At 42.4% G+C, this 57,671-nt stretch carries 48 protein-coding genes (2 of these 48 cut by a window edge); 25 read left to right on the plus strand and 23 right to left on the minus strand.

All coding sequences use genetic code 11. From position 1 onward, the window contains the following. Window positions 1-216, minus strand: the 5' portion of a protein-coding gene (locus tag VL121_RS16660; RefSeq protein ID WP_325407415.1) for a peptidase associated/transthyretin-like domain-containing protein. The gene continues 102 nt to the left of window position 1, outside the view; 216 of the gene's 318 nt are visible here — the first part of the coding sequence; the start codon lies at window positions 214-216; its stop codon lies beyond the left edge, outside the window. A 377-nt stretch (window positions 217-593) separates the two neighbouring features. Here VL121_RS16660 and VL121_RS16665 point away from each other — a divergent pair, with 377 nt between their 5' ends. From VL121_RS16665 to ytxJ, 8 genes are all read left to right on the plus strand, one after another. Then, window positions 594-2,492, plus strand: coding sequence for a toprim domain-containing protein (locus VL121_RS16665; RefSeq protein WP_325407417.1), 1,899 nt, complete (start codon window positions 594-596; stop codon window positions 2,490-2,492). A 60-nt stretch (window positions 2,493-2,552) separates the two neighbouring features. Further along, a complete protein-coding gene (locus VL121_RS16670) occupies window positions 2,553-3,386 on the plus strand; it encodes a DUF1835 domain-containing protein (protein WP_325407419.1) in 834 nt (277 codons plus the stop codon). A 1-nt stretch (window position 3,387) separates the two neighbouring features. Continuing rightward, window positions 3,388-3,753, plus strand: a complete 366-nt coding sequence (locus VL121_RS16675) for a DUF4260 domain-containing protein (RefSeq protein ID WP_325407421.1) — start codon at window positions 3,388-3,390, stop codon at window positions 3,751-3,753. A gap of 61 nt (window positions 3,754-3,814) precedes the next feature. Further along, window positions 3,815-6,319, plus strand: coding sequence for a DNA gyrase/topoisomerase IV subunit A (locus VL121_RS16680; protein ID WP_325407423.1), 2,505 nt, complete (start codon window positions 3,815-3,817; stop codon window positions 6,317-6,319). A 190-nt stretch (window positions 6,320-6,509) separates the two neighbouring features. Next, window positions 6,510-7,316, plus strand: coding sequence for an N-acetylmuramic acid 6-phosphate etherase (locus VL121_RS16685; protein ID WP_325407425.1), 807 nt, complete (start codon window positions 6,510-6,512; stop codon window positions 7,314-7,316). A gap of 294 nt (window positions 7,317-7,610) precedes the next feature. Then, window positions 7,611-10,595: a SusC/RagA family TonB-linked outer membrane protein gene (locus VL121_RS16690; protein ID WP_325407428.1), complete on the plus strand. Its 2,985-nt coding sequence runs from the start codon at window positions 7,611-7,613 to the stop codon at window positions 10,593-10,595. A 13-nt stretch (window positions 10,596-10,608) separates the two neighbouring features. After that, the gene (locus VL121_RS16695) at window positions 10,609-12,285 is read left to right on the plus strand and encodes a RagB/SusD family nutrient uptake outer membrane protein (protein WP_325407430.1); all 1,677 of its coding nucleotides are present in this window, start codon (window positions 10,609-10,611) and stop codon (window positions 12,283-12,285) included. A gap of 250 nt (window positions 12,286-12,535) precedes the next feature. Beyond that, window positions 12,536-12,871: a bacillithiol system redox-active protein YtxJ gene (gene ytxJ / locus VL121_RS16700; RefSeq protein WP_325407432.1), complete on the plus strand. Its 336-nt coding sequence runs from the start codon at window positions 12,536-12,538 to the stop codon at window positions 12,869-12,871. Window positions 12,872-12,954: 83 nt separating this feature from the next. On the opposite strand, the gene ahcY is transcribed toward ytxJ, so the two are convergent. Further along, entirely contained in the window at window positions 12,955-14,280 is a 1,326-nt protein-coding gene (ahcY, locus tag VL121_RS16705) for an adenosylhomocysteinase (protein WP_325407434.1), read from the minus strand. 155 nt (window positions 14,281-14,435) lie between these two features. Here ahcY and VL121_RS16710 point away from each other — a divergent pair, with 155 nt between their 5' ends. The 4 genes from VL121_RS16710 to VL121_RS16725 all read left to right on the plus strand — a co-directional run bounded on the left by VL121_RS16710 (window position 14,436) and on the right by VL121_RS16725 (window position 17,109). Beyond that, on the plus strand, window positions 14,436-14,936 hold the full coding sequence (locus VL121_RS16710) for an Lrp/AsnC family transcriptional regulator (RefSeq protein ID WP_325407436.1): 501 nt from the start codon (window positions 14,436-14,438) through the stop codon (window positions 14,934-14,936). 193 nt (window positions 14,937-15,129) lie between these two features. Then, window positions 15,130-15,645: a DUF7935 family protein gene (locus VL121_RS16715; protein ID WP_325407439.1), complete on the plus strand. Its 516-nt coding sequence runs from the start codon at window positions 15,130-15,132 to the stop codon at window positions 15,643-15,645. A 141-nt stretch (window positions 15,646-15,786) separates the two neighbouring features. Next, window positions 15,787-16,488 carry a MotA/TolQ/ExbB proton channel family protein gene (locus tag VL121_RS16720; RefSeq protein WP_325407441.1) on the plus strand — a complete coding sequence of 234 codons (702 nt, stop codon included), beginning with the start codon at window positions 15,787-15,789 and terminating at the stop codon, window positions 16,486-16,488. Window positions 16,489-16,713: 225 nt separating this feature from the next. After that, window positions 16,714-17,109, plus strand: coding sequence for an ExbD/TolR family protein (locus VL121_RS16725; RefSeq protein WP_325407443.1), 396 nt, complete (start codon window positions 16,714-16,716; stop codon window positions 17,107-17,109). Here VL121_RS16725 and prmC read toward each other — a convergent pair. Beyond that, window positions 17,102-17,995: a peptide chain release factor N(5)-glutamine methyltransferase gene (gene prmC / locus VL121_RS16730; RefSeq protein ID WP_325407445.1), complete on the minus strand. Its 894-nt coding sequence runs from the start codon at window positions 17,993-17,995 to the stop codon at window positions 17,102-17,104. The genes VL121_RS16725 and prmC overlap by 8 nt on opposite strands. 397 nt (window positions 17,996-18,392) lie before the next feature. On the opposite strand from prmC, the gene VL121_RS16735 reads away from it, so the two are divergent. The 3 genes from VL121_RS16735 to VL121_RS16745 all read left to right on the plus strand — a co-directional run bounded on the left by VL121_RS16735 (window position 18,393) and on the right by VL121_RS16745 (window position 24,345). After that, the gene (locus tag VL121_RS16735; RefSeq protein ID WP_325407448.1) at window positions 18,393-19,712 is read left to right on the plus strand and encodes a TolC family protein; all 1,320 of its coding nucleotides are present in this window, start codon (window positions 18,393-18,395) and stop codon (window positions 19,710-19,712) included. Between the two features lie 121 nt (window positions 19,713-19,833). After that, complete coding sequence (locus VL121_RS16740; RefSeq protein WP_325407452.1) at window positions 19,834-20,976, plus strand: efflux RND transporter periplasmic adaptor subunit; 1,143 nt, start codon at window positions 19,834-19,836, stop codon at window positions 20,974-20,976. A 174-nt stretch (window positions 20,977-21,150) separates the two neighbouring features. Next, a complete protein-coding gene (locus tag VL121_RS16745; RefSeq protein WP_325407454.1) occupies window positions 21,151-24,345 on the plus strand; it encodes an efflux RND transporter permease subunit in 3,195 nt (1,064 codons plus the stop codon). A gap of 388 nt (window positions 24,346-24,733) precedes the next feature. Here the strand turns inward: VL121_RS16745 and VL121_RS16750 are convergent, their stop codons facing one another. Continuing rightward, window positions 24,734-25,603, minus strand: a complete 870-nt coding sequence (locus VL121_RS16750; protein WP_325407456.1) for a serine hydrolase — start codon at window positions 25,601-25,603, stop codon at window positions 24,734-24,736. A 715-nt stretch (window positions 25,604-26,318) separates the two neighbouring features. Here VL121_RS16750 and VL121_RS21740 point away from each other — a divergent pair. The 7 genes from VL121_RS21740 (at window position 26,319) to VL121_RS16785 (ending at window position 34,230) form a co-directional block, all read left to right on the plus strand. Continuing rightward, on the plus strand, window positions 26,319-26,498 hold the full coding sequence (locus VL121_RS21740; protein ID WP_325407547.1) for a type II toxin-antitoxin system RelE/ParE family toxin: 180 nt from the start codon (window positions 26,319-26,321) through the stop codon (window positions 26,496-26,498). Between the two features lie 2 nt (window positions 26,499-26,500). Continuing rightward, window positions 26,501-26,821, plus strand: coding sequence for a helix-turn-helix domain-containing protein (locus VL121_RS16760; protein WP_325407458.1), 321 nt, complete (start codon window positions 26,501-26,503; stop codon window positions 26,819-26,821). Window positions 26,822-27,327: 506 nt separating this feature from the next. After that, window positions 27,328-28,440: a DUF262 domain-containing protein gene (locus VL121_RS16765; protein ID WP_325407460.1), complete on the plus strand. Its 1,113-nt coding sequence runs from the start codon at window positions 27,328-27,330 to the stop codon at window positions 28,438-28,440. A gap of 3 nt (window positions 28,441-28,443) precedes the next feature. Then, window positions 28,444-28,935: a HEPN domain-containing protein gene (locus VL121_RS16770; RefSeq protein ID WP_325407462.1), complete on the plus strand. Its 492-nt coding sequence runs from the start codon at window positions 28,444-28,446 to the stop codon at window positions 28,933-28,935. A 270-nt stretch (window positions 28,936-29,205) separates the two neighbouring features. Continuing rightward, window positions 29,206-30,168, plus strand: a complete 963-nt coding sequence (locus VL121_RS16775) for an SGNH/GDSL hydrolase family protein (protein ID WP_325407464.1) — start codon at window positions 29,206-29,208, stop codon at window positions 30,166-30,168. Window positions 30,169-30,181: 13 nt separating this feature from the next. Further along, the gene (locus VL121_RS16780) at window positions 30,182-33,262 is read left to right on the plus strand and encodes a PVC-type heme-binding CxxCH protein (RefSeq protein ID WP_325407466.1); all 3,081 of its coding nucleotides are present in this window, start codon (window positions 30,182-30,184) and stop codon (window positions 33,260-33,262) included. A 125-nt stretch (window positions 33,263-33,387) separates the two neighbouring features. Further along, window positions 33,388-34,230 (plus strand): HEAT repeat domain-containing protein, encoded by an 843-nt coding sequence (locus VL121_RS16785; protein WP_325407468.1) that lies wholly within the window; start codon window positions 33,388-33,390, stop codon window positions 34,228-34,230. Window positions 34,231-34,242: 12 nt separating this feature from the next. Here VL121_RS16785 and abc-f read toward each other — a convergent pair whose 3' ends face one another. From abc-f to nhaA, 10 genes are all read right to left on the minus strand, one after another. After that, the gene (gene abc-f, locus VL121_RS16790) at window positions 34,243-35,835 is read right to left on the minus strand and encodes a ribosomal protection-like ABC-F family protein (protein ID WP_325407470.1); all 1,593 of its coding nucleotides are present in this window, start codon (window positions 35,833-35,835) and stop codon (window positions 34,243-34,245) included. A gap of 633 nt (window positions 35,836-36,468) precedes the next feature. Beyond that, window positions 36,469-37,008 carry a hypothetical protein gene (locus VL121_RS16795; RefSeq protein WP_325407473.1) on the minus strand — a complete coding sequence of 180 codons (540 nt, stop codon included), beginning with the start codon at window positions 37,006-37,008 and terminating at the stop codon, window positions 36,469-36,471. 97 nt (window positions 37,009-37,105) lie between these two features. Beyond that, window positions 37,106-37,687: a pentapeptide repeat-containing protein gene (locus VL121_RS16800; protein WP_325407475.1), complete on the minus strand. Its 582-nt coding sequence runs from the start codon at window positions 37,685-37,687 to the stop codon at window positions 37,106-37,108. A gap of 194 nt (window positions 37,688-37,881) precedes the next feature. Then, the gene (locus VL121_RS16805) at window positions 37,882-40,080 is read right to left on the minus strand and encodes a phosphocholine-specific phospholipase C (protein WP_325407477.1); all 2,199 of its coding nucleotides are present in this window, start codon (window positions 40,078-40,080) and stop codon (window positions 37,882-37,884) included. 323 nt (window positions 40,081-40,403) lie between these two features. Further along, window positions 40,404-40,673, minus strand: coding sequence for a hypothetical protein (locus VL121_RS16810; RefSeq protein ID WP_325407479.1), 270 nt, complete (start codon window positions 40,671-40,673; stop codon window positions 40,404-40,406). A 332-nt stretch (window positions 40,674-41,005) separates the two neighbouring features. Further along, on the minus strand, window positions 41,006-41,224 hold the full coding sequence (locus VL121_RS16815) for a hypothetical protein (protein WP_325407481.1): 219 nt from the start codon (window positions 41,222-41,224) through the stop codon (window positions 41,006-41,008). Window positions 41,225-41,558: 334 nt separating this feature from the next. Then, complete coding sequence (locus VL121_RS16820) at window positions 41,559-41,918, minus strand: hypothetical protein (RefSeq protein ID WP_325407483.1); 360 nt, start codon at window positions 41,916-41,918, stop codon at window positions 41,559-41,561. Between the two features lie 289 nt (window positions 41,919-42,207). Next, window positions 42,208-42,747 (minus strand): YceI family protein, encoded by a 540-nt coding sequence (locus VL121_RS16825; RefSeq protein WP_325407484.1) that lies wholly within the window; start codon window positions 42,745-42,747, stop codon window positions 42,208-42,210. A gap of 99 nt (window positions 42,748-42,846) precedes the next feature. After that, complete coding sequence (locus VL121_RS16830; protein ID WP_325407486.1) at window positions 42,847-43,434, minus strand: Crp/Fnr family transcriptional regulator; 588 nt, start codon at window positions 43,432-43,434, stop codon at window positions 42,847-42,849. 141 nt (window positions 43,435-43,575) lie between these two features. Further along, complete coding sequence (gene nhaA / locus VL121_RS16835) at window positions 43,576-44,925, minus strand: Na+/H+ antiporter NhaA (RefSeq protein ID WP_325407488.1); 1,350 nt, start codon at window positions 44,923-44,925, stop codon at window positions 43,576-43,578. 207 nt (window positions 44,926-45,132) lie between these two features. Between nhaA and VL121_RS16840 the strand changes: the two genes are divergently transcribed. Next, window positions 45,133-46,497, plus strand: coding sequence for a TrpB-like pyridoxal phosphate-dependent enzyme (locus VL121_RS16840; protein ID WP_325407490.1), 1,365 nt, complete (start codon window positions 45,133-45,135; stop codon window positions 46,495-46,497). Window positions 46,498-46,545: 48 nt separating this feature from the next. Here VL121_RS16840 and bla read toward each other — a convergent pair whose 3' ends face one another. From bla to VL121_RS16880, 8 genes are all read right to left on the minus strand, one after another. After that, window positions 46,546-47,343, minus strand: coding sequence for a subclass B1 metallo-beta-lactamase (gene bla, locus VL121_RS16845; RefSeq protein WP_325407492.1), 798 nt, complete (start codon window positions 47,341-47,343; stop codon window positions 46,546-46,548). Window positions 47,344-47,420: 77 nt separating this feature from the next. Then, entirely contained in the window at window positions 47,421-48,764 is a 1,344-nt protein-coding gene (locus tag VL121_RS16850) for a Gfo/Idh/MocA family protein (RefSeq protein WP_325407494.1), read from the minus strand. A gap of 100 nt (window positions 48,765-48,864) precedes the next feature. Further along, window positions 48,865-49,884, minus strand: coding sequence for a Gfo/Idh/MocA family protein (locus tag VL121_RS16855; protein ID WP_325407496.1), 1,020 nt, complete (start codon window positions 49,882-49,884; stop codon window positions 48,865-48,867). Window positions 49,885-50,112: 228 nt separating this feature from the next. Then, window positions 50,113-51,381 (minus strand): glucuronyl esterase domain-containing protein, encoded by a 1,269-nt coding sequence (locus VL121_RS16860; protein WP_325407498.1) that lies wholly within the window; start codon window positions 51,379-51,381, stop codon window positions 50,113-50,115. 366 nt (window positions 51,382-51,747) lie between these two features. Beyond that, the gene (locus VL121_RS16865) at window positions 51,748-52,356 is read right to left on the minus strand and encodes a hypothetical protein (protein WP_325407500.1); all 609 of its coding nucleotides are present in this window, start codon (window positions 52,354-52,356) and stop codon (window positions 51,748-51,750) included. Window positions 52,357-52,368: 12 nt separating this feature from the next. After that, window positions 52,369-53,238: a hypothetical protein gene (locus VL121_RS16870; RefSeq protein ID WP_325407502.1), complete on the minus strand. Its 870-nt coding sequence runs from the start codon at window positions 53,236-53,238 to the stop codon at window positions 52,369-52,371. A gap of 311 nt (window positions 53,239-53,549) precedes the next feature. After that, window positions 53,550-54,482, minus strand: coding sequence for a pepsin/retropepsin-like aspartic protease family protein (locus VL121_RS16875; RefSeq protein ID WP_325407504.1), 933 nt, complete (start codon window positions 54,480-54,482; stop codon window positions 53,550-53,552). Window positions 54,483-54,626: 144 nt separating this feature from the next. Further along, a complete protein-coding gene (locus tag VL121_RS16880) occupies window positions 54,627-54,902 on the minus strand; it encodes a hypothetical protein (RefSeq protein ID WP_325407506.1) in 276 nt (91 codons plus the stop codon). Window positions 54,903-55,104: 202 nt separating this feature from the next. Between VL121_RS16880 and VL121_RS16885 the strand changes: the two genes are divergently transcribed. Continuing rightward, entirely contained in the window at window positions 55,105-55,827 is a 723-nt protein-coding gene (locus tag VL121_RS16885) for an NTP transferase domain-containing protein (RefSeq protein ID WP_325407508.1), read from the plus strand. Continuing rightward, window positions 55,824-57,056, plus strand: coding sequence for a LicD family protein (locus VL121_RS16890; RefSeq protein WP_325407510.1), 1,233 nt, complete (start codon window positions 55,824-55,826; stop codon window positions 57,054-57,056). The genes VL121_RS16885 and VL121_RS16890 overlap by 4 nt, the downstream gene beginning before the upstream one ends. Here VL121_RS16890 and VL121_RS16895 read toward each other — a convergent pair. Beyond that, window positions 57,046-57,671: the 3' portion of a choline kinase family protein gene (locus tag VL121_RS16895; RefSeq protein WP_325407512.1), read on the minus strand. The gene runs 271 nt beyond the window's last position; the window shows 626 of its 897 coding nt (coding positions 272-897); its start codon lies beyond the right edge, outside the window; it ends in the stop codon at window positions 57,046-57,048. The genes VL121_RS16890 and VL121_RS16895 overlap by 11 nt on opposite strands.

A 57,671-nucleotide genomic window follows, 5' to 3' on the forward strand; every position in this document is an offset into this window, starting at 1 on the left:
CACTTTATAGGTTCCTGGCTTGGCATCGGTAATTTCAAACGCGCCGTTTGCAATATCTGCCTTGAGCGTATCTGTACCCGAAATGGCCCATGCTCTTACAGCAGCGTCTGCCGGTTTAACTGTACCTTTAACTGAACCGTTTGTAATCACGTTAAACGCAAATAATCCTGCGGCAACAATACTAAGTGCCGCTAATGTGAGCCTTGCTTTTTTCATAATGCTGGAATTTATTGATTTTGTAATTGGTTACAGTTTTATCTTATTCCAGGGGGATGTAAAATCAGGAGGGATACGCTATTAAAGACAACTACTATGCCAAAAAATATAACGGCACTATGTTAAGGTATGTTAACAGAAGCTTAGAAGTTAGTTATCAGTTTCCGGGTATGAGGTATGAGTATGCAGGATGTGAAGTATTGGCCTGTAAAACCTGATAGCTAATTGCTGAAGGCTAATCGCTTCGTTATGCACAAGGGTGTATATTCTGCTAAGGGGCTCTGATTTCGTTTTATTATATTTGCGGCGTCTTACAATTACTAAAATAATTAGTATACCTTTGCATGTTTTAAATGCACAGAATATAGAAATAACATATGGCGGAAACGAAACAAAACCTGTTTGATTATACAGAAGATTCGATAAGATCATTAGACTGGCGCGAACATATCCGGTTACGTCCCGGAATGTATATAGGAAAACTGGGAGATGGCAGCAGCCCCGATGATGGTATATATGTGTTGCTGAAAGAAGTACTGGATAATTGCATAGATGAGCATATGATGGGATATGGAAAACAGGTAGATATTGTGGTGGAAGGGAAAACGGTTACCGTTCGCGATTTTGGAAGAGGTATTCCATTAGGCAAGGTAGTGGATGTAGTAAGTAAGATCAATACCGGCGCGAAGTATGATAGCAAAGCTTTTCAGAAATCGGTGGGCTTAAACGGTGTGGGAACCAAGGCGGTGAATGCGCTGAGTCATTATTTTAAGGTGATGGCGATAAGGGAAGGCAAACAAAAAACCGCAGAGTTTGAAAGAGGCGTGTTGATAAAGGAATATAAAGAATCGAAAACAGATGAAACCAATGGCACCCTGGTAACCTTTATTCCTGATGATACGGTATTCCGCAACTTTCACTTTCAGCCCGAATATATTGATAACCTGTTGTGGAACTACTGTTACCTCAATGCCGGGCTGGTAATAACATTCAACGGCAAAAAGTACGTCAGCAAAAATGGATTGCTGGATCTGTTGCAGCGCAAAACCAATGCCGATGAAGTGCGCTATCCTATTATACATCTCAAAGGAGACGATATTGAACTGGCTATAACACACAATAACGATTACGGCGAAGAAATATTCAGTTTTGTAAACGGACAGTATACTACACAGGGCGGAACCCATCACCAGGCCTTCCGCGAAGCTTTTGTAAAAGTGATAAGGGATTTTTATAAGAAGGATTATGATTTTACAGACATCCGGCAAAGTATTGTGGCTGCTGTGGCAGTGAGGGTGGTTGAACCCGTATTTGAAAGTCAAACCAAAACCAAACTGGGCTCGCAGTACATGCAGGAAGGCGGCGTGAGCATGAAGAATTTCGTGCATGAATTTCTTTCTAAGGAACTGGATAACTTTTTGCATAAAAACCATGCTATCGCTGAAGCCTTAAAAAAGCGGATTGAGCAAAGTGAAAGAGAACGCAAGGAATTGGCAGGCATAAAAAAATTAGCCAATGAAAGAGCTAAAAAAGCCAATTTGCACAATCGCAAACTACGCGATTGCCGGATCCATTTAAATGATGATCCGCCTAATAATAAGAGTAAGCAAGCTTTTCATGAACGCCAGTTAGAGAGTACTATTTTTATTACGGAAGGCGATTCGGCAAGCGGCTCCATTACCAAAGCCCGCGATGTGGAAACGCAGGCCGTATTCAGCCTCAGGGGTAAACCCTTAAACTGTTACGGACTCACTAAAAAAGTGGTATATGAAAATGAAGAGTTTAACCTGCTGCAGCACGCCTTAAATATTGAAGATGGTATTGAAGGGTTAAGATACAACAATATTGTAGTGGCAACAGATGCCGATGTGGATGGCATGCACATCAGGCTGCTGCTGCTCACCTTCTTTTTGCAATTTTTTCCCGACCTGGTAAAGAACGGGCATGTATACATTCTTGAAACGCCCCTGTTCAGGGTACGCAACAAGCAGGAAACCATTTATTGCTATGATGAAACGGAAAAGCAGGCCGCCATAAAAAAATTAGGGGCCAAGCCCGAGATTACGAGGTTTAAAGGTTTGGGCGAAATTTCACCGGATGAATTTGTGCGGTTTATTAGTTCGGATATGCGCAAGCAGCCGGTAATGGTTATGCCGGAAACACATTTGCAGCAGTTGCTGGAATATTATATGGGCAAAAATACACAGGACAGGCAGGAATTTATTATTGAAAACTTACGGGTAGAAATAGATATTGCAGAAGATGTGAAAGTGTAGTAGTAGAATGCCCCCCGGCATAATAATGGATTGTACTTTTTCTGATTTCAAAATGATTACATGATACATATTGTTTTTAATGAAGCGGATACAGCGGTTTTAAACAAAGCCATAGAACTGGATGAAACCCTGCAGGGAAAAGTAGTACAAATAAAAGATGATTATGCTGTTGGACCTTTGGCTAATATATACATTGGCGAAGGTATAGCGGCAAGAAAGGCCTGGTGGATGCAGGTACTGGCCGGCGGCGATTATGACGGAAAAGCGGAAGATGGTTCTGTAGATGATTATAAAACCATAGCGGAGCTGGTGGGTGAACTTCACCGCAATCCTGAAGAAATAGTATGGATTTGGGCGGCGCAGAATAAGCATGATGTGAGCGGTTATTACTGGCTGCTGCATTTTGTAAAAGCGTTCCAGGGCAGGGTGTTCATCCTCTATCTCAATAATCTCCCGTTTTTCAACGAAAAAGGGAGTATTTTTTATCCGTCCTGGCTGCATACCATTCCCCCAAAAGAATTTTTAAAAGCCAAAAAGCTGGCGCGTCCCATTACACTAAGCGAGTTTGAGGTTGATCCCGATGAATGGATACGGCTTTGCAATGAAAATAAAGGGGTACGCATACTGGAGGGCGGAAAGAAATTAGTGCAGCATGCGTATGATTTTTATGACGCGGATATAAAACGCTTCATTACAAAAGACTGGCAGAAGGCGGGTAAAATAATTGCCCAGTTTTTATCAAAGCATAAGCATACTACCGGTGATGCTTATTTGTTGTGGAGACTGAAATTAATGGTAACTAACGGGGAATATGATGTACAGGGTGAGTTGAAGAATATGAAAGATTTTGAGATCAAACACAAAACCGGTGTTACAGAACAGGTAAATGGATAAGATGAAATTAATTTTAAAATGGGAAGAGCTGGTTTTATTTGCATTAAGCATATATGCCTTATACGATATGCATGTACAATGGTGGGTATACCTTTTATTGTTTTTAGGGCCGGATACCAGTATGCTGGGATATGCTGCGGGTAACAGGGCCGGCGCCATTTCGTATAATCTTTTTCATCATAAAGGTATTGCCGCTATAGTTTTTATTGCCGGATGGTTATCCGGTATTGGTATTTTGCAGGTTACCGGCATCGTACTATTCGGTCATTCCTGTATGGACAGGGTGTTTGGCTATGGGTTAAAGTATTTTACGGGTTTTAAGTTTACGCACCTGGGAGAAATTGGAAAGCAGGATAGCGTTAAATAGAAATGGGGCGTTACCGGTTAACAACATGATTTAATAACAATTTATTTGTGGAACTAATTATATGAGCAAAGCACATTTTTTGGGCAATGAATCAGGTATACATGGTCAATATAAAACATGGTTTCTCGATTATGCTTCTTATGTTATCCTGGAAAGAGCTGTTCCGGCAATTGAAGACGGGTTAAAGCCGGTGCAACGGCGCATCCTTCATGCAATGAAGGAAATGGATGACGGCCGTTTTAATAAAGTAGCCAATATTATCGGACAGTCGATGCAATACCATCCGCATGGAGACGCTTCTATTGGAGACGCGCTTGTAAATATGGGGCAAAAAGACCTGCTCATTGAAACGCAGGGCAACTGGGGCGATGTGCGCACAGGCGATGATGCCGCCGCAGCCCGTTACATTGAAGCCAGGTTGAGCAAATTTGCGCTGGAAGTAGCTTTTAACGCCAAAACCACAGAGTGGCAACTGAGCTATGACGGAAGAAAGAATGAACCGGTAACGCTTCCCATGAAGTTTCCTTTGTTGCTGGCCCAGGGAGCCGAAGGCATAGCGGTTGGCTTATCTACCAAAATATTACCGCATAATTTTTGCGAAATAATTGAAGCGGCTATCAAACATTTACGCGGTAAAAAATTTGAATTATTCCCCGATTTTCAAACCGGGGGTATGATTGATGTAACGCATTATAATGAGGGGAAAAGAGGAGGAAAGATAAAAGTGCGTGCACATATTGAGGAACTGGATAAAAAAACATTAGTGATACGGGATGTGCCGCACGGGGTTACCACTACACAACTGATGGATTCTATTGTAAAAGCGAATGACCAGGGGAAAATTAAGATAAAAAAAGTTATTGATAATACCGCTGCCAGTGTGGAAGTGCTTGTTGACCTGGCCCCCGGTATCTCTACCGATATTACCATTGATGCCCTGTATGCTTTTACCGACTGCGAGGTAAGCATTTCGCCCAATGCCTGTGTGATCGTTGAACAAAAGCCTCGTTTTATAACCGTGCACGACCTGCTTCGCTCATCGGCCGAACTCACCAAAGCATTACTGGAAAAAGAGCTGCAGATAAAACTGGCGGAGCTACAGGAGAAATGGCATTATACTTCCCTCGAAAAAATATTCTTTGAAGAAAAAATATATAAAGAATTAGAAAAGAAGCATGAAACATGGGACAAAGTGCTGGTAGCCATTGACCAGGCATTTCTGCCTTTTAAAAAGTATTTGAAAAGGGACATATCTAAAGAAGATATTGTTAAACTAACAGAGAAGCCTGTACGCAGAATTTATAAGCTGGATATTGATGAGCTCAATGAACAGATTAAAAATATTGATAAGGAAATCAAACAGGTAAAATATGACCTGGAGAATCTTGTAGACTTTGCTGTGGGCTACTATCAAAATCTTTTAAAAAAATACGGTAAAGGCAGGGAGCGCAAAACGGAGATCAGGTTATTTGAGTCTATACAGGCCCAGCAGGTGGCTATTGCCAATGCCAGATTATATGTGAACCGTTCAGAAGGTTTCATTGGCACAGGGTTGAAGAAGGATGAGTTTGTTGATGATTGTTCAGACTTAGATGATATTATAGCCTTTACCAAAGCCGGCAAAATGAAAGTGGTAAAGGTGGCCGATAAAGTATTTATCGGGAAAGATATTCTGCATATCGCCATTTTTAAAAAGAACGATGAGCGAACCACTTATAATATGATCTACGTGGATGGAAAAACGGGGATCAGTTATGCCAAACGGTTTAATGTTACCAGTGTAACCCGCGATAAGGAATATGATTTGACCAAGGGGTCAGACAAAAGTAAAGTGCATTATTTTTCGGTTAATCCCAATGGCGAAGCGGAAGCCGTTAAAATTATACTCAGCCCCTCGTCAACTGCCCGCAACAAAGAACTTGAATTTTATTTTGAAGAATTAGAGATCAAAGGCAGGGGCAGCATGGGTAACCAGGTAACAAAGTATCCTGTTAAATCGGTAAAATTCAGGGAAGCCGGACGCTCCACCTTGAGCGGAAGGAAGTTATGGTTTGATAATACGTTTGGCAGGCTTAACACGGAAGAAAAAGGAGCATACCTGGGTATGTTCGATAGCGAAGACCGGTTGCTGATTATTTATAATAATGGCAATTATGAAATTTCCGACACGGAATTAAGTCAGCGTATTGACGGGGAAAAGGTATTGCTGATTCAGAAATTTGATCCGGAGAAAATAATAACAGCGGTTTACTTAGATAAGGAAAAGCTGCAATACAATATCAAAAGATTTAAGATTGAAACGACTACGCTGCGCAATAAATTTTTCTTTATAAAGGAAGGAGAGGGGAATACGCTTGAAGCCGTTACTACGGAAGCCGCGCCTGTGCTGGTAATGCAGAGTGGAAGAGGTGCCCAGGTGAGGAAAGCCAAAATAAAGGTGAACAAAGTAGTAGAAGTAATGGGCTGGAAAGCCGTTGGCGCCAAACTGGCGGATTATGCTAAAAGCACGGAAATGGAATGGGAAAAAAAGAAAGCGGAGGATAACCAGCAACCTGAGTTGTTTTAATGCGCTTGCAGCATGCTCAATGGGTATCCACTACGCTTTAATTTCTCTGGGAAAGGAACAGCATATTAAATTTGAAACCTGCTCATATACTACTGATATGTCAAACGTGAAATGTGAGATGTGAAAGTTCATTTCACGTTTCACATTTCACGATAACATACAGATATAATTTGATTGACTTAACACTACTATGATGCGAATTACAGAACAACCCTCTTTGTACCGGCACCTCGAAAAAATGACCGTAGAAGAGCTGACAGCACATATTAATAATGAAGACAAAAAGGTAGCGCTGGCAATAGAAAAAGCCTTGCCGCAAATTAATAAGCTGATCACCGCTATTGCAAACAAACTGGAGGCTGGCGGAAGAATGTTTTACTTAGGAGCAGGCAGTGGCGGCCGTCTTTCAGTATTAGACGCTATTGAGTTGCCTACCACTTATGGTATTCCAAAAGGCGTGGTAAACGTGGTATTAGCGGGTGGTGTGGAACATCTTATTGAAGCGCCTGAAGAAAAGGAAGATGATACGGAAGCAGGCTGGAATGCCCTGCAGGCATATGCTGTTTCGGATAAAGATATTGTGGTAGGCATATCCGCAAGCGGAACAACGCCTTTTGTACTGGCAGCTTTAAAGCAATGCCAGGCTGCCGGCGTTGCTACCGGTTGTATAGTAAGTAACCCCGGGTCGCCCATTGCAGCGGCCGCAGATTTGCCTGTAGAAGTTATTACAGGTCCCGAGTTTGTTACCGGAAGTACACGCATGAAATGTGGTACGGCGCAAAAAATGATCTTTGATATGATCAGCACCACTACTATGATAAGGCTGGGCAGGGTAGAAGATAACAGTATGGTAAATGTGTTACTGATCAATGATAAGATCACTGACCGGGCGGTAAAAATATTAATGGAAAAAGCAGGACTAACCGATTATAATAAGGCCAAAACCATTTTGCTGCAACATGGCAGCGTAAAGAAGGCGATGGATGCGCTGGGGTAGGTGTCAGGTTTCAGGTATCAGGTTTCAGAGTGTTACAGGTTGCAGGTTATAAGTTTCAGGGTTCAGAAAAACTACTAACAACGGGCTTGGTACACCTCTCTTACTTCTTACCCCTTACCAATGCATCATTTTCCTGCTGCAGTTTGTCTGTATGTAAGCGATAGAAGACCCGTAGCATGGTTATCCCCAAAAAAATTTCAAACGTTTGCACAACTTTGATACGTGTTTAAGTTCAAAAACAGTACTATGTTTACCTGCAATATATTTTTCTACAAACCAAAATTAAATACGCTTATGAAACAACGAATGCTTTGGTTGATGGTATTGTTACTGCCATTTTCTCTGTGTCTTTCTGCCCAGGAAGCTAACAAGGCTGTTTCAGGTACTGTTAAAACCGAAACCGGTGAAGCAGTTGCCGGTGCTTCTGTTACCGCAGAAAATTCCTCCAATAAATCAAAAACAACCGTTACCTCCAATGAGGAAGGGGTATTTACTTTTTCAGGCCTTGCCAATGGACGCTATACTTTTACGGTAAGCTATGTAGGTTATAGCACGGAAACGCTTACGGGTACTGTAGGCGATGCAGGGCTGCAGCTGCCTGTTGTATTAAAATTAGCTGCTCAAAGCCTGGAAGATGTGGTAGTGGTGGGCTATGGTACGCAACGTAAAAAAGATGTAACCGGCGCTGTAAAGTCGGTTAAAGCCGAGTCGTTCAACCGGGGCATTGTAAATAACCCGCAACAGTTATTGCAGGGTAAGGTTGCCGGTGTAAATATAACTTCATCTAACGGAGAGCCGGGTGCTCCCATAAATATTGTAATTCGTGGAGTTGCCAGCATTAGAAACAGCAGCGCGCCGCTGTTTGTGGTAGATGGCGTTCCTTTGGATAACGCCGGTACAGGTACGGGAGACGCGTTAAACTTTTTGAATCCGCAGGATATTGCTTCTATGGATGTGTTAAAAGACGCCTCTGCTACTGCCATTTATGGTTCACGCGGCGCTAATGGGGTGATTATCATAACCACAAAAAGAGGCAGGGCAGGAACATCCGTGTTAAACTTTACTACCAGCGCCGGCATCTCAAAAGTTGCCCGCAAACTCCCGGTGTTTTCAGCCGATGAGTTTAAAAAGCAGGTGGTAGCGGCAGGTGGCGATCTGGAAGATTTTGGCTCCTCAACCGACTGGCAGGACGAAATTTTCAGAACCGGTCATACGTATGAAAATAATTTAACGCTGAGTGGTGGTGCCGATAAGCTGGTATATTATGCCTCCCTAAACGCCCAAAACCAAACCGGTATTTTAAAAGGCAGTAAGATGAAACGGTACACTGGTCGTTTTAATGCCACACAGAAATTCTGGGACGATCGTTTATCTATTGATGTAAACCTTACCGCCACAAATACCAACAACCGGCGCCCTCCAATTGACGGTTTACTGGGAAGCGCCATTTCTAATAATCCTACTTTACCGGCGCGTGACGCGGATGGAAATCCCGCTAAATTTGAAAATGCCAGTAATCCTTTATTGGATTTGGAACTGTACAAAGACATTGCTTCGGTAAACCGTGTGCTGGGAAATATTTCTCCAACATTGCGAATTATAAAGGGACTTACCTATAAGTTGAATTTTGGCATTGATAATGCTACCACCACCCGCGATATCGTTAATTTTGCTAATGCCGTGCCTCAGCGGGATGGCAGGTTTGAGACACAGGGTATACAGTTGAGAAACCGGCTAATTGAAAACTACCTCACTTATACAACCGATCTTGATAAACATACCCTTTCTGCAATGGCAGGTCATTCTTACCAGAACATTTTCTATCAATACCGCAGCTCCAGCATTAACAAGCTGCCGCTTAATGACCTCGATCCTATATATAATCCGGGCATAGGACAGGAGCTGACCATGGCAAATAACAGGCCCACCGGCAACGCTAATATTGATGAATTGCAATCTTATTTTGCCCGTATTAATTACGCGTTCGATAACAGGTATTTGTTAACAGCAAGTTTCAGGATGGACGGATCTACCAAGTTTGGTGAGAACAATAAATACGGTTATTTCCCTTCTTTCTCACTGGGCTGGAATATTAAAGAAGAAGCATTCATGGCTAATTCTGTATTCAGCGCCCTTAAACTGAGAGGAGGCTGGGGCATGACGGGTAACCAGGAAATTGAGCCCAAGTCAACACAAGCCTTATTTAAAACAGAGGTTACATCAGGTACAAGCTATCCTTTATATCCAACCGGCGCCTATCCTCCCGGTACATTTTTTGTACGCTTTGCAAATCCTGACCTGCAATGGGAATCTACCAATCAGACCAATATAGGATTGGATTTTGGGGTATTAGGTGGCGACTTAAGTGGTTCAATTGACTGGTTTGATAAGATTACAGACAATATACTGCTATCTATTCCGCCCCAGGATCCGGTACAACCCGCCGGAACTACTTTTGCAAATATCCCCGGTATGAAGATTAGCAATACAGGTATTGAAATAGATCTTGAGTACCGGAAGAGAATTACCGGTAACCTGAGTTTCGCAATTGGCGGTAATGCATCGTTTATGAAGAATAAGGTTACCGGCTCTCCCTACCAGGTCATCTTCTCGGGCTCTGCTACCGGTTCAGGATTAACAAGCGCTACGCTCAACGGCTACATCAATGGTCATCCGATGGGATCCTTCTATCTACTTGATTTTATTGGAATTGATACCGATGGTATAAGCAAATATGCGGATACAGACAAAGATGGAATTATTACACCTAAAGACAGGATTATAGCCGGTTCTGCAGTACCCAAAACACTATATAACTTCTATGGCAACCTCTCTTATAAAGGATTTGATTTTACGGTGAACTTTAATGGGGTAAGCGGCAATAAAATATACGACAATACTGCTACTGCTAATTTCTATAAGACAAAGATTGCCAAGAACAGCAATACTACAACAGAAGCGGTACAGTATCCGGAAGAGTCAAAAAATAATGCAGCAGGTGTAAGTACGCGATACGTGAAAGATGGCAGTTACCTGAGAATGAACAATATGACATTGGCTTATAACTTTAGTACCGAACGCCTCGGCGTACAGAACTGGCTCACCGGTCTGAAATTGTCAGTAACGGCCCAGAACCTTTTCGTAATTACTAAATATGATGGGTTTGATCCCGAAATCAACACCGATAGATCTATGGACAAGGCGATATCCTATGGAATTGATTACCTGAATTATCCCAAGGCACGCTCTGTGATTTTCGGTTTAAATCTATCATTCTAAAATTTGATTGTTTATGACTAAGAAGACATTCTATATACTTTCGTTATTTATAACTGTACTTGCCTTAGGCAGTTGCAGTAAACTGAACGAACAGGTGCTGGACGAAACTTCCAGTACCGGCGCTACCGATAAAGACGTTACAGAAGGACTGATTGCACCGGTGTATGCCGTTTTACCCGGACTGTTTCAGCATACGCAATACTTTGCTTTGCAGCAAATATCTACTGATGAAGCTATTTTACCTTACCGGGGTGGCACCGATTGGGGAGATAACGGTATCTATATGTCGTTACACCGGCATGAAACCACCAGCTCAGACCCCAATGTCAAAAATGTTTGGAATAATATTATGCTGGGCATCTCACGTGCCATACTTGCCATTAATACCTTGCCTAAAAGCACTGATCCCAACGCACAGTTGTTTCTGGCGGAAGCAAGGGGTATGCGGGCTTATTATAACCTGTTAAGCCTCGACTTGTTTGGAGTTACGTTTGTTAAAGACGACCCCAAAATCAATTCGGTTATTTTGAGAGGTAACGATGCGGTGGAATATATTAAATCTGAGCTGCTGGCCATTGAACCCCTGGTACGTGAAGATACCGGCCCCGGCAGAATTACCAAACAGGCGGTTTGGGGCTTACTGGCCAGGTTGCATTTACAAGCTGCTGTTTACAGGGACATTTATGCGGCTTCATTTACATTTACCGGGGATGACATGGATAAAGCAATTCAATATTGTGACCAGATCATCAATTCAGGAAAATTCCAGCTTTCTCCTGAATATTTTGACATATTTGGTGATGCCAACCATACCAATAAAGAATTGATTTTCGCAGTAGATCAACGCGCAGATCTTAACGGGCATAACCGTATGGCTTACTTCTCTCTTTCAGGTGATCAATTTCCGTTGCCTGCATATACTGGCGCCAATGGCACTGATGGACCTGGTATTACTTCAGACTTCTATCAAAGCTGGGCACAGGCTTATGCACCCGATGATCCGGCTGATATGGATGGGCGTTTTTTCAAGCGCAACCTTGACACAACACAAACCTGCGTTCCGGCTGCAAACTTCTATATAGATCGTGGTATATTAAGAGGCCAGCAATATGGACTGATAAGAACAGGAGGTGTATTTGAAACATGCCCTAACGGTGATATGAAAGTGGGTAAGTTGTACAATAATACCCGTAACAGACCCGACCTGCCTGTTTTCTTTACCGAGCAAATCAACTTTTCGGACTTCAGCAACTATAACAATGGCTACCGTGTAGAAAAATATGAGTTCAGCCGCGGTTCTGTAAGCGGCAGGAATTTTGGAGAGCATGATATTGTGATTTTACGCCTGGCCGATATTTACCTGATGCGGGCAGAAGCCAGGCTAAGAAAAGGTGGGGGCGAAGCAGAAGCGCTGGCAGACGTGAACACCGTACGTGCTGCCAGAACAGCAAGAGTGGTTCCGCCGGCCTTAACAGAAATGAACTTAGATGTATTATTCCGTGAACGAGGATTTGAATTGTATTGGGAAAACGTTCGCCGTACAGATATGATCCGCTTTGGAAAATACGAAGGCACATGGACGGAAAAAACCAATTCAGATCCTAAGAAAAGGATATTCCCGATCCCGCAAAACGCGATTGATGGTGCATCTAACCTGCCCGATTACTTAGTACAGAATGAAGGCTATTAAAGTATTTTATAACTAATAATAGCTCCCGTCCGGAGATTGAACGTGCCATGCGCGGATTAATCTCCGGATTTTTTTATAATTTTCTTTGCACCCTTTGCTTCGTTGCGCGCTTTGCGTGAAATGGAGGTGCCCAAATAAAAACTACCGAAACCCCGCAAATCCCGTATCAGCGATTCAAAGCTTACCTTTGTGCCATTAGTTTCTTTTCGCACTTTGTATGTAACAAACACTAAACATCAAATTAGCAATTATGAACTGGAATATACTCACCACCGAAGCGCAATTAGCGGAAATACTTGAAAAGTCAAAAGGCAGGCCACAACTCATTTATAAGCATTCTACCCGCTGCGGTACCAGTTCCATGATAAAAAGCAGGCTGGAACGGTCGGCTATGCCGCCGGAAATAGATTTTCATTTTATTGACCTGATCGCTTACCGTGCGCTTTCCGGCAAGATAGCGGAAGAACTGCATGTGCGGCACGAATCACCACAGGTATTGCTCATTCAAAATGGAGAATGCACCTATCATGAAAGTCACTATGCTATTGATATGGAAGAAATAGCAGCCCGGCGCATGCGTGCCTGATATATAGGAGCTATCAGGTATCAGGTGGAAGTACCTTATACATCACACCTGATACTCATGCCTTATACCTTACGCCATCCTCTCTAATACCTGTACTGCTCTGCTTTATAGGGGCCTTCTTTTGGAATACCCAGATATTCAGCCTGCGTTGTGGTAAGTTCTTCCAGCTCAACACCTATTTTTTTCAGGTGCAGGCGGGCAACTTTCTCATCAAGGTGCTTGGGCAGCACATATACTTTGTTTTCGTAGTTTTTGTAGTTTGTCCAGAGCTCAATCTGCGCCAGTGTTTGGTTGCTGAAAGAGTTGCTCATTACAAAGCTGGGGTGACCGGTGGCGCATCCTAAGTTTACTAAGCGGCCTTCCGCTAATAAAATAATGTCTTTGCCATTGATATTATACAGGTCAACCTGCGGCTTGATCGTATCTTTAGTGCTGCCATAGTTTTTGTTCAGCCAGGCCACATCAATTTCAATATCAAAATGACCAATATTGCAAACAATAGCCTTGTCTTTCATTAATTTAAAATGTTCACCTGTTATCAGGTCGCGGCAACCGCTGGCTGTAACAATAATATCGGCTTCTTTTACCGCGTCAATCATTTTCTTCACTTCATAGCCGTCCATAGCGGCCTGCAAAGCGCAAATAGGGTCAATTTCGGTAACAATCACCCGGCAGCCTGCGCCCGATAAGGAAGCCGCAGAACCCTTGCCCACATCGCCATAACCCCCAACAACGGCTACTTTACCCGCCAGCATTACATCTGTAGCGCGGCGTATAGCATCCACAAGGCTTTCCTTGCATCCGTACTTATTATCAAATTTCGACTTGGTAACAGAGTCGTTTACATTGATAGAAGGAACGGGCAATGTGCCTTTCTGCATTCTTTCGTATAAACGGTGAACACCTGTTGTGGTTTCTTCACTCAATCCTCTTACATGCTGAATGAGTTCAGGGTATTTATCAAATACAATATTGGTGAGGTCGCCGCCATCATCTAATATCATGTTCAAAGGGCGATCGGCGCTGCCAAAAAATAAAGTTTGCTCAATACACCATTCCGCTTCTTCGTTGGTTTGTCCTTTCCATGCGTATACGCCAATACCTGCTGCTGCTATAGCGGCTGCCGCATGATCCTGTGTTGAAAAAATATTGCACGAACTCCATTTTACTTCCGCGCCCAGTTCAATTAATGTTTCTATTAATACGGCGGTTTGGATGGTCATATGCAGGCAACCTGCTATACGGGCGCCTTTTAAAGGCTGCTGCGCACGATATTCTTCACGGATAGCCATAAGCCCCGGCATTTCTGCCTCTGCTAATTTAATTTCTTTACGCCCCCATGCGGCAAGGCTGATATCTTTTATCTTATTCGGTAATGAAAAATCAATGGATGGAGAAACCGCTGACATGTTTAAATGATTTAGTGGATGTATAAATATATTTTTGCTCGCGTAATACCTGATGCTGCAAAACTACACTTATAGAACAGAATATTGTTGCATGCCTCATATTTGGGAGGAAAATATGTTTTTTTTAATTTTAAAGGATATTTATATAGTGTAGCATGAAAAAAACACAGCAAAAAGAAAAACTGCCTGTACAGCTTCCTGCGTTGGATGATAAGGATATCGCCATTTTACGGCTCCTGCAGCAAAACGCCCGGATAACGGTGCGGGAAATATCGGATGCCATACACCTGAGCACCACACCTGTGCATGAACGGATTAAAAGGATGGAGGAGGCCGGCGTGATCCGCCAGTATGCCACCCTGCTTGATCACACTAAAATAAAAAGAGGACTGATGGTGATTTGTTATGTATCGCTCAGGCAACATAATAAAACAGCAGGTGCCAAATTTATTAAAGCCATACAGGATATGCAGGAAGTAACTGAATGTTATAATATTTCGGGCGATTTTGATTTTATGCTGAAGGTAATGGTAGAAAATATGGATGCTTATTATGATTTTCACGTAAACAAGTTAAGCGAGGCCGAGAATATAGGACACGTTCAAAGCGTTTTTGTGATGGGTATTGTTAAACAAACGCATCAGTTGGTGTATTAGAGTGGTAAGGGGTAAGTAGTGAGTGGTAAGTAGTTAAAAAGAGCAGCAATCCCATCGTTAGTAGTTTTTAGCTGACGGATGATGACTTGATCTGAAAGCGCATAGCAGTTGAAAGGATTTATTTTTATTGCTTCTTTTCTTTAACACAACACAATACGCTTATTTTTGTTTATAAGCAGTACAAATTTGCAGCATGGACAACAACAGTATCATTATTTTGGCTATCGTAATTATTGTGGGGGTTTTAGGGGTTTATTTTTTTGCCTATTTCCGTGAAACAAGCAGTACTAAAAAGAGCCTGAAAAAGCCGGCTTATGACGCGGCGCTGCAATTACAGGCCTATGAGCGGCTCACCATATTGGCCGAGCGCATCTCCCTGAAAAACCTTATATCAAGGCTTTCGTCTGCACATATGGAGGCCTCGGATTATCACCTGCTGCTGGTGGAAAGCATTAAGCAGGAATATGAATACAATCTTTCACAGCAATTATATGTATCCGCGCAGGCATGGCAGGCTGTAACCAATCTTAAAGAGCAGAATATTTTTATTTTACACCAGCTGGCGCATACTTTGCCCGAAAAAGCTACAGGTATGGATTTGAGCAAACGCATCCTGGAACTGCTGGATGCCGATCCTAAAACTTCATTGCATAATATTGTGCTGGATGCATTGCGGTATGAAGCCCGGCAGGTTATGACCGGCGCCTGATTTGCTTTCTATATAAATTGTTAATAGAATAAGCCTGTGAGTTATAAAGAAAATAATCACACTATTTTCACGTTCGGCAAACTGGCTGATAAATTTGTTTATTTGTCATTACATTTGTCGCACTTTCAATAATACTATAATATGAGATTATTTTTCCTGCAGCTTGCTCCCGATTCTCTTAATAAAGCTTTAGCCAGCCAGCATGGTATTCCCGAGCCGGGTACCCAAATGAATCTTTGGGAACTGCTGCTGGCCGGTGGCTGGATTATGCTGCCCCTGGCTTTACTATTAGTAATAGCCATATTTTTCTTTTTTGAACGCCTGATCGCTATTCGTAACGCCGGTAAGTTAGATTATAATTTCATGAGCATTATCCGCGACCACATTGTTACGGGTAATGTTACGGCGGCAAGATCCCTGGCACGAAACACGTTTAACCCTGTGGCCAGAATGATTGACAAAGGATTGCAGCGCATAGGTAAACCCATTGAAGCCATTGAAAAAAGTATGGAAAACGTGGGGAAGCTGGAAATTTATAAAATGGAACGTAATATTTCGGTGCTGTCATTAATAGCGGGTATAGCGCCAATGTTTGGCTTTTTGGGAACCATTGTAGGAATGGTACAGTTATTTTACGGCATTTCCGCCACGGGTGAATATACGCTCAACACCATTGCCGGCGGTATTTACACAAAAATGATCACTTCAGCCAGTGGATTGATTATAGGATTACTGGCCTATGTGGGATATAATTACCTGAACGCGCAAATTGATAAAAATGTGAACCAGATGGAATCCGCCAGCGCCGAATTTATAGACGTGCTGCAGGAACCAACGAAGTAATGTGAGGAATTTGCAAATTTGAGAATTTGAAAATGAGTGTATCCTAACGATAAACTACAGATTATAAATTATAGTGTGAGGGTGAATAGAGAGGAGGGATTGCCATAAACAATAAACGGCAAATATTTGAAAGTGGGAGATAAGGAAGGACTTTATTTAACGTATTAAACCCATTTCTTTCAATCCACTTGCTTAACTTACTTTTACGTAACGAACATAGAAGCAATGAATCTGAGAAAAAAATTAAGGGATCACGCCAAAGTACATACCGATGCGCTCAATGATATATTGTTTATATTGTTGTTGTTCTTCCTTATTGTGTCTACGCTTGCCAATCCGAACGTAATAAAAGTATCGGCCCCTAAAGGAAAGAGCGACACCCAATCAAAACAAACGGTAGTAATATCTATAGATAAAAACAACCAGGCATATATTGGTCAAAAAAAAATTTCATTGAATGACCTGGAAAGTGAGTTGCAGCTTGTATTGTCCAAAGCCCCCGAAAAGCCTTCAGTGGTGGTAAATGCCGATACGGCGGGGCATTGGGGCGATGTATATAAAGTACTGCAAACCGCTAAAAAGTTAGGCGCCACAGCCGTGGCTTCTGTAAGCGCTAATTAGTTTTCGCGGCGCTTACCATACGGTCTTTTCCCTGCATGTCTTTGCGTACAACGGTATGGGTAAATCCTTTCTGAGTGAAAATATTTTTTACCGCCTCACCCATCGTTTCATGAATTTCGGTATAAACACAGCCATCGGGTTGTAAATGTTGCCCGGCAAAAGCAGCTATAGCCCAATAAAAAAGAAGGGGATCGTTGTCTTTCACAAACAAAGCCGCGTGGGGTTCAAAGTCCAATACGTTTTTATGCATGTCTGTTTTATCCTTTTCCGGAATATAAGGCGGGTTACTTACAATAATATCAAACAGTGGCAATGCATTTGTTTGAGCGGCATTTAAAAAATCTATTTGTAAAAACTGAACAGCGGTTTGCTGAGTTTTTGCATTTTGTTGCGCAACAGCCAGTGCTTTACTGCTAACATCTATTGCATATACATCACTTTCGGGAATGCTCTTTTTTAACGCCATGGCAATGCAACCACTACCGGTACCTATATCCAATATTGCCGGACTGCCCCCTGTTCCCTGCCCCTTGTAACCTGCCCCCTGCAACCTGTTCTTCTCATCCTTCATCACCCACTCCACCAGTTCTTCCGTTTCCGGGCGTGGAATCAGCACGTGTTCATTAACATATAGCGGCATACCATAAAACCATGCTTCGCCCACTACATATTGTACGGGCTGCTGCTGTAAGAGCAATGTGGTATAATGACTAAGGCGGTCTTCCTCCGCTTCCGGTAAGATTTGGTCTTTATGCAGCATACGCTCCATTCTTCCCAGTCCGGTAATTTTTTCCATTACCAGAGCAGCAACATTTTCGGCTTCCCGCCGCTCATATATACTATATAGCGCTTCGCAAACAAAGCGGTAACCTTCGTAAATGGTCATGTACAAAGATAGAACGGATAATGGTTACAAGTTACAGGGGGTGCATCCCAAATTGTAGTTCTGGATTAAAGGTTGGCAACCTTTGCAATAATTTGGGATGCATCTGTTACAGGGTAGCAGTTGCAAGGTTGGTGTAACTTGTTTAATATTGGCATTATTTCAGCAACGAGCGTAAGATGAGGCACGCGTTAATGATTCATTAACAAAAAAATTAAACAAACGTTTGATTTTTTTATATATTTAATTTTAACTTCGCCGCCTGATTTCCTTTCCCTGTCCTTTACTATTGCTTGCACATTGGATTAACCGGGAATAATGCAGGTACAACAAATTTTGTACCCGGCCGAATTTATTACCGGCTGGTATTTCATTAACAGATCGTATATATAATATATTTATGAGAAAAGGGATTGCTGTATTTTTAACGTGCCTGATTTTTATTTCCTTTCATTCCACGGCACAGCAACAAACTGATTCCTTATTGCAGGAAGCCACTTTACAAAACTGCATTGCGTATGCCGTGGAGAAGCAGGCTGTTGTACAGCAGGCGCAGATAGATGAGGCTATAACGGAAGAAGCCATTAAAAGTAAACTCTCCGAATGGTTCCCCCAGGTTAATTTCAATTATACTTTTCAACATAACTTCCAGGTGCAAACCAGTGTTATTGGCGGTAACCCGGTTAAGCTGGGTGTTGATAACACTTCGGGCTTAATGTTTACCCTTAACCAGGCTATCTTTAACCGGGATGTATTGCTGGCCAGCCGCACCCGCGCAGATATCCGGCAGCAGGCGAAGCAAAATACGGAAAGTGTTAAGATTGATGTTGTGGCCAATGTGTCCAAAGCATTTTATGATGTGCTCACAACGGAGCAGCAAATTAAAGTGTCGGATGAAAATATTGTTCGCCTGGAACGCAGCTACAAAGATGCCTATAATCAATACCAGGCAGGCATAACCGATAAAACAGATTATAAGCGGGCAGCTATTGCGCTCAATAATACAGTAGCCGCAAAAAGAAGTTATGAAGTGTTATTAAAGGCCCGCATTGAAAACCTGAAAGCGCAGATGAACTATCCTGTAGCCGCTCCGCTGCAAATAGTATATGACAGTACCGGGATGGAAAAGGAAATACTGCTGGATACCACGCAGGGGCCGGATTACACGAGGCGCATTGAGTACCGGTTACTGAGTACGCAGCAAAAACTGCAGGAAGCGAATGTGCTGTACAATAAATGGAGTTTTTTTCCGCAACTCTCTGCCAATGGCGCCTATAACCTGAATTACCTCAATAATGATTTCAATAAATTATATAATCAATCCTATCCTGCCTCGTACGCCGGGCTAACCCTGTCTTTCCCTATATTCCAGGGAGGGAAGAGGAAGTATGAGATACGGCAGGCACAGTGGCAGTTAAGAAGAACAGGTTTTGATATAGTAAACCTGCAAAATGCCGTAAATGCGGAATACAATAGCGCTTTGGCTAATTATAAGAGTAACTATGCCGGCTATATGGCAACAAAGGAAAATATGATGCTGGCAAAGGAAGTATATGATATTATTCAGCTACAGTACAAATCGGGTATAAAAACCTATTTGGAAGTAATTACATCGGAAACAGATTTACGCTCGGCACAAATCAATTACTATAATGCTTTGTATGAATTGCTGGCCAGTAAAATTGATGTGCAGAAGGCGCTGGGAGAGATAAGGTATTAATAGAGGTTTGCCACGCTGCTTCAATATTGAGGAGTTTTAACAGGGTTAAAGTGGTGAGAGATTTTTAGAATCTGCATTTTATTGGTTCTTATGATTTTTAAAAATATAATTTAATAGTTCAATGATATATAAATCTATAGTAGCTTATTCCACGATTGGGGTTTCCTTATTCATAATGTCGTGCGGCGCGGGGCAGCAGCAAAAGCAGCAGGGACCTCCGCCTCCCGTACCTGTAGCCGTTACGGAAGCCAGGGTTAGTAATGCGGTGTATTACGATGGGTATCCGGGTATTGTTACCGCGCTTAACCAGGTAGAGCTGCGGCCCCAGGTGAGCGGTTATATTACCGGTATTTACTTTAAGGATGGCGACAGGGTAAGGAAAGGGCAAAGGCTATATACCATAGATCAGCAGGTATACAGTGCCAATGTGCAGCAGGCGCAGGCTAATTTGCAGGTACAGGAAACCAATTTGGTGAAAGCGCAAAAAGACGCCGACAGGTATCATGAGTTGGACAGGCAGGATGCCATAGCCAAACAACAGGTAGATTACGCTGATGCCGCGCTGGAAGCCGCGAAGAAGCAGGTAGAAGCCGCACGGGCAGGCGTAAACGCCGTGCAGTCGAATGTGCATTTTGCTACCCTGTTTGCACCCTTCGATGGCACCATAGGTATTTCGCAGGTGAAAACAGGTACAGCGGTAGTGGCCGGACAAAGTATCCTCAACGTGGTGTCAACCGACAACCCTATAGCGGTAGATTTTACCGTGGATCAGAAAGAGATATATCGCTTTTCGCAATTACAGCAGGATAAAAAGCGCCCCGGCGATTCTACTTTTACCATTGCTTTTGGAAAAGATATCTACCCGTATAAGGGGAGCATTAGTTTTATTGACAGGGCGGTGGACCCGCAAACAGGAACCATTAAAGTACGTTTGGTTTTTCCGAACGATAAGAAATGGCTAAAGGCTGGCATGAGTACTACGGTGAAGGTGTTGAATACCGCCGCGGAACAGTCGGTGCTGATACCTTATAAATCGGTGATTGAACAGTTGGGAGAGCACTTTGTATATGTAGTGGGCGACAGCAGTAAAGTAACGCAGCGTAAAATAAGCCTGAGCCGGCAGATAGGGCCGGATATCATTGTAAAAGACGGATTAGAAGCAGGTGAAAAAATTGTAGTGGAAGGTCTCCAGAACCTGAGAGAAGGCGCGGTAATTACCGCGGCTCCGGCTGGTGGGGCTGCTGCAGCTCAGCCAGGCAAATAAGGATTGGCGGGCACGGTTACAGAACGTACAAGTGTGCGACGCAACGAACGGTGAAAAGCGTTATAGCGCATAGTACAATAAAAAGCAATAATTGGTTACACCGGGTTAAGATAAGTGAAGCGGCAGATGGTTTGAAAGGGCATAGGATTTCCATATTTTTTTATAGCAAAGCGCATGATAGCAGAAACTTTTATAAAACGGCCGGTTACGGCAATCGTAATATCAATAGTAATTGTATTGGTTGGTATTATTTCAATGATCAATTTGCCTGTTGCCCAGTATCCCGATATTTCTCCGCCAACCGTGTCTATCTCCGGCAATTTTACAGGTGCGGATGCGCAAACCGTGGAGCAAACCACCACCACTGCCATTGAAACCCAGGTAAATGGTACGCCCGGGATGACCTATATGAGCAGTAACAGTACCAGCAGCGGGCAGAGCAGCATTACGGTGAATTTTGAAGTGGGCACCGATATTAATATTGCCACATTAGACGTGCAGAACAGGGTGAGCGTGGCGGAACCTACGCTGCCGGATGCCGTAAAGCGTTTGGGTCTTACCGTTAGAAAGCGGAACCCCAGCATTATGGTGGCGCTGGCCTTTTACTCGCCCAATGGTACACACGATTCGAAGTTCGTTGGTAACTATGTGAACCTCTATGTTAAGGATGCCATAACCCGTGTAAAAGGGGTGGGAGATGTATTTTCGCGTGCCGATGAATTTGGTATGCGTATATGGCTGAATCCCGAAAAGCTGGCTGCATTAAATATGACGCCTGCGGAAGTGAATGCCGCTTTGCAGGAACAGAACCTGCAGGTGGCGGCAGGTACGGTAGGCGGTAATCCGCAGCCGGGCGCGCAGGCCTTTGAATACAGTGTGCTCACCAACAGCCGCCTGAACCGGCTGGAAGATTTTGAAAACATTATTGTACGCACGCAGCCAAACGATGGCAGCATCGTTTACCTGAAAGATGTGGCGAGGGTGGAACTGGGCCGCTTTGACTATGGCATCAGTTCATTTGCCAACGGCAAGCCTGCCGCCTTCCTGCTCATATACCAGGCGCCGGGCGCCAATGCCATGGATACTTATGAGGGTGTGATGAAAACGCTGGAAGGGTTGAGAAAAAGCTTTCCAAAAGATATTGACTATATCGTTCCGCTCGAAACCGTTTCGGTGGTAAAAGCTTCTATCAATGAGGTAATGCTTACGCTGGTGGAAGCCATGATACTGGTGGTGCTGGTGGTGTTTTTATTTTTGCAGAACTGGCGCGCTACGCTTATTCCTGTACTGGCTATCCCGGTTTCGCTCATCGGTACTTTTATTTTATTTGGCCCCCTCGGCTTTACCATCAACACGCTCACCCTGTTTGCCTTTGTGCTGGCAATTGGCATTGTAGTGGATGATGCCATTGTGGTGGTGGAAGCGGTGCAGCATAATATTGATCATGAAAAAATGTCGCCTAAGGAAGCTACCCGCAAGGCGATGAAAGATATTTCGGCACCGGTAATTGCCATTGCGCTCATACTGGCAGCGGTATTTATACCGGTAGGTTTTATACCGGGTATTGTAGGAAGATTGTACCAGCAGTTTGCCATTACTATTGCCGTTTCTGTGCTTATCTCCGCATTTGTGGCTTTATCGCTTACTCCCGCTTTGTGCACCATCATGCTGAAACCTTCCAAACCTGCGGATGCGAAAAAGAACGGGCTTGAAAAATTCTTTGTATGGTTTAACAGCATATTTGGCAGGCTAACAACCGGGTATACCCTTAGCGTGGGTAAATGGATCAAAAGAACGCCTTATGTGCTGGTGATGCTGGCGGTACTTTTTGTGGGCTTATTTTTCCTTTTTAAAAGCAAACCAACAGGCTTTATTCCTATTGAAGATGAAGGCCGCTTGCTGGTTACCTATGAAATGCCTGAAGCCGCCTCTACCACACGCAGTGTGGAGATGCTGCGTACCATTGCGGAGCGTATCCGCCAGATACCGGAAGTAAAAGTAGCCGGCGGGTTGGCCGGACTGAATATCATCAGCTTTTCCACCAAATCTAATGCAGGTACGCTTTTTATAAGTCTTGAACCCTGGGATGAACGAAAGGGAGAAGGACAGCACGCGCAGGATGTGATGAATAAAATACGCGCCGCCACCGCCGATATTAAAGAAGCCAGGATACTGGTTATTGCGCCGCCTGCCATTCCGGGCTTAGGCGCTACATCGGGTTTCACATTTGAATTGCAGCAGATCAGCAGTACAGATGATATTAATACTTTTGAAAAAATTTCACGCGATTTCCTGGGTAAGGTAAACCAGCGGCCGGAAATAGCCATGGCCTATACTTTTTTTACCGCGCGTACACCCAGCTACCAGGTAGATGTGGACAGGGAGCAGGCAAAAAAATTGGGTGTATCTATTTCAGACGTGTACGGCACTTTGTCTACTTTCCTGGGAAGCAGCTATATCAATGATTTTAACCTGTATGGAAGGAACTTCCGTGTGATGACGCAGGCCGACAGCAGCTACAGGAGCTCACTGCATGGCATCGAAAAATTTTATGTGCGCAACAGCCAGGGAAATATGATACCGCTTGGTTCGCTGATGACTACCAGAACCATAGAAGCGCCCGCTGTAATATCGCACTACAACATTTACCGTACCATTGAAATTAATGGTTCACCGGCACCCGGCTATAGCAGCGGACAGGCTATTGAAGCCCTGAAGGAAGTAGCGGAAACGCTGCCTGCCGGTTATGGCTACGAATTTTCGGGCATGAGCCGGGAAGAAATAGCGGCGGGCAGCCAGCAGTCGCTCATTTTTGCCATCTCGTTAGTGTTTGTGTTCCTTTTCTTAGCGGCGTTGTATGAAAGCTGGTCGGTTCCTTTTTCGGTATTATTTGCTGTGCCTATCGGCGCCTTTGGGTCCATACTCACGCTGATATTCCTGCCCGGCTTGTCTAATAATATCTATGCGCAAATTGGGTTAATAACGCTGATAGGACTTGCCGCCAAGAACGCGATACTCATTGTGGAGTTCGCCAAGGAGCGGGTAGATCATGGTATTGATGTGGTGCATGCCACTTTACAGGCGGTGAGACTCCGTTTACGCCCGATCGTTATGACCTCGCTGGCATTTATACTGGGTGTGCTGCCGCTGGCCTTTGCTACCGGCGCGGCGGCGGAGAGCCGTAAAACCATTGGGTGGACGGTATTTGGCGGCATGTTGTCGGCCACTACATTGGCCATATTTGTAGTTCCGGTGTTGTTTGTGCTCATCACCAAACTTTCTTATGGAAGGAAACTCAGGAAACTGAAAGAACAATCCATACAGGAAGAAGCTATTGATAAAGCTATTCTTGACGGAAGGATAGGATAGGAGCAGGACATCTACTGCCGCCTTCTTATATAACATTTAAAAAACTGAATTTCGGCAGATGGTTGAACTGTATGCCTGCAGCAGACTTCCTGCTGTTGAAATCACAGTAGTGCCAAAGCTACATCAGGGAACCCACCGGAAAACGGGAAGTATTCGTTTTCCGGCGCCCGCCCCCGTCCGACTGGCACCATCCGGGCCAACAAACGATGTTCAGTCGGGCGGGGATTTTGGTTACTTTTTCCGCAAAAAGTAACGAAGAAAAAAAAGTCTGATAGCATATATTGGCTTTGAGGGTAATAGTTACTATTTTGAAAGGAACAATCAATTACCAGTTAACTTTTGTAAAGTCTATATCTATAATTTCGGCCTATATGCCTAATCCTATAAATTATTTACCATTATAATATTCCCACAGGAGCGCTGATATTTTTTTCGTCATTATCCATGCTTCATTGTTTTCATCCCAGCTTTGGTCTTTATTGTTTTTGGTGAATATGCTGAAGATATAAGGATTCTTTTTCCCGTTCACATACAGCACTTCATTGCGGCTCTCATCCACAGCGCCGGTTTTATCCGCTGCAAAAACACCGGCCGGGATCTGCGACAACGCCTGCTCGTCCCAATATTGCCGGCCAAGTAAGCGGAGCATTCTGTCGCTTGCTGCCTTGCTGTATATTTCACCGCGAACGATCTTTTCCATAATGCCGGCTATCTCACGTGGTGATGATTGTCCCCAGCCGTATATGCGCCTGTTTTCTTCTCTGCCTGCTGTTCGGCTGTTTACCCTTGTGGAAGTATAGCCTAAGCTGTCTACGATCTCGTTGATCCTTGTTCCGGAACCCGCAATCTTTTGCAGCCACAGGCTGGCGCAGTTGTCGCTGATGGTGATCATCAGCATCATTACCTTACTCAGTTCAATGGTAGCGCTGTCTTTAAAACGAGAAAGGATATCATCCCCTTCATCATAAAAAAGTGAATCCCTGTACATGAGGCGCTGGTGATAATTCAGTTCGCCCGTTTCTATTTTTTGCATGATGCCCAGCAGGATGGGGATCTTAACTATGCTGGCCGTGGGAAATACCGTGTCGGCGTTGAGGTAGGCCACTTTGTTGTGCTTCAGATCGTGCACGTATATACCTGCGGTGCCATTAAAGCCTCTAACTGCCTCGGCTATGCGGCTTTGTAATTTTTTATCAACCTGCTGTGCATGTGCTGAACAGATGCATACGGTGAGTAAAATGGTTGTGGCAATTCTCATATCATGAATGTAATGATTTTTTTGAAAAACGGTTTTTTAGGGTGAAATACAAAGCATCAAGAACCAAATGACAAGAACCAAATAAAACCTACCTGTGGGCAGGCAGGACTGTCTGCCGGAGCGGATAAAAATTCAAACTTCAAATTCAGGATAGGTACGCACCATTCAATCTTAACCTTCAGGTAAAGCAGTTGTCCTGCGACTTGTTAAAAAATGAATAATTTCGAAAGGCATATCTATCCGAACCCTGATAACGCCCAATAATCAGCCCGTTTCGTATTCCGGGTTTAATTTTATTTGAGCGCTGTAGTAAAGGGAATCCTATTGTTAATAGCCGTTTGTAAGAACTTAGAAACGACTATAAGTATATGTAAGTGATTAGAAGTATTTGTAAATAAAATGGGTTGCGTAAAGCAATGAGTTGTGCCTCAGCATTTCCGACTATCCTCCAAGACATCAACAGACGAAAACCATACCCCTTTCCAGCGTTTGACAGGAAACACTTGTTTCCCAATTGGGAAATTTGCATCTTTGACGAAAATTGCGAATGAGGTCAAACTTTGACATTGAATTATTGCCCGAAGCAATTGAGTTTTTAGAGAACCTTGACGACAAAACGAGAGAGAAAATTTATTACAATATCAAGAAAGCTCAATTTGTGAATGACAATGAACTCTTTAAAAAACTTAATGACTTCATTTGAGAATTCAGGACTCTGTATAACAGCAAGGCTTACCGACTTTTTTCATTTTGGGACACAACAAACGGAAAGGAAATTTTGGTTGTGGCGACACACGGAATTTTGAAAAAGACACAGAAAACGCCACCGAAAGAAATTAAGAAAGCAGAAGAGATTAGAAAGCAATATTTAAACAACAAGACAAAAAATAAATAGTTATGGCAAATAAATTTAAAACGGTTTCGCTTGACACAATGATTGACAAACATATTGGCAAACGTGGAACTGAAAAACGTGAGGCGTTTGAAAATGAGTTGAGAATTGACTTGTTAGGACAAGCTATTAAACAAGCCAGACAAGAACGTAACCTGACACAAGAACAATTAGGCGACCTTGTTGGAGTTCAAAAGGCTCAAATTTCTAAAATTGAGAACAGCGTAAAAAATGCACGATTTGAAACCATTCTAAAAGTGTTTGACGCTTTGGGTGCGAAAGTGAATTTTAACGTGGAACTGAATAACAAAAAATTGGCTTACTGACAAATATGCCGAACGCACAACAGCGGTTTGGCAATATGGTGGGGCAACGAATATATCCCCGGCTTTCTGTTGGTTAGTCAGCTTCGATTTCGTCGGACTAATAACACCAGGCTACAGAATAAACTTTTGTGTCTTTACACGGTTTTCGCGGCCAATCGAATGTGTATTGGTTAGAACCCGGGAGAAATTTTAAAGCTGCTATTTTATCAAAGTCCATTGCCGGGGAATTACCAGCATAAGCCCAGCAAAAACTTTTTCGATTCTAAAAATAAATGAATAGGTTTGATAACCTTTTCAATCCGCACCATATATAACCCCAATATTCCACCCGTTTAATATTCCGGTTTATAATTTTATTTGAGCGCAGAAGTAGAGGGGATGCTATTGTTAATAACCGTTTATAAGCGCTTAAAAACGACTATAAGCATTTGTAAGAGCTTAGAAGTATTTGTAAATGAAAGAGGTTGTGCAAAGCAATGCGTAGCCAACCTTAAACAGCATTCATCATGACAGGAAAAGTACAATCAATCAAAGAAGAAGAGAATGATTTTTACTCTGACGATGACCTATTTAAAATTTCATCGTGGGGTGCAGACCTTTCTTTTAGAGAACTTATCCAACGTTACGAAGATAATGAATTGGTGAAGCCTGAACTTCAAAGAAAATACGTTTGGGATAAGACTGAAGCATCACGATTTATCGACTCCTTATTATTAGGATTGCCAGTTCCAAGCATTTTTCTTGCAAAAACTCCTGACGAAAAATTATTAATTATAGACGGCTATCAACGTATTATGACTGTCTATGATTATGTCCGCGGCATTTTTGCAGGCGACAATAAAGTATTCAAATTATCAAGGTCAGAAAAAATAAATTCCAAATGGCGTGGGAGAGCCTTTTCAGAATTAACGGACACGGAACAAAGAAAAATACGAAACACAACGATACATGCCATTATATTCTTGCAGCAACATCCAACCGGAGATGATACAAGTTTGTTCCAAGTATTTGAAAGAATTAATACCAGCGGTAGGACATTGATGCCACAAGAAATAAGGAATTGCGTTTATCAGGGAAGTTTCAATACTCTTCTTTTTGAACTCAATAAGTTGCCAAATTGGAGAACTCTGTTTGGCTCAACGGAAGAAGACCAACGGATGAGAGATATTGAATTTATTCTTAGATTTTTTGCATTAAATAGCCCCGAATTTGAAGCACTCACACAAGACAATATCTCTTTGAAAAAATTCCTAAATCAATTCATGGGGAAATTCCCAAACTTATCGGAGGCTCAAGTAACAGATTACAGAAACAGGTTTACTAATTGTATAAATTTTATTTATCAGAATATTGGCGAAAACGCATTTAATAATATTTCTAGCACTATTCCAGGAAAATTTTCACCAAACTTTAGTCCTACGATTTTTGATTCAATAACTATCGCAACAGACCAACTTACGCAAGCAGGATTTAACTTTCAAACAGCAACCATTCAGGATAACAGAAATGAATTGCTCCATGACGAGGAATACAAGTTTTCTATAACAAAGGAAACTATGAGAAAGGAAGCAATTCAAAATAGAATACAGAAAGTTAAAACCTTACTTTATAAAGCGTAAGCGATGAATAATAGCGATGTACAATTATTGCTGACTAATTGCGACACTGAACTTACGCATATAGACACAATAATAACCGAACATGGGGGAACAAATTTAATTGTACCATATCTTAATAAATATTCTGTAATAAAATCATGCGGCACAATTGAAATTGCATTCAAAACTTTAATCGCTGATTTCTGTAGCAAAAGAAGTAAACCCCAAGTCAAGAACTTTTTGAACAAACGAGTTCGGGAAAATTCAGCAAATCCTTCATATAGTCGAATACTGCAAATATTGGCTGAGTTTGATGGCAACTGGGTTTCTACTTTTAAAACCCAAATGCAAGCATTAGTAAATTATAACAGTATCACCAGTTCTATACAATCACTTGTAGATGCAAGAAATGATTTTGCACACGGCGGAAATCCAACTATAACATTTGCTGACATAAAGAACTATTTTGACGAAGCAAAACAACTAATTGTGACACTCGACAATGTGATTGGGTAAAAGCTGCCTACAACAAAAGTTAATCTTTATACTTTTTGTGTCGCGCCGGGGTCTGCATTCAAGCAGTAGAGATAGCTATGCGACCCCGGCGCTAAGATAAGCATTTACAACCCCCAATTCTAAACCCATCGAATTCGACGGGTTTAGAAAGCATGCAGCAACATGTTGGTTAATATCTTAGATTAATCTGTTAATATTACAGACCTGTTGACACGATAAAAATGATTAATTTGAAGCCTGGCGAAAGCTTAGAAAAATATTTAGATAATCATGCAATGTTCCATTTTCAATAAACTGTTTCATACCCCTTTTATATCCAGCTTTTTTTACGCCGGTATAGGAATAATGCTACTGGCCGGCGGCTGTAAAACACCGGGCAGCCCAAAACTAGAACTTAAAAATAATGATGTGGTGGTTTTTACAGGGGCCACCAACATGGCCAACTTTCGTAAGAGCGGTTACTTGGAAACCTTATTGATCGCTGCCAACCCCGGCAAAGACCTGCATTTCCGCAATATGGCCTGGGAAGGAGATGTAGCGGCAGAGCAATATCGTGAAACAGGTTTTGGGGGATGGGAAAGCAACTTAGACAGTGTTCGTTGCGATGTATTGTTTGTTCAGTTCGGTCAGATGGAGTCTATACAGGGAGAAGATTCTCTGCCGGGATTTATACGTGACTACAAGCGCCTGCTGGATAGCGCCCGCAAAGGTGGCAGGAAGATCGTTGTTGTCTCTCCTGTTCCATTCGAAGCCCAAGCGCTTAAATTATCCGGAAAACGGGCAGAAAGCATACCTGTTGTTCAGGCGCCTGTAGATAAATATGCCGGGGCCATTAAACAGATGGCCGAAGAGGAGGGTTATGTGTATGTAGATTTATTTCGCCAAATGAAAGTGCACAGTTTAAGTGAACGCTATACTACAGATGGTATACGGCTTACTGCAAAGGCGCAACAACTGGCGGCAACGCTTATTATGAAGGAGTTGAATCTGCCTTCTGTTTACAAAGCCGCTTATGAGCCTTTGCGCAAACAGGTACAGAGCATGAATAGTTTGTGGTTCCAATATTGGAGGGCAGGTAACTGGGCATTTATTTACGGCAGTGAATTGGTGCAACCCTTCAGCCGCGATTGGAAGGACAGGAACCACAGGATATTGCCGGAAGAAAGAACGGCGCTGGAATCATATCTCAAAAAAGCGGAGCAACACATTCGGGAGGAAAGCGACAAATTATAACCTAAAAGCATACATGAATCATATCCCCAAAACAACCGGATCAAAAAATAACCGGATGCTGTGTTTCCGCATTGTAACGCTGATATTGCTGGCTGCAACAATTTGCACCGGCTCCTGCAAACAACCGGGGCAGGCTCCCGTGCCCGGTAAGCAAAAGACCGTGGAAATACCTGATCCTGTACCGACACAAAATATCATGTCGGTAGCGCCATCGGAAACAGACAATTCGGTTGAAGCGGAGCTGGCGTCTTTTAAAGTTGCCGATGGCTACAAAATAGAATTGTACGCATCAGAATCGCTGGGTATCGCCAACCCGGTAGCGATGCGCTGGGATGAACGCGGCAGGCTTTGGGTTTTATGTACCACCACCTATCCCCACCCGGAACTGGGGAAGAAGCCCAACGATAAGCTTTATATTTTGGAAGACAGCAATAACGATGGAATAGCGGATACATCAGGCGTGTTTGCCGACAGCCTGAACATTCCACTTGGCTTTGAGCTCGGTCATGGCGGCGTATATATGGGGCAACAAACGGAGCTGGTATTCCTTGAAGATACCGACAATGATGGAAAAGCCGACAAACGGTCGGTGATCTTTTCCGGGTTCGGCACCGGCGATCTCCACCAAACGATCAATTCATTTACCTGGAGCCCGGACGGCGATTTGTTTTTTTCGCAGGGTCATAATATCTACAGCCGTATTGAAACGCCCTGGGGAATAAAACGGCAAAACCGGGCGGGGATATGGAGATACCGTCCGTCTACAGGTAAGCTGGATAATTTCTTCGACTGGTCTACTGCAAGCGTTAACCCCTGGGGAATGAATTTTGACGATTGGGGCAATATGTTTCACAAAGCCAATGATCCGCCGCTGTATTATTCGGTTCCGGGATTAATTGAAAACTCCAAACGTACCTACCTGCCCGAAATCGGAAGCCTTGAGATCAAAGGTTCAGGCCTCGCGATTGTTCGCTCCCAACACATGCCTGAAAACCTGCAGGGAGATTTTATAATGGCCGGCTATTACAATAACCGGGTAGAACGTATGAAGGTAAGTGACGATGCTTCAGGATTTAAAGCCCGGCTAATTGAACCGCTGGTCATATCCGCCAGCAGAAGCTTTCGCCCGGTAGAAGTGCATATGGGACCTGATGGTGCGATTTATGTATTGGACTGGTATGATCCGATCATCGGTCATTACCAGGCATCTTTGCGGCACCCCGACAGAGATAAGCTGCGTGGCCGTATATGGCGCATTACAGCCAAAGGCAGACCGCTTATAAAGCCGCCGCAACTGGCAGGCCAGCCTGTTGCCGAACTCCTTAACCATCTGAAGTCACGCGAATTCTGGGTACGCTACCAGGTAAAACGGTTGCTTGCCGCCGCTCCTGAGGATACGGTTATTGCTGCAGTGAATGCATGGATCCAAAAGCTTGATCCGAAAAATATCGCATACGAGCATCACCTGGTGGAAGCAGCGGGTGTGCTCGAAAGTCACGATACCGTGAATGAAAGCCTCGTTACCCGTTTGATGAAGGCAAAACAACCCGGCGCAAGAGCGTATGCGGCGCAGGTAATTTCAAAGTGGTATGATCGTATGGCGGATCCGCTGCATGCGCTTCGCATGTTGGTAAACGATAGCAACCCACGGGTAAGACTACACGCGCTGGTAGCTTTAAGTTATATAAACGAAGGACAGTCCATAGCGATAGCTGCTGAAATATTCGATCACCCCACAGATAAGTTCATTCGCTATGCGTGGGAAAAAACAGTATACGCGCTGCGTCCTGTGTGGGAAAAAGTTTTGCGCGAAGGAAATATTCGTTTCAGCAAACCCGCTCACCTGGCCCACGTCATTGCCGACGACCCGCCAGCCTGGTTTCCTGCAAACCAGCTTACTGAACTGATAGCGTTAAAAGAGGTACCGGCAACAGAAAAAACAGGGTTGTTGCTGGCCTTGGCGCAGGCAGACAGCGGCGCTTATGTAGAGGACGTAATTAAACGCGGAACCGAATTAAAAGACGCGGTATTGCTTGACAAATTATCGGCTCTCGGTCCTCAGCCGCTTTCAGATATGGCTGCAGGTTATTTAACGGAAGTGCTGAATGCGGCAAATGGAACGCCGCTTAAATTAGCTGTAATGAAACTGCTGAAGCACTGGCAGATCAAACAGGCGGGTGCTACGGTCGGTCATCTTGTGCAAAACAAATCGCAGGAGGTTGAAATCCGTGCTGCAGCTATACAAGTTTTCGCGCAATTGGAAGGGGTCAGTGCCGTATCGTTGTTAAAAACACAGGTGAGTACCGGAAACAATCCCCGTGAAATAAGACTGGCAGCGCTTAAAAGTCTGAGTGGACTGGATTTAAACCTGGCGACCCGTCTTACGGTGGATGAAATACAGCGATCAGCAAAAACGGTTGGGGAAATGCTGGCGATCATTTCACCTGTTATAGAACAACAGGGAGGTGTTGCATTGATCACAAGCCAGATAAAAGAACAAACCATTTCTGCTGAGGCTGCCGGGCTTATGCTGGAAGCATTGGCCAATAAGGGAACGGAAGCGCCGGGTTTACGAGCGCAGTTAAATACAATTGCCGGAAGGGTGTCTACCGTTCCTGGCGGTTACGATAGTGATTATATAAGTCAATTGATAAAATTAGTAAAGGAAAGGGGTGATGCATCACGTGGAGAGCAGTTGTACCTGGGCATGCCCTCCTGTGCTTCCTGTCATACCATTAATGGAAAAGGCGGGCATATTGGCCCCAATCTTTCTGCGCTGGGCAGAGGTTTGTCACCGGAGGAAATAGCCATTGAGGTATTGTGGCCCTCGCAAAACATCAAAGAAGGTTATAGCCGCGTAACGGCAGAAACAGCTAACGGGGAAATCATACAGGGCATCAAACTGGCTGAAGATGCGGACAATATCCAAATTAAAACGGCCACCAGGGGAAATGTGAGTGTCAGCAAAAAATTGCTGAAACATTTTGAAGAGGATGGTTCATTAATGCCCGGTGGTTTGTTAGATGGCACCGGAAGGGAAGAGTTGGCTGATATCATCAAATATTTAAGCATGCTGGGGCGGGAGAAAAAATAGTGTTACGGCAAATCGCCTATAGAATGGTGTGAATAGTTGTAAAAAAAATAAAGTATTCCAATTTTAACAGCGAAAGAATACATAAACCGGAAATAACGAAGTCGTTCAACCGTCAGGTGCGAAAAATGCGGGCAGACGCAAAATGTTCGTCAACAAAGAGAAGAAAAAGTATTAAAGAAATTATAGGAAAAATAATGGCATTCTATGATTTATCAAAGCAAGAACGCATACATGTTGTTGCAAAAATGAGCAACGATATTTTAAATGAAATTGAAAGTGGAAAGTTTAAAAACACTTTCTCATATTTTTCAAACGAAGATACCTACATAAGAAAATCAGCTTACTTATCTGTTGGGCGACTTTATTTTAACAATAAAACATTACAGTCAAAAATCATTCAAATGCTTGATGTATTCCTGTTGCAGGATGATTTTAAGATACGGCAAACGGTTATTAATGCAGCAGGGGAAATTGGTAAAAGAGATTTTGGAACTGTACAGCATTTTTTTGATAAGGGTTTGTTTGATACACATCATTCTCCACGAAATGCGGTTATTGGTTCTGTCAAAAAAATGGGAGAAGTAAACCCGGAACCGGTATTAAGTTGGTCTAAAAAGTACCTGCACCATTCGGACAAAGAAATTCGAAGGGAAATTTGCCACGGAATTGAGCTTCGGGGAAGAAGGTTTCCGCAAGACATATTGCCACTTTTACAAGAGTTGCAACACGATACAACCGCAAGGGTTCGCAACACTTTGATTCACGTTATCGGGCAAATTGCTTATAAAAAAGGTTGCTTAAAAATTGTAATAGCGCATCTTAACAATTGGGACAATAAAGCACTTGTTGCGGAGGCCCTGGAAGAAATCATTGACGTTCACTACCGCTATCGGAATTTTTCCGCGATGACACAAAACGAAGCAAGACAATACATTGCGGGAAACTATCAACCTCATCAGGATAGATAACATGCATGGGAGCTACTCCAAGTGGATTACCTGCTTCGCATTTATTTGCTCTAAAAAATATTCATCGTGCGAAATAACGATAAGTGTACCCTGGTACTCGTTGATTGCTCCCGTTAATATTTCAGTATTCTGAATATCTAAATTGTTAGTGGGTTCATCTAATAGGATCATGTCCGGCGACTGGTTGCTTATAATCAGGCAACAGAGCATCAGCCGCATTTTCTCTCCGCCGCTTAAAGCGCTGCAGGGTTTATCCCAATCTTCTTTTGTAAACAAAAACCTTGCGAGCCTGATTTTTATTTCATGTTCCTGTAATGCAGATGTGTTGTATTGCTGCACCTGTTCGTAAATACTAAGGCGATTGTCAATCAATGAATAATCCTGGTCAAGATAAACCGGTTGGTTGTCTGCCCTGTAAACCGTTCCTGTTTGCGATTCTAATTTCCCCAGGATTATTTTTATCAAAGTTGTTTTACCCGATCCGTTTAATCCCTTCAGTGCAATTCGTTCACCGCTTGTGATCTGAAAACTTAAAGCCTGCTGCCAAAGCAACTGGTTGCTGTAACCGAAATTGATGGCGGTTGCCGTAAATAATATTTTTCCTTTATGCAAAGCGGCATCATCAAAGCCCAGTTTCATTTTGTCTGTATCCGGCAGCGCTGCCCGCAATGCCTGTAGTTCCTGTGCAATGCCCCCTGTTTTTTCGGCATGCACACTTTTTAAACGGGCGGTGCTTTTTTCTGCATTATTCTTAAACGTATTCATGGATATGGTTGGCAGCCCTGCTTTTTCCTGCTTCTTCTTTCCACGGGCATCTAACCGTTGTTGCTTTTCAACCGTTTCCCTCTCTTTTTCCTTGGCTTTTCGCAATGCTTTTTCCTTGCTTTTCACATCCTGGTTCAGCGCATTATTTTCTATCCGCTTTTGCGCTGTATAAAATTCATAATTGCCACCATACATCGTTATTCCGCGTTTGTCTAATTCATAAACAGTGTCCAAAAGATTCAATAATTTTCTATCGTGACTTACTACAACCAGGGTGCCTGACGTGGATTGAATAAAGTTATACAGCAATTGCCTGCCTGCTGTATCCAAATGGTTGCTGGGCTCATCTAATAAAATAAATGCAGGCTGATGAATAAAAATGCCCGCAAGAAAAACTTTTGTTTTTTCGCCACCACTCAGCGTTTCCATTTTCTGGCTTATATCCAAATCCCCCAGCTTCCAGTAGTTCAGGGCTTCCCGGCAGCGTTCTTCAATTGTCCAGTCTTCATCAAGCAAAGCCAGGTTTGCTTCCGTAACGTTGCCGTTAAGAATTGATTTTAAAGCGTTAAGCTTATCTTCTATCCGCAGCGCCTGTGCAATGGTCAGATGATTGTATTGCCCAAAAATTTGAGGAACATAATAAGGCATGGCATCCACTTTTAATAATCCACCAGATGGTTGCCATTCGCCTGCAATGATTTTGAGTAACGTAGACTTTCCTGTACCATTGTTGCCAACCACGGCAACTTTATTACGATCGCTGACCGTAAAATTAATGTTGTCAAACAACAGGTCTTTGCCGGGATGTATATAAGTGAGATTTTGCAGAATAAGCATCATTTCTTTCTTTAAGCATGAATAACCATAGCGAACCGCTTTACGGTCCTGCTATCTGTTTTGTTCGAAAGAAATTACATTTTACATTTAATCTGCCTGCTTTGCTGATGCCTGCAAATATACTGTTTTCTAAATTTAAGCCCGAAGCGGAACCTCACCCCGCCCGACTGAACATCGTTCGGGCGGGGTCTTTCCCTCTCCCCGCAGCGGCGAGGGACGGTGCTTAATGACAATGCCCGTCCGACCGCGCCATCCGGGCGGGCTAAGCATAGGTTCTTCCATTTCAACTATTGAATAAAAGTGAACAAAGCTGTAGCTGACTACTGATCTGATAGCTGTTAAATCCGGGGTGAATACAAAAGAACCAGGAAGCAAATAAATACAGATGGTTCGTTCCTCACCATGACAATACAAGAGTGTACAACGGTTCGTTCCTCACCATGACTGCTATAATCCGAAGCCTGAATTTAGAAATTCGGGGCTGCTTTGAGCAATCGGCTTTGAGCCACGGGTAATACAAGAAGAAGTATTTATCCTGTCATTAGCAGTTACCCACCGATAGCTGACACCTGTCGGGCTGAATGCCATTTAATATGCAAGGTCTATTTCAATATCATATTTTTTAAAAAACCCCGCTTACCTGCCCCTCACCTTATCCACCTGGTGTTTGAGCAGGTACACCTGAAAGCCAATGGTCATAGCAAAACCACCACTACCATCGAACCCTTTAAGCTTACTGTGATTATATCCCAGCAAGGCATCCAGGGAAACCTGGTCATTCAAAAAAATTGCCGCGCCGCCGCCTAAAAAATAGTTGATTCCCTGTTCTGTATTTTTTGATATATGGGTTTTAACCTGCCTGTTCAGGTAATTGAAAACGCCGTGAACGAAAGGGCGAACATTGGCTTGTGTAAAATAATACCTTGCAAAAGGCCCGATCCTGAAATCGGTAGCTTTATTATCGCCGACTTTGGAATAATCAAACCCCACGTTTCCACCAATCGCCAGGTTTTGGAGAATGAAAATTCCTGTATTGGGCGTAAAACCGATTGCCGTGGTATTTTTTTCTGTGTTCAGGCGGAAATTTCCACCTGCCATCCAATCGCCTTTCCCGGTTTGCGCATTAACAATAAAAAGAGAAGAAACAAGCAGTTGAGTTAGTATGGTTTTTTTCATATTAATAGGTTTTTGATACGAACAAAGTTAAACAAAGCCGCATACCCGAAAAAATTCTATTCACCTGTTGTTGGAGATTATAACAAAGTTGTGTTTCTTAATGCGCAGGGTCTATCTCAATATCATATTTATCCAAAAGTCCCGGAATACCTGAAAGTGAGAACCTTGTTTTTTTAATACGATTTACTTCCGGATCAATAGAATAATGATAAGAACTGCGGAAGTCAGCTTTCTCCAGTATACTGTTCTCGAACTTCGCATCGGTAAAATCACATTTATCAAAAACAGATTGGGTTAAATCGCATTCCGTAAAATCCACTTCTTTGAGTTGTGTATTTTTAAAAAGCGTTTTTTTAATCTTGGCCTTATAAAAAGAAGAATGACTGAGGTTGCAATTATCAAAGCTGAATGATAAACCAAACTGGCTGCAGTTTTCAAAATGAAGGCCCAGCATTTTACAGTCGGTGAATTGTATATCCCTGAATGCGGCTCCTGCAAGATGTGCCATACTGAGGTTACAGCCTTTAAATGTGCATTCTAAAAACCGTATATCATTAAGCCCGGTATTGGAAAAATCGCAGCCAGTAAAACTACAGTTTTCATATTCGCCTTTGGCCAATGCATGTTGTGTAAAATCTTTTTTATCAAATGTTTTGTCCTGTAGGAGTGATTCTTCCATGCCGGTTGTTTAATATTTTGTAGTGTATAGATGGAAATAACAAGAATAGAACCTGAGGGCCGTGGCGGATGCAAATACTAAATCCGAAGCTTGAAACCCGAAATCCGAAAAGAAGAACCAAATAACAAAACACAAGAACCAAATAAAATTAAAACATCAAATTCGAAGCGAAATTCAATCTCAAATTTTCAATTTCAAATTTCAAATCTTCCAATTCCCATTGCCGGATCACTGATACCCGGTTTTCCCGTTTCCACTCTTCCGGCAAACCGGTGCAGGTAGCCGTTACCCGACTGAACAGAAAAATCATACCAGTTGCCACTTTTGTCCAGCAGCCACTCCTCTTTTTTTGTTTTTCCGGCTACAAGCTGAAATGGCTGAGGCACATCATATCCATAGGCATTGTCCACGATATTTATATCAATCACAACGTTATGGGGGTTGCGCATCTTAACCAGTATGCCGCCTTTTATATGATTATACTTAAGTGTAATTTCAGGCTCCTGTGCCTCTGTATTACCCGTAAACTTGTGAAAATATCCATTGGTTCCATACACTTCAAGGTCATAAGCATCATTGTCTTGCGATACATCCCATTCATCGGCCAGCAACTTGCCGGCTTCTACAGTATAACGGCGTGGGATACGCGCTAAATGCTTAAGGTCATACACATGGTATACCGCACCGGCCTTGCCGTCATTATCAAATATCAGCCTGATCTTATGTTCCTGCTTCAACACCTCAAAACGGGTATGCAGGCGATAAGGCAGCGCTCTTGAAAAGCGACTTCCCTTTTCCTGGTAAAGCGGGGAGGGCGTTTCGGGAGCCACAGCTTTGGGCAGCAATTTTGAAGCTTCATCGAGGGCTGCATGATTGGCCGTTTCCGGCATTTTGGGAAATGCGGGATTGTTGGGCGTTTCAAAATCAAAGGCTGATAGCAGGTCGCTGCATACAGCGCGGTGCCAGGGGCTGATTGCCGGAATGGTAACACCAAAACGTTTTTCAATGAACTGTCCTACCGAAGTATGATCAGCCACCTGCGAATCTACCCATCCTCCCTTACTCCATGGTGAAATAATATACATTGGTACACGGGGTCCCAATCCCCACGGGCGTATATTGCCGCTGATGGTATCTCTTTTATCCTGGTACGTTCGTGTTTTAACCGGGCCTCCTTTGCTCATTTCTTCTGCAAAATAAGGATTCGGAAATTTGGATGTGCCTTTGTCATTGTTGAAATACATCCCCGCCAAATCAAGTGTGGACTTACCGGCCAGTGTATTATCTAAATTATAGGAAGGCACAGCAGGCGCCGGCAGGTGATCAAAAAGCCCATCGTTCTCATCAAAGGTTAAAAAGAAAACGGTTTTGCTCCATACTTCGGGGTTGGAGGTAATGGCGGTTAAAATTTCGTGTGTAAAATCTGCACCCCGGTACGGACTGGAAGGTGCGCCGGGATGTTCGGAATCTATTTGTTTGGGTAGTATCCAGCTTACCTCTGGGAGCGTATTGTTTTTTACATCGTTTGCGAGTTGCTGCAGCGACCAGTGCCGCATGCCGTTTTCGTAAATGGGTGAACCGGGTTTAGCGGTTCGGAAGCTTTCAAAGGCCAGGCAGCCATGCATAGCGCCGCTCCAGTTATCGTTGGGATCCTGGTAAATGCGCCAGCTAATCCCTGCCTTTTCCAATACATCGGGAATGGTGGGCCACCTCAATGCATTGCCGCGATAGGTATAACCGGGATCGGGCATTTTATTGTTGATCCAGCAGCGGAGGTTTACCGGTTCTGAATCTTCATCGGTACAATTGATGCCGGCTGCTCTTTTTTCAGGATTGAAATTACTGCCCGACCAGAATACGATCCGGTTGGGATCTGTACCGGTTGCCACGGAGCAATGATGCGCATCGCAAATGGTGAATGATTCGGCCAATGCATATTGAAACGGAATTTCCTCCCTTGTATAGTAAGCCATGGAGTAGGGCGTTTTATACATCGGCCAGAAGCCGTACTTTCCCTGGTTCCATGCCGCCTGCATATCCGGGAAGTCGTGCGGTGTGCCATTGATGAGCGCTGCATTGGAAGTTTTTTTGCTGGCATGATAAGGAGGAATAATTTTCTTTCCATCCGACTGCGAAAATGCCCGTTCCCCGCTTTCCAGCGGAATAGGAAAACGGTCGCCAAAACCTCTTACGCCACGCATTGTACCAAAATAATGATCGAAGGAGCGGTTTTCCTGCATGAGAATTACGATATGTTTTACATCGCGGATTGACCGGCTGGCATTATAAGCTTCTACCGCCAGCGCTTTTTGCAGCCATGTTGACCATATAGCAGTAGCGGCAGTTGCTCCTGCCGACATTTTAATGAATTTTCTCCTGTTAAGATTGGACATTTAGTGATTGGTTGAGTAGTTGATTAGGATAAAGCTATAAACTACAAACTATAAATCATCAAAAAATAAATTTTGTTTAATTGGTGTACAATAGTATTGCTTCATCAGTTCCCGGGTAGCAAATTTTCCTGGTAAATTTGAGTCCTGTTTTTTCTAAGAGCCGGATTGATTTTACATTGTCAGTTGCGGTTATTGCTTCGATAGTTGAAAGATGTAATTGCTGTAATGAATGCGGTATCGCGGATTATAAATTCCCTGAGCCTTAATCTGCCGGTTTCTAAAATATATTTCATTATTGCTATAGCTGAGCAATGTACTGCTACTTATTGCTCATTGTATTGAATTACATAATAATTCATATGGTAAACAAGCGCTGCAATAGTATTGAATGAAAGGACTTTCATAGTTGCCTGCTGCCAGTCTGTATCAGTGAGGGTTTCTTTAAGATTTACAGAAGTCCAGTTTCCTCCAAAATGGATTTGTCTGAAGTGCTTTGCTATTTGCGCTGATAAAGTCATGTGCTTAAAAATACATAAAATGCCCGAATCCGGCTGGGGTGCATTCAAATTGTCACCGGTTGGTGGGGACACCATAGCCGTCAACTTAAGCCCGGAGGGCTTGAATTTGAATAGCCGTGAGAGAAACTCACGGTAAAAATGTCGAAATTTTTGTTGAACCCTGCAAGGGTTCAATATCAAAATATTTCATTTGTCCACCGGTTGCTCCGATGGCTATTCAAATTAGACCCCATTCGGGGTGTTTTATTGTTCATGTTTCTTAAGTTGACGGCTTATGATGGGGACACCAACCGGGGCGTTCGCCGTGGGCGGTGTCCTCACCGCCCACATAAAGCAACAATGCGACAATTTGGAATGCAAAATGCCTGAACCCGGATGGTATTTGTCACCAATGTTATGACCAGAACTTATTCTTCAAATGCGGGATTGTGTTGTGCAATATAAGTGCTTAAGCCTTTTTGCGCTGAGGCAAGCTTTTTTATGGTTTCAATGGCAGCACGGCCGGCACTGCGATACGTGTAGGTATATACTTCCTTTCCGTTGAATTGAACCGCGATAAAATCAGTTCCCGGATGGTAAGCAGTAAAGCCCGACTTTTTGCCGCTCTTGCTTGAATACAGACTCATTGGATAGTGTATTAAAAATTAAAATAAGCATGCTAAGCACATGAAGTGTTCAATTTCGATGCTATGTTTTATGAATGACAATCCCGTTTAAAAACCGTTATTTTCTGCAACACGCTGTTCAGGGTGATTGTCCGGAGATCAATGTTCATAATAAACATGCACGCCTTAAAAAAGGGAAGGTGAATACTTGTTTTGTGGCGGGCAGGCAGTCTCTGGTCTGGCAGGCAAATGCGGAGGTTAAAGGAATTACATTTCTTAGCAATACCAGATCAATGTATAACCGAAGCACCGGGGGTAATTTAACATTTACGCCCCGGCACCAATAAACAAAAATTTAAGAGAAATCGCGCGGACCTTCACCAGGCGGCTCCTCATTAGTGGAAATCTGGAACCATTGCACCACATTGGCGGCATCTGCGTACCAGTTAAAATGCACCGGCTTCTCGCTTTGCAAAATATTATACATATCTGCAAAGTCAGAAATGTTGGCATATCCCACAACGTATTTGCTTGAAGTGGGCGTTGCGTAGCCAATATCCGTATCATTGGTTATTGTTTCCTGCACAAAAAAATAAATTACAATGTGCTGCACAGTACTTGTGGGCGTTTTAGGTACCAGAGAAATCCATCTCCTGTGATAATTTGCAGCATTGCGCTGCCGGTTTGTGCCTATATAATACGATTTGATTTCCATGTGCCGTTGATTGAAAAGGTTATAAAAATGGATGCTACAGGAAAGATCAGATCATCTCCTTATTTGTTACCTCTACCAATATAAAAAGGTGAACCCTGTGGCAGGCTCACCTTTTACATCCCGCAGCTCCCTGCTCTTAGCAAAACAAAGTATTGGGAACTGTGTGCAGACTTCTCATGTGCGCTTTTATTTATTTTGTGGTGCTGCCGGGTTTTAAGTTACGGCGCCAACTGTTTATTCCTTCATGGGTTGCTGCAACGGCGGATCTGTACTTCTTAAATTATAGTAACTAAGCGGCTTCCTTTACAAATTGTACTTCAGCGGTGATCCTCACTTCATCGCTCACTAAAACTCCGCCTGTTTCCAGTGCAGCGTTCCAGTTTAATCCCCAGTCTTTCCTGCTGATCTTTCCATTAAGTGAAAAACCTGCTTTCATACTCCCCCAGGGGTCTTTGTTAATACCGCCAAATTCTACATCAAAACTTACTTCCTTTTCAATACCTTTTATATTCAGTAAGCCTTTCAGCAGGTAATTATCATCGTCAAGTTGTGTAAGGGAAGTGCCGGTAAACTTCAGCTCCTTGTGATTTTCAACGTCAAAAAAGTCGGCGCTCTTTAAATGCGTATCACGGTCTGTGTTATTCGTAAATATAGAGCCGGCTTCAATAATTACTTCAACTGTGCCTTTGCTGAAATCATCGCCTTCCGTTAAAATAGTAGCATTGAAGTTTCTGAACTCGCCCTTTACATTGGCTATCATCATATGCCTTACTTTAAATTGAATTTCACTGTGCGGGGGATCTGATACCCATTTGGTTTGATTTGCCATGTTCTTATCTTTAATTGTTTGATTGAATAGTGCAAAGATCGTACAACCATTTCCGGCAATCATTCACCTGTGTTAAGAAATGAGAAAAGCTGTGCAGGACTACTTTTTAAACGCTATTTCTTTTCGTATACGGCTGAGCGACTGGGGTTTAATGCCCAGGTAAGAAGCAATGAGGTATTGGGGAATACGTTGGGTGAAGCTGGGGAACTGTTGCGAAAATTCCATATAACGGGATTCGGCGTCTTCACTATTGGTTTTGGCGAGCCGGTATTGCAACGCAACAAAAGCATTCTGGATCAGCAAACGGAAAAAGCGGTCTATCTCCGGGCAAAGATCGCATGCTTTGCGAAAGCTTTGCCTGTTCAGCAAAAGCACACGGGCAGGTTCAAGTGTTTCAATAGTATATATGCCTTTCCTGTCAGAAAAAAAGCTATAGAGATCAGATATCCAGTACCCTTCAAGCGCGAACTGCATAGCGTGCTTATCGCCCTTTTTGTCAACAATATAAGAATAGCAGGCGCCCTGCTCTATAAAATAAATATACTTGCAGAACAGGCCTTCTTCGGCCAGCAATGCTTTTTTATCAAAAGATTTAGGAAATACGCAATCTGTAAATGCATCAAAAACCGTGTCGGTAAGCGGATGATCTAATGTTTTTTCTATATGCTGTCTTAGTAAGGATTGCATCTGGTAAAGTATATGTGCTGTTTATCGAAGAAAAAAGGCTATTCGCCGAATACCGCCTTTACGGTTGCGGAAACACCTACAGGTAAACCTATATTTGCAAAGGTTTTTCATAGGATATTGGATTTAAAACGGGGTGCATTTCTATGCTGCCCCTTTTTTAATGCTTTTAATAATAAAGAATCCTGTAAAACCGCCAATCACCGAAGCTATAACAATGCCAATCTTAGCCTGTACAATATGCCGGGCTCCCGCCTCTCCCAACGGGCTAAAAGCAAGTTCGTTAATAAATAACGACATAGTAAAACCAATAGCCGCGATAAAACCCACGCCCAATAGATGTTTGTAAGTTACGCCTTCGAGGGGTGGCACCCACTTTAACCTGATCAGCAGCGAAGACACGCCAAAGATCCCTATCATTTTTCCTATCATAAGTCCTAATGCAACGCCCATAGCCACTGTACTGGTTGCCTGTTCCCAAAAATTGCCGCTAAAACTTACCCCGGCGTTCGACAGTGCAAAAACAGGCATTACCACAAATGCCACAATCGGGTGCATGTCGTGTTCTAATTTTTGCAGGGGTGTCATCGCCTTTTTAGTCAATGTTTCCATATCATCCAGGATATGCAGTTGTTCTGAAGTTAATGTAGGTACACTGTGATCGGGATCGGCAGCTTTAAACTTTTCGATATACGCTTTCATCTTAGTGATAAAGGAGGTTTCGTTGATTTTAACAGTGGCAGGAATGGCAAAAGCAGCCAGGATAGCGGCTATTGTAGCATGAACGCCCGACAGCAAGAAAAACAGCCAAACACCTCCGATACCTATAAGTCCGTAGTAGAAAGTATTCCTGACACCTAAAAGATTGGAAATAAATAAAACGGCCAGGAAAGCAATGCCAATTCCCAGGTTTACCAATGAAATGTCTGACGTATAAAAAACAGCAATGACCAGCACAGAACCCAGGTCATCAATAATGGAAAAAGCCGTTAAAAATATTTTTAATGGGGCCGGCACTTTATCACCCAGGAGATATAAAATGCCCAGCGCAAATGCCAGGTCGGTAGCCATAGGAATTCCCCATCCGTTTATGGTAGCTAACCCGCCGTTAAAATAGGTGTAAATGAGCGCGGGAAAAATCATACCGCCAATGCCGGCAACAATGGGCAAAATAGCATTTTTGGGGTTGGAAAGTTCCCCGGCTACGATCTCTCTTTTTAATTCCAGTCCAATCACAAAAAAGAAAACAGCCATCAGTCCGTCATTGATCCAGTGATGAAGCGATTTGTTTAAATGAAAGCTGTCATTAATACCGAATGAAATTTTATGCTCCCATAGCTCGTGATACCAGTGCGACCAGGGCGAATTGGCCATAAGAATGGCAATAACGGCTGAAATGATTAAAACTATCCCGCCTGTAGATGATTTGCTGATAAAAGCGTTAACGGGATTTATAATCCATTTGTCTACAGGCGTGGTTTTAATATTTCCCATGTATTGTTATTTGCCTGCAAATATAACAGGTACCGGACAAAGAAGCATATGAACAAATCGGTAGTAGGAGAAGCCGGGAAGTAGTTAGACGATGATGTGGAAATTATATGTTGAAAATGCAATCGGAGCTGCCGGGTTTGAAATAATATGCATTGCGCTGCCTGTATTGATCTTTTTCTGTATCTTGATTACCCAAAAAAATAATACATGTCACAACAAAGAAAAATTACTTTAGAGGAATCGGAGATACCCACGCACTGGTACAATATTATGGCAGACATGCCTAATAAGCCCTTGCCTCCCCTGCATCCGGGAACAAAACAACCTGTGGGACCGGAAGATTTAGCCCCGTTGTTTCCTATGGAACTGATCAAACAGGAAGTAAGTACCGAAAAGTGGATAACAATACCAGACGAGGTAAGGAACCTGTATTCCATCTGGCGCCCTACACCCATGTTCAGGGCTTACGGACTGGAAAAAGCACTGGGTACAAAGTCTAAAATCTATTATAAATATGAAGGCGTTAGTCCCGCGGGTTCGCATAAGCCTAATACCGCTGTTCCGCAGGCGTATTATAATATGAAGGAAGGGATAAAGAAAATTGCAACGGAAACCGGGGCTGGCCAATGGGGCAGCGCGCTCAGCTTTGCCTGTAAGTTATTTGGAATAGCCTGCGAAGTATTTATGGTAAAAGTGAGTTATGATGGAAAGCCTTACCGCAAAATTATGATGAACACATGGGGTGCCACGGTGCACGCTTCACCCAGCAATTTAACAAATGCGGGCAGAAGCATCCTGGCAGGAGATCCCAACTCGCCCGGAAGCCTGGGTATTGCCATATCTGAGGCGGTGGAAGTGGCAGCCACGCATGATGATACCAAATATGCTTTGGGGAGTGTGCTGAATCATGTATTGATGCATCAAACCATTATAGGGCTGGAGGCATTGAAGCAAATGGAAAAGGCAGGCGACTATCCCGATATTGTAGTGGCCCCGTTTGGCGGTGGGTCGAACTTCGCCGGTATCGTATTTCCTTTTTTGGAGGGCGAATTAACAGGTGGAAAAAAAATAAGAGCAATAGCGGTAGAGCCAACCTCCTGTCCGAAATTAACGCGCGGTGTTTTTCGTTACGATTTTGGCGACACCGTTGGAATGACGCCGCTGATTCCGATGTATACGCTGGGACATAATTTTATTCCCTCACCCATTCATGCGGGAGGACTGCGCTATCATGGGGCGGGCGCCATCGTTAGCCAGTTGCTGAAGGATGGTATTATTGAAGCCAATGCCATTAATCAGACGGAATGTTTTGACGCGGGCTTATTGTTTTCCGGAACAGAAGGCATTATTCCCGCGCCGGAAGCTACCCATGCCATTGCTGAAGTAATACGCCAGGCGAAACAGGCGGATGAAGAAGGCGTTTCCAAAACTATTTTGTTTAACTTATGCGGTCATGGTCATTTTGATTTGAGCGCTTATGAACAATATCTCAATGGTAAGCTGGTTGATTATGAGGTATCGCAGGAAGACATTAATCAATCACTGGCAGCGCTGAATACGCCGGTGATTTAGGGCTTGGTAGCGTATAATATAAAAAGTGCAGCGTAAGGGCTGCACTTTTTATTCAAATAATTTTATTGTATAATCAAACAATTCAGTTCCGCCCCATTTTCCGTGTCCCGGGATGACAATTTTAGTGTCCGGATATTGCTGCCTGAGTTTATGCACTGTTATCGGCCATTCTTTTGTATAGGCGTCTTCTAAATTCCCTTTAGTTGCACCTGATTCTTTTATCAAACATCCCCCGAATAGTACATTGTCATCCGGATAGTATCCAATGATATTGTCTTTCGTATGTCCTTCTCCAAAATATTGGGCGTAAACCTTTTTATCCCCAATATTTAAAGCAAGGCTATCGGCAAATCCCTTTATGGGTTTAGAAAATTTCCTGCCTTTTATTTTCAGTAGCTCAATTGTTGTATTGGATGCGTAGGCCGGAATATTGTATTCATTAAACTTTTCTAACCCACCCACACAATCTTCGTGAAAATGAGTGGGGATTATTGCTTTTATTTTACATTGCAGGTTGTTCATAAGAAAGTTTATTAATTCCCCCGAACTTTCATCATCTGACGGTGTGTCAAAAATAATGGCTTCATTTGCATTTACAACAACCATTCCATTACAGGGAACCCTTCCAAAATCATTTGTATTTAAAAAAGAAGTATGCGCATAAGTGTGGTTTGATAGCCTTGTGATGATTAAATTATCTGTTTTATATACTATAGAACTGTCGTTCAGGGAAGCGCCGGTTTTTACAACATTTGTCTTGCCTGGCTGATCTTGCTTACTTGTTGGGCTTTCGCAGGAAATCAATAAAATGACTACGGGCAAAAAAATTGTCAACAGTTTTTTCATATTGGTCTTTTTAACTTATATCGGTTCTTGTACTGTCATCCCCAAACCGCAGCCTAATTGAAGAACTTAAGTTGAAGTTATATCTCAGGCTCCCAGCCCGGCTCGTATTCCCTGCGCCAGAGCTGCATAGCCTCATTATCATTTAGAATATGCCCGTTCTTCGAATCGGTTTGCAGCGTGCGCCCTGTACGCTGGGCGATATTACCCAATTGTACGAGGAGCGTGCTTTGATGGCCGCCAATGATATCTGAACGCAACGGACTGCCATTGCGGATAGCATCAAAAAAATTGCGGATATGAAGGGCATCTAATTCCTGTGCGGGGCTTGATAGGTTACGCGGATCAATCAGGTCTTCGTGCTTCACTTCTTTTATGACCTTGCCCTTCAGGTCGAATATGCTATAGGCGTTCCCTCCTTCAATCAGCAGGGAGCCTGTTTCGCCGTAAAACAATACGCCAACGGCGCTGCCTTCTACCGGCTGACCGTTGCAACTGCGTCCTTCCCACGAAATCATGCTGTTGTTTTCAAATTCCAGGTTAATGACCTGGGTGTCGGGGGTTTCCCAGTCATCGGTATAACGGTAACGGCCACCTGCAGAGCTCACCTTCACGGGATAATCCACTTTAAGCCCCCACCTGGCCAGGTCAACCATATGCGTACCATTATTGAGCGCTTCGCCGGTACCCCAGTTCCAGAACCAGTGCCAGTTGTAGTGTATAAGATTATCCTTATAAGGTTGCCGCGGTGCCGGTCCCTGCCACAGTTCATAATTGAGCCAGGAGGGTACGGGTACCATCTTTCCTTTGCCAATAGCGGCGCGGTTATTGGAATACCAGGTTTTAGCAAAATAAGGACGGCCGATTACGCCGCTATGCAGTGCAGCAATGGCTTCCATTACCCTGGGCCAGGAGCGGCGCTGGTTGCCCATTTGCAATACCCTGTTGTATTTCTTTTGGGCGGCAACTAATAATTCACCTTCGTGCGGGTTATGACTGCATGGCTTTTCGAGGTATACATGCTTACCGGCCTTGCACGCCAGCAGGGCGGCGGGGGCATGCCAGTGATCGGGTGCCGTAACAATCAAAGCATCCATGTCTTTGTCTTCCAGGGCCTTCCTGAAATCCGGCGCCGGCTTAGGACGTTTCTGCTGCAATTTTTCAATGGCCGCCATGCATTTATCCGCTGCACGGCTATCTACATCAGAAACATACGCCACTTCGCAGCCTTCCTGCACAGCAAAATTGCTGCTCACCGCCAAGCCGCGGCTGTTAACACCCATAACGCCTACGCGTATGCGTTCATTGGCGCCCATAATGCCGGCGTAACTTTTTGCGCTGAAGCCGGACAATATCCCGCCTATTGAAAAAGCGGCTGTTCCCGCTACCGTTTTTTTAATAAAGTTTCTTCTTGAATTTTTCATGATCATATGCTTACTTTAGAGAAACGTTGCTTGGTAATAATTTTAAATCCGAAGCGATATTCCAAACTACAAACCACAAACTGCCAAACCATAAACTGTATTATCCTTCCGCTCTCCTCCTCATCTCCTCCAAACTTACGGGAACGCCTCCTTTGTTTTTGCTTTCATCGGCTGCTTCCATAAAGGCGCAAATTTCCAGTGTTTCTTTACTGCTTACAGGGGCGATACCGGTGTCAAAAAATTGAATGATCTCCACCAGCAATGCATCGTAGCCATCGAAAGGTCCTAATACGGTTGTTGCATTTTCGCCAAACACGGTGCCCCCATAGCCGCTCTTACCCGAACGGGTACCGCGGAATGTACCGATGCGGCCATCTTCCCAGGTGCCAGCTACCACATCTGTATCATTGGTATGTAAACGAACAACCTGTTTACAACCTGTACCCATTACCGTATACAGCGTTTCCACACCGTGTATGCCATACCAGAACAGATCGGGATGTGTATTTTCTAAATGCGCAGGGCTATAGGTATCTGCGCCAAGCACCTTACCCACTTTACCTTTAGCCACTTCCTGCGCACTTTGCATAAACCGTAAAGAAGAAGAGGAGAAAACCGGTACCTTGTATTGTTCCGCCGCTTTAAAAATAGCCATCGCATCTTTTAAAGAAGCCGCAATGGGTTTATCAATGAACATGGGTTTGCCGGCTTTAATCACTTCTAATGCCTGTTGCAAATGCAGCCGGCCGTCATTGGTTTCAAGCAGTATGAAATCTGTTTTTTTTAGCAGCTCCTGTATTGAGCTTACTATTTCCACACCCAGCTTTTTTACTTCTTCGGTATATTCCGGAATTCTTTTTACAGAAGAGGCTATATCGTTACTTCCTTTTGGATAGGCTGCTACTACTTTGTATCCTTTTAGTTCAGGTGAGGCACTGGCGGCGTTAAGCGCTTTTGTAAAAGCAATACTGTGAGAAGTATCTAAGCCTATAATACCAATCCTTTTTTGCGATGCGCTACCTTGTGCATATAACGCAGTGAAGCTGTTAGACAAGCTTAAGCCAATTCCGCCGGCAATAGCTGTACCAATAAAATTGCGGCGTCCGTATTTTTTTTTCATTTGTTTTTTTTATTTTTTTTGCCAAATGGAATTCGCCAATAAACATCACGGTTGGTGACAGACATTATTATGGCTCATTTCATGAATGATTACTGTATTTTTTAAGAAAGATCAATATTTACTTACTACTCACTTTTTATCTTAAGCGGTCAGCTATCAGCTTTCAGCAGTCAGCTAAAGCATACTAATGACAAGATGATAATTCCTTCTTCACCATTCACCCACTGACTATTCACTTTTTTTATTTTGCTCCGCAAACTCCAGGTATTGCTGCCAGTCGTATAAAGTAACATCGTGCTTACCGGTTCTGATATGGTATCTTATCGTTTCTCCCACAAGGTTGTTTACGTTGGGCATTTCATTAACAGTTACTCCCTGTAGTTTGTAAAGCGCATAAACAGGTGATGCGTTTTTCGCCGAAAGGAACTCGCCTTTGGGATCGGCCCATTTGTCGTCTTCGGCGCTGGCAACATATAAAGGCCGGGGAGCAATAAGCGATAGCAGCATATGCTGATCAACGGGGAGCATTTCCGGATGATCGTTATAACTTTTATATCGTGCAATGAACCAGTGCGGAAAGCTGGTATTGAGGTTGCGGATGGTTTCTCCAAATATCCTGCGGGAAAGTGCGGCGCCGCCTTCACCAGAATTGTTGGAGATAACAATGGAAAAACGCTGGTCGTTTGCTCCGGCCCACAAAGCGGTTTTACCCAGCCGTGAGTGACCGATGAGTATGGTTCTTTTGGCATCCACTGCAGCATCCGATTCAAGGTAATCCTGTATCCTGCTTAGCCCCCATGACCATGCGCCAATGGCGCTCCATTCATCCGTTGCTATATGTAAAGCGTCTTTCATGGTAGTACGAATGCCCTGTTTCCATCCATCTTTATCGTCAGGCTCCAGGTCGTAATAATGCGCGGTGGCAACGCCGTATCCTTTATTAATTATTTCTTCCAATGGCCAACGCGAAGCAGAAGACCCTCTTGAGCTTTCAATGGCTTCACTGTCGGTCATTTGCCGGTCTTTCTTTTTGAGATGCCTGGCGGGCTTAATCGCTTTATCTGCAGCAATGGTATGATTGCCGGTGAAATTCAATCCCACAAATACTGTTGCAGGTTTATTGGTTTTAGGCAAATACAGTAGCAGGTCCATCGAAGGAGCATCATCTCCTCCGGAAAAATAAATAGCGACCTGTTTCCGTATTGCTTTTCCATTTAATGCAGCAGAATCTGTTTCTGTAACCTTAAAATGCATGCCTGCAGGCCTGGCTGGTATTTTTCCATACACATTTTCTGTAAATAGTTTTAAAATATAGGGTTTTTGTTTGCGCTCCCATTCCTTAACGGTTGTAACCGCTTTTCCCTTCGGGGAAATCAATGGGTCGGGCAGGGTATAGGGAGGAACCGCTGATTCATCATAATTGGCTGGAGGCCCCTGGGCGGAGGATAGGCCATAGCTCAACGTTGCGATCAGGAGAGAAAAGAGATATCGTTTCATATGAACAGTGTTATGATTTTCTTCTGCCTTTGCTTTTTGCATAATGCCAAATCCGGAAGCTTAAAATTGTAAATCCTCCTTTGCGCTCTTTGCTTCGTTGCGCCCTTTGCCCGCCCGAACGATGTTCAGTCGGGCGGGCGAATGAATTGGTCAGGCGGGCGTGAAAGATAAATGTAAAATAAAATTGAATGCCTGCCAAACAGGTTTTCGCAAAACAGCAAACCTGTGCCAGGCGGGTACTATGCAGGGCAACCAGAAAAAATATTTGTTTTGTATGATCCTTCAAAGCATGGCTTCATATTGTTTAGTGTCATCAGATAGTCATTCTTATTAAGCCTGTTTTTATATAAACGGGCTTAATAAATTTTAAACAGGAATAACTGCACCAACATATTCATTTTCAATGCGTTTAGTAGGGAAGTCAATTCCGTCTCCGAATAGCTTATAGCTATCGTGGATTAATGCAGCATCTTTGATCTGAGGATAAATATATTTAGCTAAATAATACTGATCGAAACCTTTAACCTCCTGGTGCTCATAAGGAATGTTTTCAACTAATGCATTCATCCCCTCCATATTTCTACATCCCCACATGCCTCCGAGTATAAGACTGGTGTGCAGAGGATGGTCACGCATAATATGAAAATCTTTATCAGAGTTTAGCCAATCATTTACTGCATATACTTCCCTTAATGAAAGTCGGGAATCTGCGTCCCTGCAAATCATAATATCGGCATTGTCAGCCGCTAAAAATCGCCATACCAGCCCGGAACAACTCCCCCTTGCCTGCTTAAATATAATTTCACATTCCTGTGATTGAAGCAAACGGATATATCTCTTGTCACTTTTTTCATCCACATAAAATCGGCAAATCCAACCGGGGTACAAAGACCTGGCTATTTTTATGTTTTCGATGGCGCCTTGCCAATAAAGCATTTCTGTGCCCCATAAAGAAAAGGAAATGATCTTTTTCATGGCAAGTTTAAATCATAACTTTAAATAGTCAGGCATGTTTTTTCCGTTCACCTCTGCCCAAGCAATATTCAAAATATTAAATTGATTTCGAACTCTAATACTTTCTTTGTGTAGCACTACCTTCCTTTTTCTATATTCATCGTTCAAAATACTTTTTACAACCATATCTACTGCCCTATCGCAATCATTCACGTCTATTTTTATTAAGACTTCTGGTCGTATATAGTCAAAGATATTGGTGCAGCCATCATAAAAACATAAAGTTTCAGTTAAAATCGGTTGTAACACTTTTTCTGTAAAATAATCTCTGACAAAAGAATTCTCACAAGCAAAATGATATTCAAAATTTATCAGTGCATCTAACTTGTTTTCGATTTCACCTTTGTATGAATCAATCAGCTTGAAAAAGTTTCCTGAATACTTCCTTCCGAACAAACTAAACCCTTCTTGTACAACTTTATCCAGGTATTGGATAAACAACAGCCTCCTTTGATGCCCCTCCAAAAATGAAAGTTCGCTCGTGACGGAAGATAGACAAAGTGTCTTGTCAAACTTACCTTTTCGAATTAAATCTATTTCCTGTTTCCCGCATCCCCAAAAAATTTCCGGACAGTACATTTTAGATACATAAATGTCTGATCTATTAATATGATGTTTTGACCCCGGCGGTTCTGTTAAAAAAACAATAGAAGAATTGGTGCTAATTTTCTTATGGTGCTTATACGGTGCTGTAAAAATTATGGACAAGTCAAAGTTATTACTACGTGTAAATTCAATATTCTTACATTCAGGTCGACCGGTAGGAGAGTAGTTGCTTAAATATCGGTACAACGAATCATCATCCTGCCAATAGCAGGTCGCGTATAACTTTATCCTTTTCATCCTTCAGGATTTTATGAGGAAAATATTTAATGATATATCCTTACTATTTGTTCCATCCGTTCCTGGGACTTTTCGAAGCAATTCAGTAATCACATCAGGGATAGACAAATTCCTTCTGGATATAAATAAATGATCATTTTATTGCTTGTCAATTAGAAGGTACTCAGACGGCTTTGAGAAATAAGAAAACTTCAAACTAATTCTAAGGAATTGCCTACTGACTTTTACCGCTTTGCATTTCACAGTTATCAAGATTTTAAGAATGTTTAGTTGAAAATTGTTATCTGAATATGTACTAATCTTCCTCAATTTTATTTCCAAGGCAAATAAATTTTGTTAGCACCAAAATTAAAATATATTTTTTTGAACCGTTGAAGTACATTATTTCCCAAAATAATAGCATCGTATGATGCTGAAGATTCAATCTCTATAGTTGCAGGGATAAGCTTAATAGTTTTACCGACAATATGTACAGAATCAATAATAATATGCATATTTTTTGATTTGGAAAATACAAAATAAGATTCTGATATTTTACCATTCAAGCCTGGTTGCAGCATATGCTGATATTTTAAGTATTTGGGAAGCCCCCAAAAAAAGCCATCGACCCCAAGTCCTATATCAATACTTATGCTCTCCTTTATACTTTTTTGACCTATACAAAATTCGGCATCAAGTTGCCGGAACGGGCCAGTATAGGGAGGTTTAAAAGTCACTTCCTTGTATTCATTGGGTACTTTATAACTTGCGGTATCATGAAGTTGCAAATAACGCATTTCATAATTTATTTCTACGATGTATCTTTTTAAAAAACCCATACCCAGGATACCATCGGGTACATTCTTTTGCCCAGTCAACATGTGTAGTTGCTTAATAACAGTATTTTTAATTGAATCTTCCAAACCACCTAAAGACAATAAAACAGACGAATTTGCTATACGGTCTGCTTCAATACGGAAAGGCTTTAACGTATCAATAATTTGAGCGCGTGCTGCAAAAGGCTTAAAAAGTATAAGATATTCATTGGGCATTGTGCCGTTATCAAGCAATAGATAGGCAGGTTTATTATTTATAGTTGCTTTTAAAATAATGTGATTAGGAGATAGTGTATCCGAAAAAGAAATGTATATACCTGCTGAGGAATTATAATTACGCTTTTCGTTCAATTTACGCACATTGCCATTTTTACAAGAAGTAAAAAATGTCATTGCAAGTAGTAGTATAATAATAACTGCCTTTTGCATCTATCAATATTTAAAAAAGTTAGGTTGCCCCGAAAATAAGACAACCCTTTTAGTTTAGATTGAAGAGAATAGTTAACAATCGTAATTCTCGGAATCTTGTAAATCAAATAGAATACCCTAACATTCAAAAATGTAAAAAGCGTATTAACCACCAGTATTAATTACCGGAGACCATTCACCCGACACATTATCTGGGTTATATGCGGGATATATTCCTTCACAAAGCATATTGGCATTACCAGAGTTAGATGATCGGCACCACCACTCTACCCCTCCAGGAGTTGTACAAACAAGCCACCAATAGCCATTAGGGCAAGATCCGCCACTTCCTCCATCTCCTCCAATAATCGTTTTCAAATGTTCTCTGGTCAACACCTCAGTACTCTTAAAGTCCTGGAAATTCAACTTTAATTTTTTCATGTCGTAAAGTTTTGTTGTTAAGAAAAATAATATAACAATACAAAGCTAAAACCTTTCGATGCACTATAAGTGCGTTTAAATATTTTTTGCAAGCAAGTTGTTCAAATTCAACTTAGCTTCAAAGTCAACCAGATTTCTAATATCAAAATTATTTAATTAATTTAGATACACCCGTGTTTTTACAACTAGTTTAATAATGAGAATGAATGCAATAATTCTGGCTGCCGGAATGGGTAACAGGTTACAACCATATACCGAAATAACGCCTAAACCATTAATGGTTGTTAATGGAACATCAATAATCGAAAGGCAAATTGTATTCTTGAAAGAAGTTGGCATTTCTGATATTAATGTTGTTGTTGGGTATAAGGCAGAGATGTTTCAATATCTAGAAAATAAACACGAAGTCCACCTTATTTTCAACCCGAAATATGAAATTTACAACAACATATATTCTCTTTCTTTATGTAAAGATGTATTAAAGAATACCTGGATTATCGAAGGAGATGTTTTCTTAAATAAGAACTTTCTTATTCCTGCTATCACAGCATCTACTTATTTTTCCATCTTCAAGTCAGACATATCAAGAGAATGGATATTGGAATTTTCCCAAAAGCAAATACTAAGACAAATTATAATACCAGACCAACATCTAACAAATACAACTTACAAGGCTGGCGCTTATGTTATGTCCGGGGTTTCATTTTGGGTTCAATCGTCAACAGATATCATCAAAAATTATTTAAATGATTTGGTACAAATAATAGATGGAGAAGAAAATCATTCTATTTTACATTTTTATTGGGATCAGATAATTAAAGAGAATCTTGATAAATTAAACATTACGGTGCAGAAATTAAGAAAGAATGATTGCTATGAAATAGATACTATTCGCGACCTTGATTTATTATTAAGTGAAGTATGATAACTGGAATACCTGTTTATAATATATTTTATGACCAATCATGTAGTTCATTTAAAATTGAAAGCCTATTAAACGGGAATTTAATACAAGTGACCGGATGGCAATCTGGTATAGAAATGCTTAATAAAATGAATTTATCTATTGACAACATTTTCATAAAGGCCAAGTATGGATTCGAGATATCGCCCTATGAAGTAATTTCTCACATTGCCACAAAATATGTACTTGCTGAATTTACCAGCTCAACACACAATGTTTGTTTAATTATAGATAAAACCGCGCAATCAGAATATGATGTACCAGAACTATTCAATGAGTTGGCTGACCTTGATGGAGACTGGGATATCTATTTCCCTTTTGATAGAGCTTTTTACAATGAAAATGCCAGATTTGAGGCATACGCTTTCGGTCAAATGTGGGGTTTAGATGCATTTTTTCTAACGAAGAAGGGAGCTAAAATAATATCCGAAATAAATATCGTAAGACAGCCTTTAGACGAGGAGATACTGGATTTGTCATCAGCAAGTAAAATAAATGTATACTATAATGATAGCGAGTCCTTTTTCTATAAAGAAAACCCGCTCCGTAATGTGTCAAGAAATGAAGCTATAGAATCTGCAATTTATAGTACAGACCATTGGACAGATGATAGTAGAAGACAAATACAGTTTCTTTTACGAAGGTTAAATGAGCTTGCTTCACAGCATGGAATTGAGTTAATACTATCCTATGGTTCGCTTTTAGGATATATAAGGCATGGTGGCATTATGCCCTGGGACGATGATGTTGATCTATTGCTTTCAGACAGGGAAATTGAACGTTTCATAGAAATACTGAAGAATGAGGATGCAATTAAATGTACGCAGGAAAAGTGGAGACATATAGACTATTATAAAGTATGGCTTAACTCGGGGGATGAAATTCCTGGGTTGAATTATCGCTTTCCGTTTATTGATATTTGGCTATTTCAGAAGCGAAATGGGTATATCATTCTGGAAGATGGAATAGAAATTCCGGTAAGCTCTTTTTATCCTTTGCAAAAAGTAATCTTTGAGGAATCCTCCTATTATATCCCTGCCGACCCTCTACAATCATTAGACTTAACATATAAAAACTGGCGAACTGATTTGTTTATCTACCCCTGGAATCATCGCCTTGAACAACCCGTGAACAGGATATTATCAGCTAAAATTTCTGTTGATTCTAATGGCAAAATAATTAAGGCATAAAAATCTCGCAATTAAAGTTTGCATAATTTTTCAAAGCTCTTCGTATTCTTTTTTCTGAATAGTCGCCGTACTGGCTCCCATAATACTCTTTTATTTTCGCCCACAAGTACCATAATATATCCTGATAAATCTTAAATAATGCAATGATGCTCTGGCTTTCGGGTCTTAGGTTTTCATCCTGATGGTACTTCTCAAGCATATAATGCTCTTCTGAAGGAGTTAACTCATTTTCCAGAATAAAAGATGCAAGGTCCCAAAGTGGATCATTCATGCCGGAATATTCCCAATCTATGAGATAAATGTTCTTTGATGAATCCAATAAAATATTTCCTTTCACAAGATCGTTGTGGCAAGCTGTCCACTTTATTTTTGAATAGAGAAAATCATCAGAGTTGCTCTTCAGAGTTGCTCTCAATAATAAGTATAGTGGGCTTAATTGTACTTTGTTGCGTCTAACTATATTTTCATAACGCCCTATCATGTCTGAAACCCAAAACCTGTTGGCAAAAACAATATCTGAATTATGTAACCTTTTTAAGGCTTTGCAGGCAATATCTATTGCTTTATATCTGGAAGTAATGGTTTCCAGAGTATTTTCAACATAGACGGACACTT

It is taken from the genome of Agriterribacter sp., assembly GCF_035497235.1.
GTDB lineage: Bacteria > Bacteroidota > Bacteroidia > Chitinophagales > Chitinophagaceae > Agriterribacter.

Bases quoted from the DNA above. Each gene is read 5' to 3' on its own strand.
- VL121_RS16665 (WP_325407417.1), top strand. From the start codon at position 594: ATGGCGGAAACGAAACAAAACCTGTTTGATTATACAGAAGATTCGATA.
- VL121_RS16670 (WP_325407419.1), top strand. From the start codon at position 2,553: ATGATACATATTGTTTTTAATGAAGCGGATACAGCGGTTTTAAACAAA.
- VL121_RS16675 (WP_325407421.1), top strand. From the start codon at position 3,388: ATGAAATTAATTTTAAAATGGGAAGAGCTGGTTTTATTTGCATTAAGC.
- VL121_RS16680 (WP_325407423.1), top strand. From the start codon at position 3,815: ATGAGCAAAGCACATTTTTTGGGCAATGAATCAGGTATACATGGTCAA.
- VL121_RS16685 (WP_325407425.1), top strand. From the start codon at position 6,510: ATGATGCGAATTACAGAACAACCCTCTTTGTACCGGCACCTCGAAAAA.
- VL121_RS16690 (WP_325407428.1), top strand. From the start codon at position 7,611: ATGAAACAACGAATGCTTTGGTTGATGGTATTGTTACTGCCATTTTCT.
- VL121_RS16695 (WP_325407430.1), top strand. From the start codon at position 10,609: ATGACTAAGAAGACATTCTATATACTTTCGTTATTTATAACTGTACTT.
- ytxJ (WP_325407432.1), top strand. From the start codon at position 12,536: ATGAACTGGAATATACTCACCACCGAAGCGCAATTAGCGGAAATACTT.
- ahcY (WP_325407434.1), bottom strand. From the start codon at position 14,280: ATGTCAGCGGTTTCTCCATCCATTGATTTTTCATTACCGAATAAGATA.
- VL121_RS16710 (WP_325407436.1), top strand. From the start codon at position 14,436: ATGAAAAAAACACAGCAAAAAGAAAAACTGCCTGTACAGCTTCCTGCG.
- VL121_RS16715 (WP_325407439.1), top strand. From the start codon at position 15,130: ATGGACAACAACAGTATCATTATTTTGGCTATCGTAATTATTGTGGGG.
- VL121_RS16720 (WP_325407441.1), top strand. From the start codon at position 15,787: ATGAGATTATTTTTCCTGCAGCTTGCTCCCGATTCTCTTAATAAAGCT.
- VL121_RS16725 (WP_325407443.1), top strand. From the start codon at position 16,714: ATGAATCTGAGAAAAAAATTAAGGGATCACGCCAAAGTACATACCGAT.
- prmC (WP_325407445.1), bottom strand. From the start codon at position 17,995: ATGACCATTTACGAAGGTTACCGCTTTGTTTGCGAAGCGCTATATAGT.
- VL121_RS16735 (WP_325407448.1), top strand. From the start codon at position 18,393: ATGAGAAAAGGGATTGCTGTATTTTTAACGTGCCTGATTTTTATTTCC.
- VL121_RS16740 (WP_325407452.1), top strand. From the start codon at position 19,834: ATGATATATAAATCTATAGTAGCTTATTCCACGATTGGGGTTTCCTTA.
- VL121_RS16745 (WP_325407454.1), top strand. From the start codon at position 21,151: ATGATAGCAGAAACTTTTATAAAACGGCCGGTTACGGCAATCGTAATA.
- VL121_RS16750 (WP_325407456.1), bottom strand. From the start codon at position 25,603: ATGAGAATTGCCACAACCATTTTACTCACCGTATGCATCTGTTCAGCA.
- VL121_RS16760 (WP_325407458.1), top strand. From the start codon at position 26,501: ATGGCAAATAAATTTAAAACGGTTTCGCTTGACACAATGATTGACAAA.
- VL121_RS16765 (WP_325407460.1), top strand. From the start codon at position 27,328: ATGACAGGAAAAGTACAATCAATCAAAGAAGAAGAGAATGATTTTTAC.
- VL121_RS16770 (WP_325407462.1), top strand. From the start codon at position 28,444: ATGAATAATAGCGATGTACAATTATTGCTGACTAATTGCGACACTGAA.
- VL121_RS16775 (WP_325407464.1), top strand. From the start codon at position 29,206: ATGCAATGTTCCATTTTCAATAAACTGTTTCATACCCCTTTTATATCC.
- VL121_RS16780 (WP_325407466.1), top strand. From the start codon at position 30,182: ATGAATCATATCCCCAAAACAACCGGATCAAAAAATAACCGGATGCTG.
- VL121_RS16785 (WP_325407468.1), top strand. From the start codon at position 33,388: ATGCGGGCAGACGCAAAATGTTCGTCAACAAAGAGAAGAAAAAGTATT.
- abc-f (WP_325407470.1), bottom strand. From the start codon at position 35,835: ATGATGCTTATTCTGCAAAATCTCACTTATATACATCCCGGCAAAGAC.
- VL121_RS16795 (WP_325407473.1), bottom strand. From the start codon at position 37,008: ATGAAAAAAACCATACTAACTCAACTGCTTGTTTCTTCTCTTTTTATT.
- VL121_RS16800 (WP_325407475.1), bottom strand. From the start codon at position 37,687: ATGGAAGAATCACTCCTACAGGACAAAACATTTGATAAAAAAGATTTT.
- VL121_RS16805 (WP_325407477.1), bottom strand. From the start codon at position 40,080: ATGTCCAATCTTAACAGGAGAAAATTCATTAAAATGTCGGCAGGAGCA.
- VL121_RS16810 (WP_325407479.1), bottom strand. From the start codon at position 40,673: ATGGTGTCCCCACCAACCGGTGACAATTTGAATGCACCCCAGCCGGAT.
- VL121_RS16815 (WP_325407481.1), bottom strand. From the start codon at position 41,224: ATGAGTCTGTATTCAAGCAAGAGCGGCAAAAAGTCGGGCTTTACTGCT.
- VL121_RS16820 (WP_325407483.1), bottom strand. From the start codon at position 41,918: ATGGAAATCAAATCGTATTATATAGGCACAAACCGGCAGCGCAATGCT.
- VL121_RS16825 (WP_325407484.1), bottom strand. From the start codon at position 42,747: ATGGCAAATCAAACCAAATGGGTATCAGATCCCCCGCACAGTGAAATT.
- VL121_RS16830 (WP_325407486.1), bottom strand. From the start codon at position 43,434: ATGCAATCCTTACTAAGACAGCATATAGAAAAAACATTAGATCATCCG.
- nhaA (WP_325407488.1), bottom strand. From the start codon at position 44,925: ATGGGAAATATTAAAACCACGCCTGTAGACAAATGGATTATAAATCCC.
- VL121_RS16840 (WP_325407490.1), top strand. From the start codon at position 45,133: ATGTCACAACAAAGAAAAATTACTTTAGAGGAATCGGAGATACCCACG.
- bla (WP_325407492.1), bottom strand. From the start codon at position 47,343: ATGAAAAAACTGTTGACAATTTTTTTGCCCGTAGTCATTTTATTGATT.
- VL121_RS16850 (WP_325407494.1), bottom strand. From the start codon at position 48,764: ATGAAAAATTCAAGAAGAAACTTTATTAAAAAAACGGTAGCGGGAACA.
- VL121_RS16855 (WP_325407496.1), bottom strand. From the start codon at position 49,884: ATGAAAAAAAAATACGGACGCCGCAATTTTATTGGTACAGCTATTGCC.
- VL121_RS16860 (WP_325407498.1), bottom strand. From the start codon at position 51,381: ATGAAACGATATCTCTTTTCTCTCCTGATCGCAACGTTGAGCTATGGC.
- VL121_RS16865 (WP_325407500.1), bottom strand. From the start codon at position 52,356: ATGAAAAAGATCATTTCCTTTTCTTTATGGGGCACAGAAATGCTTTAT.
- VL121_RS16870 (WP_325407502.1), bottom strand. From the start codon at position 53,238: ATGAAAAGGATAAAGTTATACGCGACCTGCTATTGGCAGGATGATGAT.
- VL121_RS16875 (WP_325407504.1), bottom strand. From the start codon at position 54,482: ATGCAAAAGGCAGTTATTATTATACTACTACTTGCAATGACATTTTTT.
- VL121_RS16880 (WP_325407506.1), bottom strand. From the start codon at position 54,902: ATGAAAAAATTAAAGTTGAATTTCCAGGACTTTAAGAGTACTGAGGTG.
- VL121_RS16885 (WP_325407508.1), top strand. From the start codon at position 55,105: ATGAATGCAATAATTCTGGCTGCCGGAATGGGTAACAGGTTACAACCA.
- VL121_RS16890 (WP_325407510.1), top strand. From the start codon at position 55,824: ATGATAACTGGAATACCTGTTTATAATATATTTTATGACCAATCATGT.